The 54,736-nt window shown below is 66.4% G+C and carries 61 protein-coding genes; 31 read left to right on the top strand and 30 right to left on the bottom strand.

Annotation, left to right across the window (positions count from 1 at the left end; translation table 11 throughout):
* Nucleotides 1-121 precede the first annotated feature (121 nt).
* The 7 genes from ACFVHY_RS23210 (at nt 122) to ACFVHY_RS23180 (ending at nt 2,890) form a co-directional block, all read left to right on the top strand.
* A complete protein-coding gene (locus ACFVHY_RS23210; protein ID WP_390275728.1) occupies nt 122-271 on the top strand; it encodes a hypothetical protein in 150 nt (49 codons plus the stop codon).
* Nucleotides 272-946: 675 nt separating this feature from the next.
* Nucleotides 947-1,192 carry a glutaredoxin-like protein NrdH gene (nrdH, locus tag ACFVHY_RS23205; RefSeq protein WP_390275727.1) on the top strand — a complete coding sequence of 82 codons (246 nt, stop codon included), beginning with the start codon at nt 947-949 and terminating at the stop codon, nt 1,190-1,192.
* Between the two features lie 22 nt (nt 1,193-1,214).
* Nucleotides 1,215-1,430 carry a hypothetical protein gene (locus ACFVHY_RS23200; RefSeq protein ID WP_390275726.1) on the top strand — a complete coding sequence of 72 codons (216 nt, stop codon included), beginning with the start codon at nt 1,215-1,217 and terminating at the stop codon, nt 1,428-1,430.
* Between the two features lie 2 nt (nt 1,431-1,432).
* Complete coding sequence (locus ACFVHY_RS23195) at nt 1,433-1,600, top strand: hypothetical protein (protein ID WP_390275725.1); 168 nt, start codon at nt 1,433-1,435, stop codon at nt 1,598-1,600.
* A gap of 29 nt (nt 1,601-1,629) precedes the next feature.
* Nucleotides 1,630-2,316 carry a hypothetical protein gene (locus ACFVHY_RS23190; RefSeq protein WP_390275724.1) on the top strand — a complete coding sequence of 229 codons (687 nt, stop codon included), beginning with the start codon at nt 1,630-1,632 and terminating at the stop codon, nt 2,314-2,316.
* A 29-nt stretch (nt 2,317-2,345) separates the two neighbouring features.
* Nucleotides 2,346-2,696 (top strand): hypothetical protein, encoded by a 351-nt coding sequence (locus ACFVHY_RS23185; RefSeq protein WP_390275722.1) that lies wholly within the window; start codon nt 2,346-2,348, stop codon nt 2,694-2,696.
* Entirely contained in the window at nt 2,693-2,890 is a 198-nt protein-coding gene (locus ACFVHY_RS23180) for a hypothetical protein (RefSeq protein WP_390275721.1), read from the top strand. Before ACFVHY_RS23185 ends, ACFVHY_RS23180 begins: the two co-directional genes overlap by 4 nt.
* Before the next feature lie 158 nt (nt 2,891-3,048).
* On the opposite strand, the gene ACFVHY_RS23175 is transcribed toward ACFVHY_RS23180, so the two are convergent.
* From ACFVHY_RS23175 to ACFVHY_RS23145, 7 genes are all read right to left on the bottom strand, one after another.
* Nucleotides 3,049-3,255: a hypothetical protein gene (locus tag ACFVHY_RS23175; RefSeq protein ID WP_390275720.1), complete on the bottom strand. Its 207-nt coding sequence runs from the start codon at nt 3,253-3,255 to the stop codon at nt 3,049-3,051.
* Nucleotides 3,256-3,293: 38 nt separating this feature from the next.
* Complete coding sequence (locus ACFVHY_RS23170; RefSeq protein ID WP_390275719.1) at nt 3,294-3,584, bottom strand: hypothetical protein; 291 nt, start codon at nt 3,582-3,584, stop codon at nt 3,294-3,296.
* 156 nt (nt 3,585-3,740) lie between these two features.
* Nucleotides 3,741-5,027: a hypothetical protein gene (locus tag ACFVHY_RS23165; RefSeq protein ID WP_390275718.1), complete on the bottom strand. Its 1,287-nt coding sequence runs from the start codon at nt 5,025-5,027 to the stop codon at nt 3,741-3,743.
* A 65-nt stretch (nt 5,028-5,092) separates the two neighbouring features.
* A complete protein-coding gene (locus tag ACFVHY_RS23160) occupies nt 5,093-5,926 on the bottom strand; it encodes a hypothetical protein (protein WP_390275716.1) in 834 nt (277 codons plus the stop codon).
* On the bottom strand, nt 5,913-6,341 hold the full coding sequence (locus ACFVHY_RS23155; protein WP_390275714.1) for a hypothetical protein: 429 nt from the start codon (nt 6,339-6,341) through the stop codon (nt 5,913-5,915). The genes ACFVHY_RS23160 and ACFVHY_RS23155 overlap by 14 nt, the downstream gene beginning before the upstream one ends.
* The gene (locus ACFVHY_RS23150; RefSeq protein WP_390275713.1) at nt 6,338-6,994 is read right to left on the bottom strand and encodes a hypothetical protein; all 657 of its coding nucleotides are present in this window, start codon (nt 6,992-6,994) and stop codon (nt 6,338-6,340) included. Before ACFVHY_RS23150 ends, ACFVHY_RS23155 begins: the two co-directional genes overlap by 4 nt.
* A 78-nt stretch (nt 6,995-7,072) precedes the next feature.
* Nucleotides 7,073-7,543, bottom strand: coding sequence for a hypothetical protein (locus tag ACFVHY_RS23145; protein ID WP_390275711.1), 471 nt, complete (start codon nt 7,541-7,543; stop codon nt 7,073-7,075).
* 356 nt (nt 7,544-7,899) lie between these two features.
* Between ACFVHY_RS23145 and ACFVHY_RS23140 the strand changes: the two genes are divergently transcribed.
* From ACFVHY_RS23140 to ACFVHY_RS23125, 4 genes are read left to right on the top strand one after another with little or no spacing between them, the layout of a single operon-like run.
* On the top strand, nt 7,900-8,355 hold the full coding sequence (locus ACFVHY_RS23140) for a hypothetical protein (RefSeq protein WP_390275710.1): 456 nt from the start codon (nt 7,900-7,902) through the stop codon (nt 8,353-8,355).
* Complete coding sequence (locus tag ACFVHY_RS23135) at nt 8,352-9,977, top strand: relaxase/mobilization nuclease domain-containing protein (protein WP_390275709.1); 1,626 nt, start codon at nt 8,352-8,354, stop codon at nt 9,975-9,977. Before ACFVHY_RS23140 ends, ACFVHY_RS23135 begins: the two co-directional genes overlap by 4 nt.
* Complete coding sequence (locus tag ACFVHY_RS23130) at nt 9,974-11,392, top strand: hypothetical protein (protein WP_390275708.1); 1,419 nt, start codon at nt 9,974-9,976, stop codon at nt 11,390-11,392. Before ACFVHY_RS23135 ends, ACFVHY_RS23130 begins: the two co-directional genes overlap by 4 nt.
* Nucleotides 11,389-12,162 (top strand): CPBP family intramembrane glutamic endopeptidase, encoded by a 774-nt coding sequence (locus tag ACFVHY_RS23125; protein WP_390275707.1) that lies wholly within the window; start codon nt 11,389-11,391, stop codon nt 12,160-12,162. Before ACFVHY_RS23130 ends, ACFVHY_RS23125 begins: the two co-directional genes overlap by 4 nt.
* Before the next feature lie 121 nt (nt 12,163-12,283).
* Here ACFVHY_RS23125 and ACFVHY_RS23120 read toward each other — a convergent pair whose 3' ends face one another.
* The 18 genes from ACFVHY_RS23120 to ACFVHY_RS23035 form a co-directional block, all read right to left on the bottom strand.
* Entirely contained in the window at nt 12,284-12,583 is a 300-nt protein-coding gene (locus tag ACFVHY_RS23120) for a hypothetical protein (RefSeq protein ID WP_390275706.1), read from the bottom strand.
* Nucleotides 12,584-12,770: 187 nt separating this feature from the next.
* Nucleotides 12,771-13,376, bottom strand: a complete 606-nt coding sequence (locus ACFVHY_RS23115; RefSeq protein ID WP_390275704.1) for a DUF4913 domain-containing protein — start codon at nt 13,374-13,376, stop codon at nt 12,771-12,773.
* Entirely contained in the window at nt 13,373-15,151 is a 1,779-nt protein-coding gene (locus tag ACFVHY_RS23110; protein ID WP_390275702.1) for a type IV secretory system conjugative DNA transfer family protein, read from the bottom strand. The genes ACFVHY_RS23115 and ACFVHY_RS23110 overlap by 4 nt, the downstream gene beginning before the upstream one ends.
* On the bottom strand, nt 15,148-15,843 hold the full coding sequence (locus ACFVHY_RS23105; RefSeq protein WP_390275701.1) for a hypothetical protein: 696 nt from the start codon (nt 15,841-15,843) through the stop codon (nt 15,148-15,150). Before ACFVHY_RS23105 ends, ACFVHY_RS23110 begins: the two co-directional genes overlap by 4 nt.
* 2 nt (nt 15,844-15,845) lie before the next feature.
* Entirely contained in the window at nt 15,846-17,501 is a 1,656-nt protein-coding gene (locus tag ACFVHY_RS23100; protein WP_390275699.1) for a hypothetical protein, read from the bottom strand.
* A gap of 4 nt (nt 17,502-17,505) precedes the next feature.
* Nucleotides 17,506-19,038 carry an SCO6880 family protein gene (locus tag ACFVHY_RS23095; RefSeq protein WP_390275697.1) on the bottom strand — a complete coding sequence of 511 codons (1,533 nt, stop codon included), beginning with the start codon at nt 19,036-19,038 and terminating at the stop codon, nt 17,506-17,508.
* A gap of 103 nt (nt 19,039-19,141) precedes the next feature.
* Nucleotides 19,142-20,992 (bottom strand): hypothetical protein, encoded by a 1,851-nt coding sequence (locus ACFVHY_RS23090; RefSeq protein ID WP_390275696.1) that lies wholly within the window; start codon nt 20,990-20,992, stop codon nt 19,142-19,144.
* Nucleotides 20,992-21,726 carry a hypothetical protein gene (locus ACFVHY_RS23085; RefSeq protein WP_390275694.1) on the bottom strand — a complete coding sequence of 245 codons (735 nt, stop codon included), beginning with the start codon at nt 21,724-21,726 and terminating at the stop codon, nt 20,992-20,994. The genes ACFVHY_RS23090 and ACFVHY_RS23085 overlap by 1 nt, the downstream gene beginning before the upstream one ends.
* Nucleotides 21,723-22,472: a hypothetical protein gene (locus ACFVHY_RS23080; RefSeq protein ID WP_390275692.1), complete on the bottom strand. Its 750-nt coding sequence runs from the start codon at nt 22,470-22,472 to the stop codon at nt 21,723-21,725. The genes ACFVHY_RS23085 and ACFVHY_RS23080 overlap by 4 nt, the downstream gene beginning before the upstream one ends.
* 18 nt (nt 22,473-22,490) lie before the next feature.
* Nucleotides 22,491-22,952: a hypothetical protein gene (locus ACFVHY_RS23075; RefSeq protein WP_101822862.1), complete on the bottom strand. Its 462-nt coding sequence runs from the start codon at nt 22,950-22,952 to the stop codon at nt 22,491-22,493.
* A 29-nt stretch (nt 22,953-22,981) separates the two neighbouring features.
* Nucleotides 22,982-23,353 (bottom strand): hypothetical protein, encoded by a 372-nt coding sequence (locus ACFVHY_RS23070; RefSeq protein WP_101822864.1) that lies wholly within the window; start codon nt 23,351-23,353, stop codon nt 22,982-22,984.
* 27 nt (nt 23,354-23,380) lie between these two features.
* On the bottom strand, nt 23,381-23,854 hold the full coding sequence (locus tag ACFVHY_RS23065) for a hypothetical protein (protein ID WP_390275691.1): 474 nt from the start codon (nt 23,852-23,854) through the stop codon (nt 23,381-23,383).
* Nucleotides 23,855-23,901: 47 nt separating this feature from the next.
* Nucleotides 23,902-24,564: a hypothetical protein gene (locus ACFVHY_RS23060; protein WP_390275690.1), complete on the bottom strand. Its 663-nt coding sequence runs from the start codon at nt 24,562-24,564 to the stop codon at nt 23,902-23,904.
* The gene (locus tag ACFVHY_RS23055) at nt 24,545-25,648 is read right to left on the bottom strand and encodes an NlpC/P60 family protein (protein ID WP_390275689.1); all 1,104 of its coding nucleotides are present in this window, start codon (nt 25,646-25,648) and stop codon (nt 24,545-24,547) included. The genes ACFVHY_RS23060 and ACFVHY_RS23055 overlap by 20 nt, the downstream gene beginning before the upstream one ends.
* Nucleotides 25,649-25,795: 147 nt before the next feature.
* Nucleotides 25,796-27,376, bottom strand: a complete 1,581-nt coding sequence (locus ACFVHY_RS23050; protein WP_390275688.1) for a cutinase family protein — start codon at nt 27,374-27,376, stop codon at nt 25,796-25,798.
* A 1,469-nt stretch (nt 27,377-28,845) separates the two neighbouring features.
* Nucleotides 28,846-29,901, bottom strand: coding sequence for a DUF6545 domain-containing protein (locus ACFVHY_RS23045; RefSeq protein WP_390275686.1), 1,056 nt, complete (start codon nt 29,899-29,901; stop codon nt 28,846-28,848).
* Nucleotides 29,898-30,467 carry an ImmA/IrrE family metallo-endopeptidase gene (locus ACFVHY_RS23040; protein ID WP_390275684.1) on the bottom strand — a complete coding sequence of 190 codons (570 nt, stop codon included), beginning with the start codon at nt 30,465-30,467 and terminating at the stop codon, nt 29,898-29,900. Before ACFVHY_RS23040 ends, ACFVHY_RS23045 begins: the two co-directional genes overlap by 4 nt.
* On the bottom strand, nt 30,464-31,369 hold the full coding sequence (locus tag ACFVHY_RS23035) for a nucleoside hydrolase (protein ID WP_390275729.1): 906 nt from the start codon (nt 31,367-31,369) through the stop codon (nt 30,464-30,466). The genes ACFVHY_RS23040 and ACFVHY_RS23035 overlap by 4 nt, the downstream gene beginning before the upstream one ends.
* Nucleotides 31,370-31,504: 135 nt before the next feature.
* On the opposite strand from ACFVHY_RS23035, the gene ACFVHY_RS23030 reads away from it, so the two are divergent.
* From ACFVHY_RS23030 to ACFVHY_RS23000, 7 genes are all read left to right on the top strand, one after another.
* Nucleotides 31,505-31,729, top strand: coding sequence for a hypothetical protein (locus ACFVHY_RS23030; RefSeq protein ID WP_390275682.1), 225 nt, complete (start codon nt 31,505-31,507; stop codon nt 31,727-31,729).
* 158 nt (nt 31,730-31,887) lie between these two features.
* Entirely contained in the window at nt 31,888-33,900 is a 2,013-nt protein-coding gene (locus ACFVHY_RS23025) for a hypothetical protein (RefSeq protein WP_390275681.1), read from the top strand.
* A gap of 203 nt (nt 33,901-34,103) precedes the next feature.
* Complete coding sequence (locus tag ACFVHY_RS23020) at nt 34,104-34,907, top strand: ParA family protein (protein ID WP_390275679.1); 804 nt, start codon at nt 34,104-34,106, stop codon at nt 34,905-34,907.
* 185 nt (nt 34,908-35,092) lie between these two features.
* A complete protein-coding gene (locus ACFVHY_RS23015) occupies nt 35,093-35,356 on the top strand; it encodes a hypothetical protein (protein ID WP_390275677.1) in 264 nt (87 codons plus the stop codon).
* A 180-nt stretch (nt 35,357-35,536) separates the two neighbouring features.
* Entirely contained in the window at nt 35,537-36,382 is an 846-nt protein-coding gene (locus ACFVHY_RS23010) for a DUF2637 domain-containing protein (protein WP_390275676.1), read from the top strand.
* A gap of 591 nt (nt 36,383-36,973) precedes the next feature.
* A complete protein-coding gene (locus ACFVHY_RS23005; RefSeq protein WP_390275675.1) occupies nt 36,974-37,105 on the top strand; it encodes a hypothetical protein in 132 nt (43 codons plus the stop codon).
* A 162-nt stretch (nt 37,106-37,267) separates the two neighbouring features.
* Nucleotides 37,268-37,825 carry a hypothetical protein gene (locus tag ACFVHY_RS23000; RefSeq protein ID WP_390275674.1) on the top strand — a complete coding sequence of 186 codons (558 nt, stop codon included), beginning with the start codon at nt 37,268-37,270 and terminating at the stop codon, nt 37,823-37,825.
* Between the two features lie 124 nt (nt 37,826-37,949).
* Here ACFVHY_RS23000 and ACFVHY_RS22995 read toward each other — a convergent pair whose 3' ends face one another.
* Nucleotides 37,950-38,441 (bottom strand): hypothetical protein, encoded by a 492-nt coding sequence (locus ACFVHY_RS22995; protein WP_390275672.1) that lies wholly within the window; start codon nt 38,439-38,441, stop codon nt 37,950-37,952.
* Between the two features lie 225 nt (nt 38,442-38,666).
* Here ACFVHY_RS22995 and ACFVHY_RS22990 point away from each other — a divergent pair, with 225 nt between their 5' ends.
* The gene (locus ACFVHY_RS22990; protein WP_390275670.1) at nt 38,667-39,050 is read left to right on the top strand and encodes a hypothetical protein; all 384 of its coding nucleotides are present in this window, start codon (nt 38,667-38,669) and stop codon (nt 39,048-39,050) included.
* 171 nt (nt 39,051-39,221) lie between these two features.
* Here the strand turns inward: ACFVHY_RS22990 and ACFVHY_RS22985 are convergent, their stop codons facing one another.
* Nucleotides 39,222-39,923: a hypothetical protein gene (locus ACFVHY_RS22985; protein WP_390275669.1), complete on the bottom strand. Its 702-nt coding sequence runs from the start codon at nt 39,921-39,923 to the stop codon at nt 39,222-39,224.
* A gap of 678 nt (nt 39,924-40,601) precedes the next feature.
* On the opposite strand from ACFVHY_RS22985, the gene ACFVHY_RS22980 reads away from it, so the two are divergent.
* Nucleotides 40,602-41,141: a hypothetical protein gene (locus ACFVHY_RS22980; protein WP_390275667.1), complete on the top strand. Its 540-nt coding sequence runs from the start codon at nt 40,602-40,604 to the stop codon at nt 41,139-41,141.
* A 9-nt stretch (nt 41,142-41,150) separates the two neighbouring features.
* On the opposite strand, the gene ACFVHY_RS22975 is transcribed toward ACFVHY_RS22980, so the two are convergent.
* Both ACFVHY_RS22975 and ACFVHY_RS22970 read right to left on the bottom strand, forming a co-directional pair.
* A complete protein-coding gene (locus ACFVHY_RS22975) occupies nt 41,151-41,711 on the bottom strand; it encodes a hypothetical protein (RefSeq protein ID WP_390275666.1) in 561 nt (186 codons plus the stop codon).
* 50 nt (nt 41,712-41,761) lie between these two features.
* Nucleotides 41,762-42,325, bottom strand: coding sequence for a hypothetical protein (locus ACFVHY_RS22970; protein WP_390275664.1), 564 nt, complete (start codon nt 42,323-42,325; stop codon nt 41,762-41,764).
* A 600-nt stretch (nt 42,326-42,925) separates the two neighbouring features.
* Between ACFVHY_RS22970 and ACFVHY_RS22965 the strand changes: the two genes are divergently transcribed.
* The gene (locus ACFVHY_RS22965) at nt 42,926-44,005 is read left to right on the top strand and encodes a DNA methyltransferase (RefSeq protein WP_390275663.1); all 1,080 of its coding nucleotides are present in this window, start codon (nt 42,926-42,928) and stop codon (nt 44,003-44,005) included.
* A 45-nt stretch (nt 44,006-44,050) separates the two neighbouring features.
* Nucleotides 44,051-45,025, top strand: coding sequence for a hypothetical protein (locus ACFVHY_RS22960; RefSeq protein ID WP_390275662.1), 975 nt, complete (start codon nt 44,051-44,053; stop codon nt 45,023-45,025).
* A gap of 148 nt (nt 45,026-45,173) precedes the next feature.
* On the opposite strand, the gene ACFVHY_RS22955 is transcribed toward ACFVHY_RS22960, so the two are convergent.
* Complete coding sequence (locus tag ACFVHY_RS22955; RefSeq protein ID WP_390275660.1) at nt 45,174-46,670, bottom strand: DUF6350 family protein; 1,497 nt, start codon at nt 46,668-46,670, stop codon at nt 45,174-45,176.
* 402 nt (nt 46,671-47,072) lie between these two features.
* Between ACFVHY_RS22955 and ACFVHY_RS22950 the strand changes: the two genes are divergently transcribed.
* The 9 genes from ACFVHY_RS22950 to ACFVHY_RS22910 all read left to right on the top strand — a co-directional run bounded on the left by ACFVHY_RS22950 (nt 47,073) and on the right by ACFVHY_RS22910 (nt 54,546).
* A complete protein-coding gene (locus ACFVHY_RS22950) occupies nt 47,073-48,113 on the top strand; it encodes a hypothetical protein (protein ID WP_390275658.1) in 1,041 nt (346 codons plus the stop codon).
* 39 nt (nt 48,114-48,152) lie between these two features.
* Entirely contained in the window at nt 48,153-48,830 is a 678-nt protein-coding gene (locus tag ACFVHY_RS22945; RefSeq protein ID WP_390275656.1) for a hypothetical protein, read from the top strand.
* Nucleotides 48,831-49,118: 288 nt separating this feature from the next.
* A complete protein-coding gene (locus tag ACFVHY_RS22940) occupies nt 49,119-49,250 on the top strand; it encodes a hypothetical protein (protein ID WP_390275654.1) in 132 nt (43 codons plus the stop codon).
* 588 nt (nt 49,251-49,838) lie between these two features.
* A complete protein-coding gene (locus tag ACFVHY_RS22935) occupies nt 49,839-50,069 on the top strand; it encodes a hypothetical protein (RefSeq protein WP_390275652.1) in 231 nt (76 codons plus the stop codon).
* Nucleotides 50,070-50,096: 27 nt separating this feature from the next.
* The gene (locus tag ACFVHY_RS22930; protein ID WP_390275650.1) at nt 50,097-50,375 is read left to right on the top strand and encodes a hypothetical protein; all 279 of its coding nucleotides are present in this window, start codon (nt 50,097-50,099) and stop codon (nt 50,373-50,375) included.
* Between the two features lie 98 nt (nt 50,376-50,473).
* On the top strand, nt 50,474-52,066 hold the full coding sequence (locus ACFVHY_RS22925; protein ID WP_390275648.1) for a ParB/RepB/Spo0J family partition protein: 1,593 nt from the start codon (nt 50,474-50,476) through the stop codon (nt 52,064-52,066).
* 88 nt (nt 52,067-52,154) lie between these two features.
* Nucleotides 52,155-52,514: a hypothetical protein gene (locus ACFVHY_RS22920; protein ID WP_390275647.1), complete on the top strand. Its 360-nt coding sequence runs from the start codon at nt 52,155-52,157 to the stop codon at nt 52,512-52,514.
* A gap of 372 nt (nt 52,515-52,886) precedes the next feature.
* The gene (locus ACFVHY_RS22915; protein ID WP_390275646.1) at nt 52,887-53,258 is read left to right on the top strand and encodes a hypothetical protein; all 372 of its coding nucleotides are present in this window, start codon (nt 52,887-52,889) and stop codon (nt 53,256-53,258) included.
* A 346-nt stretch (nt 53,259-53,604) separates the two neighbouring features.
* Nucleotides 53,605-54,546 (top strand): ArdC-like ssDNA-binding domain-containing protein, encoded by a 942-nt coding sequence (locus ACFVHY_RS22910; RefSeq protein WP_390275645.1) that lies wholly within the window; start codon nt 53,605-53,607, stop codon nt 54,544-54,546.
* The last annotated feature ends 190 nt before the right edge of the window (nt 54,547-54,736 follow it).

The following is a 54,736-nucleotide window of genomic DNA, read 5'->3' as shown; positions in this document are numbered from 1 at the left end:
CAGAGCCCTTGAACGGACCTCTGGATCGATCTTTTTAGGCATGAGCTCATCCTTCCTGACTCAGAAGGAAGCGGCATCAAACCAGGGGTGATTCAAGATCCGCCACCACGGCTGGACGCCCGTGCTGCGCACCAACAAAAAGACCGTCAGCGTGCAGACGCCCGCACCGTTCGGCGGCCGCCTCATCCGCCACACCGTGCCCTACCCCGAAATCCAAGGCCACCGCCCCGCCGAGGCTGCCGAGAGTTCCGAGGGCGCGGCGACGGCATGACCAAGCAGCCGGACCCACCCCGCGACGGCGGGGCAGGTCCGGTGCTTCAGGCATCGAACCGCCAAGCACCGCAGGGCGCTCCGCGCCCACCGCACGCCAGCACTCCCGCAGCGAAGCATCCGCGAGTCACGTCCGTACACCGACTACAGCGCCTGTGAACCGGCGGTTTGCTATCGTGGCCGAGCATTCATTCTCACGTTGCCACACAACCGAGATGAAGCTCCCTGGGAGGGGAGACGCGAGGACTCCCCCAGACTTCCGCACCGTCTCCCCTCCCCCAGGGTCATAGGCGGCGCCCGCCGAAAGATCCATCGCACCAACAACTCTCGCCACCGGGTACGTTGTTCCGCCTCGCTCGCCTTCCGGGGCTTTGCCTGGCCTGCCGAATTGTCATGACGCCCAACCGGACCGCGTCAATTCTGCTTCGGCAACAACTCGCCACGCGCTCTGCCTCGCTGACGCTCGGCGACGCTCATTTCGCGGCGACTTCTTCCCTGCACTCCATTGACACCCCCCGGCAGGGCGAATGGGCGGCAGATATCAGGAAAAGCACCACCACCAGCCACCCTGAAAAGAGTCTGTGAACAGCGAAAACAGTTGCACCCCAACGTAATACGCGATACACTAGACGCAACATCCAAGCACTCGCGACGACACCAGAGAAGGACCGACACCATGAGCGAGAACACCACGATCACCGTCTACACCAAGCCCGCGTGCGTGCAGTGCCACGCCACCTACAAAGCCCTCGACAAGCAGGGACTGGACTACCAGGTGGTCGACATCAGCATCGACGCCGCCGCCCGCGACTACGTGATGAGCCTGGGCTACCTGCAAGCCCCCGTCGTGGTTGCAGGCAGTGAGCACTGGTCGGGATTCCGGCCCGATCGGGTCAAGGCACTGACCTCCGCGGCCGCGTGACCCGGGAAGGACACCGAGACCGATGACAACCACCCCGACCCCGAGCGAGGTGACCGAGGCCGAGTTGTACGACGAAGCCCGCGCCTGGATCGCTGACTGCACCGATCAACTCCCCGCCGACTGCGCCGACCTCACCGCCCCCGAGGTCCGAGCCCTCATCTCCCGCAACTACACCGGCGGATGGGATGCGTTCACCGACGCACTCACCCACGCCCACTACTCCCACCGGACACGATGACGATGGCAACCATCGACTACGCACAACGCGCCGTGACCTACTGGGCGAAGTCTGAACTGGCCTACGCCGAGGGTGATCCCCGCTACGGCGACGAGCTCGCTGAACTGGCCGCCCAATGCGAACAGTGGGCGTACGAAGACCTCACCGGCGTCCGCAGCGACGTCGCTTAACCACCGACACGAACACGAGGAGACAGCAGGTGATCGTCATGGCCGACAAACCCGAGGTCGCACACACCGGCCCGCCGCAGCCGCCGGCCACCGCGATCGAACCGCTGCCCGAACTGGAAACCGTCACCCCCGTAGACGACCTCACCCTCACCGGTGCGCTCAGTGACGACCTCTCCGAACTCGATGACACGTTCGCCCTGGAGCTGGACATGCTCACCGCCCTGTTGTGGGCGCCGCCGGCACTGGCAAACGCGGTCGTGAACGCTCTGGTCGGCACCCGGGATGACCGGGACACCGGCACCCCCACCACTGCGCTTCCTCCCGGCACTGCGTTGTTTTGTCGCTCCGTTCATCAAGACGTCTTCGACACCGTCGTTGCGTTGCTCGACGAAGGTAGCCCCGCCACACCCGTTCTGGTCAATGCGCGGTTTGCCGATCGAGGACTGACGACCCGCACGCGCAGCGTCATGCTCGAGATCGCTTCCCCGCGGCACGGCCGCCCCGTCGCCGGCAGCGCCGACCTGCCCCACCTGGCCGCGGCCCTCATCGACGGTTGGTACCGCCGCGGCTACCGCGCACTGCTCGCCCGCATGACCCAGGTGACCAACGAGCGGCCCACCGCCGAACTCGCCGGCCACTGGACAGCCCTCACCGCACACCAGCAGGCCGCCGAAACCCGGTGGCTGGCCATCCGCGACACCCTCGCCCGCATCTGACGCCACTGCTCACAAGGAGAGAACAGCCTATGGAATTGACAGCCACCATCCTCATCGCGGTCGGGGCCGTCTCAATCCTCGCCGCTGGGATCGTGGGGCAGCGCGTTGACCACTTCCGGCCCCGCCACCACGAGAACGCCGCGGAGGCTGTCGCCCGCGCACGACAACTCCAAAGGGTCGCGATAACCTGTGGCGCAATCACAGTCGTATGCGGTGCCACCGCAGTTGCCCTCAACAACGGAAGCACGTTGACGTGGGTGGCCGGCGCTGTGTTGCTAGTTGCGGGAGCGGCCCAGTGCTTCCTCATTGCGCGGGCTCGCATCCCCGATGTTCAACACCTTCGCGACCTCGGCTTCGACAACGGAGAAGGCACGCCGTGACTACTGAAGACGCCCCCGACGCCCACGACCGTGAAGTCCAGGATCTCGCCGCCGACATGCGAGAGCACGGCCGCAGCTGGGCCGACATCGCCCAGGACCTCGCCCTGCCCGAAGCCACCGTCAAACTCGCCGCGGCACAAGCGCACCAACGGGCTGCCGAGCTCGCCGCCCGCGACCAAATCGCCCTGTTCTGAACCCTGCATCGCCTGCGCCGCGATCTCCCGGACCCCGGGGGATCGATCCGAAACGTGACGACATTGAGTTCCTGACCCGCTCGGCGCGCGGTGAGTTCACCGAGGGCGAGGAAGTCGCCGAAGTCCTCGCGATGATCACCCGCCGCCGGATGCGCGGGTCAGATTAGTACGAGCCCCAGGAACAGCAGCGCGCCGCCGCCGGCGAGGTAGGCGGTGAGTGTCCGGATCTGGGTGGACACATTCACGCCGGCGTTGCGGTGCAGCGCTTCACATCCGACCCACACCGCGATCAGGACGAGTGCGACAACGCCGACCCGTCCTTGTGTCGGGCCTAGTCCGAGCCAGGCGAAGAGTTCTGTTGCCATGGTGGTGACAGTAGGGTTTCTCGCGTCACTCGCAACCCTCAGCTGCGGCTGCGGCGGCGGCCGGCGGTGTTCGCGGATGCGCCGAAGCCCAGGAGCATGAGCCCGGGTAGGAGGCAGAACGTGGTGGCGACGCCGACCAGGAGCGCGCGCAGGACCAGTGGTGTCCAGGTGCGGCCACGGTCGTAGTAGGGCGAGCGGCCGGGGTAGGGGTTGGCTACCCAGCCGGCCGGCCGGGGCGGGTCGGTGAGGTAGCCGATGAGCAGGGCCAGCAGTCCCATGACGACGCCCACGCCCAGCAGACAGAGGATCGCGATGACGCCGGTGTCCATATGTTGGTCCTACTTCCTCATGCTGTGAACGGGTTCCGCGCGGTGGTTGGGTTGGGGTGGGTTGATCTGTGCGTACCAGATTTCACCGACACGTACCGGGTTGTGGGTGGGAGGCCGCACCCCTCGTGACGGCCTCCCACCCGCTCACCGGATCGGTTACCGCCCGGCGGGTGCGGGGGCGTGGGGCCAACTCACGGTCAGCCCGGGGACGGCTTTACTCAGTTGGTCGGTGACGTCCTTGGTGACCTCACGGACTGCCTTGTGCGCCTGCGGTGCGGCTGCGCCCAGGACCGCATAGGGGGCCTGAGCCTGTTCGCCGGACCACCCCGCCCGGATCGTCTGACCGGCTACGTCCACCGACGCCGACACGTCGCCGCGGACGTTGACCTGATAGTCCACAGCTGGCAGACCGGCGCGTGCCGCTTCGGGCGCCGGCAAGTGCACCTCGAACTGGTTGGGTCCGGTCAGTGCATGCTTCGGAGCGGTGCGCGGTCGAGTTTCGGGCTGGCCGGGTAGCCGCGGCTGAGTCGGGTTCGCGCCCGGGTCCCCGGCGCCGAGGGCATGCGCGAGGAAGCCGCCGACAGCCCCGCCGGCCACACCGCCGACGACTGCGGCCGGGATGCCCAGGGCGGCAGCGCCGATCGCCGCGCCCGCGGCAGCGCCGATGAGTGCGCCTGGGCCGATGTTCGCGCCAGGGAGGGGCGCGGGCACCGCCCAGCCGATGAGCGCACCGACTCCGGTACCGATCAGCGCACCACCGACACCGCCGGTGACCGCGGCGGGAACGCCGAGGGCGAGTGCGCCGGCGGTGCCGCCGCCCATCACGCCGATGATCGTTGCCGCGGCCTGTCGCGACGCCTCATCTTCGGGGATGCCCACGCTGATGAGGCCCTGAGCGATCTTCGCTTCGCCGTAGGCCGACCACGCATTGATCGAGTTGATTTGCTCCTGGGTGATACCGGGGAACTGCTTCTTGACGTCCTCGACGGGACGGATGTGGTTGCCCACGCGCAACATCTCCGGCGGCGGGGCGATCGGCTTCACCGGCGGCGTCGGGCGGGGTGCGGTGTAGGCCCGCGGCGGGGCCGGGGTGTATGGCCGCTCGTAGGTCGGCTCGCTGTAGGTCTGCGGTTCGACGTAGGGCTGGTACGGCGCTTCCTGCGGTGGCGGCGGGATGAACCCGCGGCCCGGCGGGGTGGCCGGCGGGGGCGGGGGCGTGGTGACTCCGCCTTGGTCGTCAGGGGTGGGGCTGTCGGTGACCCCGCCCTGGCTTGGCGGGCTCGGGGTCACTCCGCCTTGGTCGGGGGTGGCCAGCGCGGGCGCGGCGGACAGGCTGAGTCCTGCGGTCACCGCGGCCGCGAGCACGGCTGCGGTGAGGTGGTGGTGGCGCGAGTGTTCGGGGTTGGCGCGGTGTCGGGCGGTGGGGCTGTGAGTAGACGGCATGACTGGCTCACGGTCCTTTCGTTGGGTTGGTGGTTGCCGGTGTGGCAGGCCAGGGTGATTCGTTGTTAGGTGATCGCCTCGATAGAGACGATCCAGCTCTTTCCGTCGGTGGTCGTGGTTTGCACGCGCTTGCGGAAGACGGTCGGGGCACCTCCTCCCGGTGCGGTCTCGGTGAGTTCGACGGTGTAGAGGCCTTTGCCTTCGTCGGTGATCGACAGACAGTGGCGGGTTCCGGGTATGCGTTTGTCGATGAAGGGCTGCATCTGTTGTGCGCTGCCCATCCGTGCGGCGGGGGTGCCCAACGCGCGCGCGGCCACGGCGTCGCGACGCACGTAGTAGGCGTAGTCGAATGCCTTGACCACCCCGACGCCGGAAGATTGGTCGCCGCGGTCGCGGCCGGTTGTGACGTTGCCGCGCACCGTCGAGGGACAGTCGCCATCGGCGGCGTCCGCGGCGCCCGTCGTCGACTGCTGTGGCGTCGATGTCAGGGCCTGGACGGGATCGCGTGGCGCGGGCTGGTCGGTGCCGGGTAGCACCAGCACGAGACCAGCGCCGATCACTGCGGCCGCGGCGGCGACAGTACCCAGCAGGATCGCACCACGCCGCAGCGCGCGCGACGACCCACGAGTGGCGGGCCGCTCACTGTCGCGTCCCGCAGCGGGTCGAGTCGCGGGCGCGGTCGCCGCGGGGACGGTGCCGAAGTGGGGTGGCACGAAGTCGTCGACGTCCTCGACGAGGTGCGCATCGGGTAGGTGACTGCTGTCGGCCTGGGGTCCGCTGTGTGCTGCCGGTGCCGGCATCGGATCGGTGACGACGGGTGGGTCAGGCTCGGGGTCGGGCCACTGGTCGGGGTTCCACGGTTCGGGCGCCGGTGGCGGCGCGGTCTTAGTGCGTTTCATGGCGGGGTCCTTCCGTGATGGGGTGAGTGAGTCCGGCTTTGGTGGCGACCGCGGCCTGCATCCAGTCGCTCAGTTGCGGGTACGTGCGGCGTTGGGTCCACCACGCGTCGCGGGCGCCCGCCCAGATGTGGGGTTGGCAGGTGAAGGATCGTCGGCGGCGGGGTGGTCCGGCGGTTGTGCCGTCGCGGCGGCCCGGTGGGATGCGGGCCGGTGCGCTCGCCAGCTGCCCGCCGTGCAGCGCCCGGGTGGTGTCGACGGCTTCGGAGATCGCAGTTTCGAGCCAGTCGGTCCACGCCGGGTGATCGTCGAGCTGGTTGGCCCACGCGTGTTTCGCTGCGGCCCAAATCTCGTCGGTACAGGAGAACGACTGCCGTTCCCTCGTCCACTCGCTGCGCTCGGGGTGCTGGTTGCTCATGTCGGGTCCTTGCGGTCGTGGGCGATGGTCTCGCCCATCCTCCCAACGAGACCGAGCACAACGAGCCCCACCAGCCCGACCGCGGCAATGGCGGGAATGCACTGCTCGGCGGGGGCGTCGCTGACGATGATGCGGGCGATGACGAGCAGGCCCGCCAGTACTGCCGCGATGCGGAAGAACACCATGGGCATGGGCAGCACGAGCGTCATGACCCAGGCGAGTGCGCCGGCTACGAGCGTCGCGGTAACTGCCAGCCACACCGCTGCGCCGACGTCGACCGTGTCGGCGGTGGGTGCGCCTGGGTCGCGGACGTAGAAGTCGCCGACCGCGCCGACAACCCAGACCGCCACCGTGGTGACCAACCATGTACCGAGGCCGGCGATCGCGGCGCTGACGGCGACGCCACCGATGTAGCGGTACACCGTCGCCGCGGCGTCGCGTGAGCGCGGTGTGCGGGTCGAGCGCCGGTCGTCGAGGAACGGTTGCGCCCGGGCGATGGGAGTGGGTTCGTGCGGGCGGGTGGTGTCGTCGCTGCCCTGCGGCCGGGTCGGGTCGATCTGTTCGCCGGTGTAGGGGTCGCGGTGCGGGTCGCGGTTGTAGGGGTCTTGGTTGTAGCCGTAGAACCGGCCGTCGCGGTCGTGCGGGCTAGTCATCGGTCCCCCCGTTACGTGCGTAGTGGTGCACGGTCACGCGCTCGCCGGCCGCGAGCACGCCGCCGGTCCTGGCGCGGTTCATGCGCTGCGGTCCAGAGGTGCGTCGCCGGTCGGCGCCGACTCGGCGGGCGCGGTGTCAGTGTGGGCCGTCGGGGTGTCGCTTGTGGCGGCCGCGGTGTCGGGGGTCGTGGCGCGAGCGCGGGCAGCGGAAAGGGCGGCGTCGGGGCGCAGGCCGATGCTGGCGAGCACCGAGGGTTTCGCGCCGGCTGCCTTGGCTGCCTCGAACGCGGCGAGTACCGCGTCCTCGTCGGCCCACTGCTGTCGCGCAAGAGCTTCCATCCGGTCGAAGGTGTCGCGCAGCGAGGCTGCGTCACTCCACCACGACCGGGCGGTGAGTGCCTTGGCCTGACGGTCGCGGTCACGGCAGGTCGCTTCGTAGGTGGCCACCGCCCCGGACAGTTCGGCGATGCGCGTCTCGACACTGTCGGACAGAAGTTCGCGGCGGTAGGCGTCCAACGCCTCCTGCGCCGCAGTTGTCTTGGAAGCCATCTGCTGGCCACTCCCCTCTGCTCGGTGTTTCGGAGCGGGTTGCAACCCGCTACATTGTTTCTAATGCATCTAATGGTTCTAAATCAAGCACCCGGGGCGGTGCGGCGAGCCGGGGTCGGCTTCGCGACCCACGGCCTTGCCCGCCGTTGTCCCCAGCGCTTGAGACCGAACCCCCGCCCATCCGGGGCGGGTCTGTCTACCGAAATCCGCGGGAGCAAGATATTCCAAAACCGGCCGGTTTTGGCTTGCGCTGGCCGCGGGCTGTGGCGACACTCGGTGGTGTCGCGTCCGGTTGCGGCGGGCGCTGGTGGTGTCCGGTCGGGCGGCGACGCCCGGACGAGGGAGAGGTGAGGGCGGTGGCGGGAGCGGCTGCGCGGGGGCATCGTCCGCACGTGCCCAGTGGGCGCAGGCAGCCGCGCAAGGTCTACTTCGACGGAGAAGAACGCGCGGTGATCGAGGTGGCCGCGGGAATGATGGGGCTGCGCTTCGGTGCCTACGTCGCCTCGGCCGCGGTGCGAGATGCGCGGTCGTTAGTGGCGCGCAGCGGCGTCGCCGGAGACCACGCCGTCGACGGCGATGGGACGAGCGCCCCGGTCGGTCTGAGTGTGTCCGAGGCCCAGGACCTCCTTGACGATGTGCGTCACTTGCGGCGGCTGCTGGGCAATGTGGCCGGCAACCTCAACGACGTGGCGCGCCACGCCAACTCGACCGGCGAACTCGCCCCGGAGTCGGCGGCGGTACTGGACTACGTGCGCCGCACCAACGACAAGCTCGACACCGAACTGATGGGTTTGCTGCGGAGGTTGCGGTGATCGACAAGATTGGTCGCGGCTGGGACGCGCCGCATCTGATCAGCTATCTGATGGGTCCGGGTCGGGCCAATGAGCACACCAACCCGACAGTCATCGCCGCCTGGCACAACGACCCCGGCGCGTTGCAGCCGGGCAAGATCGGTGCCGGCGATTTCGATTTCGACCCGGCCGGGCTGGCTGCGCTGCGCGAGCATGTGCAGGCACCGGCGGCCGCGGCCGGGTTGCCCACCCGGCAGCCCGCAGAGGGCGAACCGTTCTACACCAAGCACGGCTACGTGTGGCACGCCTCGATCGCGATTTCCGCCGAGGACGTCGCCGCGCATGGCCCGCTGTCACACGAGACGTGGGCGCAGATCGCCCGCGATGTCATGGACCGGACCGGCATCGCCGCGGCCGACGATCCCGGCGGGTGTCGGTGGGTGGCGGTGCATCACGGACTGTCGGAGGCCGGCAACGATCACATCCACATCGCCGCAGTCCTGGTCCGCCAGGACACCGGCCGTCGGCTGCACCCGCGTAACGACTACCACGCAGTGCGGGCGGTGATGCGGGAGTGGGAAGACCGCCTCGGCCTGACGACGACAGCGCAGAACGACCGCAGCGCGGCCCGCGAGGCGACCCGCGGCGAGCATGAGAAGACCCAACGCCGCCGCGACTCGGGCATGCCCGCAGCAACCCGCACTGATCCGGCCGAGACGATCCGCGGGCAGCTGCGCCAGGCCGTCGCCGACACCGCAGCGGTCGCCGGCGACGGTGAAGCCTTCCTGGCCGGGCTGCGCGAGCGCGGATTGCTGGTGCATCTGCACCACAACCGCGACGGCGCGATCGACGGGTACGCGGTGGCACTGCGCGGCGATGTCAGCGCCGAGACCGAAGCACCGATCTTCTACGGCGGTTCCAAACTCTCGCGCGACTTGTCGTGGCCGAAGCTGTCCGCCGAGTGGCAGCGACACGGCGGGACGGTCGCCGAGCGGCCCGCGAAGGTCACGATCGACTTGACCGCCGGCGCGTTCGACCGCGCCCGCGCGGCAGTGCAGCGCGCGCACAGCGCGCTCGCCCACGCCGACAACCCGGCCCATGGCCGCGACATCGCTGTGGCCGCGCACCGCATGATCACCGCGTACTCCCGTGTCACCGACGGCACCGCACCCCCGGCGAACGCCCCACGCACGCAGGCAGTGTGGTCGTCGCACCGCAGCGCCACCGCCGCGCGTACCGCCGGGCACTCCCCCGCCTCGGCGGCGCCAGTGAGCCCGGCCGCCGACGCGCTCAACGCCGCCGCACGGGATCTGCTGGCGTTGCGGATCGTCACCGAGAAGGGCTCAGCGAGCGCGGCCAGCGCCGAACTCGCAGTCGCATTGGCACAGCTGATGGTCGAGGTCGCCGCCTGGCATCAGCAGCGCGGCGAGCTCCACGCCGCGACCGCAGCGCGCACCACCGGCGCGCGACTGACCCCCGTGTCACGGCCCGCCGCTCCCGCGGCCGCCGCACCCCGACCCACACCGCAACGCACCACCACTGCGGTGCGGCCACGCACCGAGCGTGGCCACCCCGAGCCGCCGCGGCCCCGCCGTCTGCCGTCGGCCGGCGATCAGTCACCGAAGAAGGGACCACGGCTATGAGTACAGAGCGCTCCACGTTCGATGAGTTGGGCCGCCAGAGCGACGTTCCCTCCCTCGGGCTGCCCCGCGAACAACTGCTCACCTACGCGATGCTCGCGCGCACAGCCGCCGGCGCGCTGCGTACCGTTCGGGAACGCCACGGCCGGGCCGCCTGGAACGACGCCGACGAAGCCGCCCGCATCCACCTCGCCGCCGATGCCGCTGCGATCGACGAGCTGACGCCCACCCAAGCCCAGGAGTGGAACCAGCGGGTGGCCGAGGGCAACGTGGGCATCGACCGCGTCGGCGGATCGGGGATGGTGATGGCCTACGCCGGTCTCGCTGACGGCACCGAGGTTGTGCAAGCCACCCTCGGTGACCGCACAGTCACCGTGGCCGCGGGCAGCCCTGCCACCGCGGCGCACATCCGGGAGTGGCTGGCCGCCAACCCGAGCCACGATGCACTCTCGGACCTACGCCAGACCGCCCGCGACATCGCCGCCGATCGCACCGAGGACGTGCCCGCGGCGGACGTGCCCGCAGCCGCGGCCGGCGATGACTCGGGCCGACAGCAGCCTGAGGAGGACCGCGCGGCCATCAGCATCGACGAACTGACCGCGCCCACTCTTCGCGAACGCCTCGGAGACCGTGTCCCGCAGAGAGTGTTCGACGACGCCCGATGGGCCACCGCGGAACGTCAGTTCCGTGATCTGGTGCGCGAGGGCGTCGACCCCGCACTACTCGCCGACGCAGCCGCAGGCCTCACGTTCGATCACAAGGTGCGTAGCCCGGCGGGTCTAGTCGCCTGGCAGCTACGCAAGGCCGCCCAGGGCCACACCGGCCCCACCGACGAGGACCAGGCCCGCCGCGAAGCCGCCACCGAGTGGCTGGCCACCGCCGAGGACACGCCCACCGATCGGGCACGCGCCAGCCGTCTCGTCGGGCAGATCGACACCGAGTTCGATCGGGCGCTGGCCGAGAAGTACCCGGGCATCCTCACCCCGGCGGCGTCCGACCCCGAGGACCGCTGGCACGACCACTCCGCCCGCGCGGCCACTTACACCGATCTCGCCGAAACCCATGACGACACAGCGGTGCGCGAAGAGGAAGCAGTGGCACACGCGGCGCAGCGAGTCACCGACGCGGAGCTTGCAGTGGTGGGCGGCCCGATTGCCGACGAGCAGGTTGATCCCGCCGTTGAACGTGGTGATGCAGACACGCACGAAGCCATCGCGGCCGACGAACGCGACCTGGCCGCCGACGCCGAGGGCGACCGCGCCGAACAAGCCGCCAGCCAGAAAGCGGCCACAGCGCCTTTGACCCGCGGCGCCGGACCCGCGGCGACGAACCGGTCACGCGGCCGCGCCAGCACACCCCGCGCTGCCTCGGCTGCGCGCACCCACACACAGACCCGCACGCGCGGTCGAACTCAGTGACCGATGCGGTGACCGCCGCACCCGACGATCACCGGCCCGCACTCGGCGGGTTCGGTGTCCTCGCGCGCTGGGTGTGGGTATCGCCCGCCGCGATCTTCGCCGGCCTCGGCTTGAAAGCATCGGTGCAGGAGTCGATGTCGTACGGTCTGCTCGGCGCGATGGTCGTACTGTTTGCACTGGTGGGCGTCGCGTTCATCATTGATGGGCGCACGGTGCTGTCTCAAACCCGCGACAACCTGTCGCTGATCGGGGTCGGCCCGGTGGCGCGCGACAAGAGCTCGGTGTGGTCCCGAGGACGCCTGATCGGCGCCACTGTCGTAGTCGTCGGTGGTGTGGCCGCCGCCGTGCTGGCGTGGGTCACCGCCCGACTCATGGCGTCGCTGTTCCCGCGGGCAGAGGACCTCATCGACGATCGCTACGACATCTATGCCGGTCACTCGACGCCCTATGTGTGGTTGGTGCAACTGGTCGAGAACGGCCTGTCCGAAGAACTCGTGTTCCGCTCCCCCGTCCTGGCTGCCTACCTACTGCTGCGCGCGAGCGTTCTCGCGCACAGTCGCTTCGCGTGGATGCTGTGGGCAGTCGGATCGGTTGGATGGACAACAGTGTTTGCCCTGTCCCACAGCGACTACGGGATGTGGAACGTGGCGCCCGCCTTCGTCATGGGACTTGTCTTCGTGGGTGTCACGGTCCTCACCCGCACCGTGTGGACCGCTGTCATTGCCCACACCACCTACAACACCTGGGCAGTGCTCGGCAGCCCCATCTGAGCGCTCCCCAAGCTGGGGTGAACAGGCAGAGACGAGTGAGGGGTGGGTCGGACAATGCCGACCCACCCCTCGTTGTTTCTCTGCGTCTGTCTTCGTGGAGCGACGCACGCGGTTCTGGGCGTTACGCGGACCAGGGACTGATGGCCCACCATTGGCCGCTACCGCTGCGGTAGCAGGTTCCGAACCGTGGCCCGAACTTCTTGGCGCCGAAGCTGGTGAGCCGGTTGGCGGTGGGCGCGCATTGCGCGGCGCTGCCGTGCGGGCCGACCGCGAACGCGCGATGTCCGTCGACAACGCCGATCGGAGTCACCGCGGCCGCCGCCGGCCCCGCCGTGGCGATCCCTGCACCGGCTGAGACCGCACCCGCAATCAGGACGCCAGCGACAGTGCGGCGCACCCGCTCTCGTGGAGACATGGTCATGATGTGTTCCTCTCTTCACACTGTGGCTCCTCTTGTCAGAACCACAAGGTCGCCGCAGCGTGGCTACGGAATGGGCAACGCAAGGAGTGCGGTGGCCGGGACCCCGAGCTGGGGAGGTCGGGGCCCCGGCCACCACGGTCGTTGCTCCCCAGGTGGTGCGTTGGGAGTGTCCTGAGGGGCAACGGGTTTAGGGGGTCGGGGTTGGGAGGTTAAGGACCGTCGACGGCGGGGTCTGCACGGCGGCTGTTCCGGTCGGTAGGTAGCCGTGATGGTCGGGGTCGTGAAAGGGGACGTGCTTGGGAATGCAGCGGTGAAACGGCCCCTCTTCGCTGGTGAGGATGGCCAGGTGGTGGTCGAAATGCTCTCGCAAATAGATCAGGACGGCGCCAGGCCCTTCCTGGGCGGCTTCCAGTTGGAGGGCGCGCAGCCCCCAGAGCCGGGTGATGGCTTCGGGGTGGAGATCCCATCGCGCGCACCATCGGACGCCAGGTCCGGCAGGCTTGGTTTTCACCCGCCGCTCGCACCACGCGCTGACGTTGTCGCGCACCCATTCCCGCAGTACCGCCATGTCGGGCTCGGCTCCCTGCGGCTCGGTGTCCTCACTGGCACTGTCACCGCCCTCGGCGGTGGTGTCGGTCGCCGCGCTGACGGTGGCCAGGGTGTCGGCTGCGGTGGAGCTCCACCCGTCTTCGAGTGCGGTGAGCGCGTCGCCGTGCCGGGTGACATTGTCGGTGAGCGCGTCCAGGCGTTGTCGGAGAGCTTCGACCTCGCTGGCCAGGTCCACGCCGCTCACGCCCTCGTCGTGTGCGCGGCGGCCGGAGCAGGCTCGTCGAGGTCGCGGAGGTGGCGGCCGAGAGCGTTGTCTTCCAGCGCTGCCACCGCACTGCGCCGCACCTGTGCCGTCGCGGTTTTCGCGTAGGTCTTGATGTCGGCGGCCTCGGCGTCTTCGCGATACCACGGCATCAAGTCCATGAGGATCGGCCGCGACCCTTGCCGGATCAGTAGCGCGTTGTTGCGGTCAAGGGCGGCAACCTCTTCCAGCGGCATGATCGGCTCGCGGACGAGGCTGCGAGACCGGCTGCGGGACCCAGAGCTGTAGGTGTAGCTGTCTTTCCACACTTCGTGGGTGCCGATGAGGTCTGAGACCATCCGGGCGTCGTCACGGTCTTGCAGGCCGGCGCCGATGATGCGGCACGTCGAGGCTCCCCACATCGCGCCCATCTTCTCCCGGCCCCACACGCCCATGCCCTGCTGGTAGGACTGCAGTATGACGTCGACGATGACGGCTTGGCTGCCGGCGAATGACGCCAGCGCCGGTAGGTTTTCGATCCGGCAGATGTTGGCGGCTTCGTCGAGGACCATGGTCAGCGGCGGGTCGAGGCGTCCGCCGTGGGCGGACGCGGCGAGGTTGGACAGTTTGAACACCTGGTCGACGATTGCTGCGGTGACCGGATCGGCGTTGTCCTGGTCGTCGCGGGTCATCAGGTACAGGGTGGGGCTGTGACCGGGGCGGGCGGTGAACAACGTCCACAGGTCTAGTTCCTCGATCGGCTCGGCCGGTGGGTCGTCCCAGCTGTCGGGAGGGGTGATCCAGCGCAAGGCGTCTTCGTCTTGCAGGCACTCCAACGCGGCCGAGGCCCCGCCGACGACACCGGACAAGGTTTCCGGTACCAGCTCCAATTGGCTTTCCAAGCTCAGCCCGATGCGCTCGTGCCCGTGCTTGCGGAGCAGAGCCGCAGGTTCGGGCGATTGGGTGTCGACCCAGGTGATGACCTCTCGCATGGTGTTCCCTGACACCGCGGCCGCGAGAATCATGCGCGCTAGCAACTGCTTTGAGGAGGAGTTGAAGAATCCGGAGTTGCCCGATTCGCTGTTGTTCTTGCCGGTCGCGGCCATGAAGTGGGTCGCGATGCGGCGGGCGTCGGAGTACTTGCGGACATCGCCGAGGATGTTCCACCACCACGTCTGTTCGACGAACGCGATCTGGGCGGGGTCGTAGGTGTAGACCGGGCCGAGCAGCCCGCGCAGGTGGGCGGTCAGGATCCACACGTCGGGTTTGTTCGAGGTCGCCACGACTGAGCCGAGTGCGGACAGAATGCGCGGGATAGCTTGGGAGCTGGTCTTGTTCGAGCGTGGACCCATGATGATGAGGGTGAAGTCTTCGAGCGTTTTGAAGATCAGATCCTTACCGACGCGGCCGATGCACATGGCCACGTCGCGCACGTCCATCGTGGCGAGTGTGGTTCGGCCAACGTCACCGGTGGTGTCGATGCCGCGTAGTTCTGCGCCCTTGGCCAACGCGCCTTTGCCGGTCACGTCGCCCAGGTGCGAGGTGTCGCGTAGGGCGCGCATCGCCGCGCTCTGGCCCCACCATCGTCGCGTGGCCACGAGCGCAGTGGCCACCACTGCGGCGATGCCGAGGGAGACGGCGATCACGACCCATCGCGGGATGCCGAGTGTCGAGGCCACCGCCATCGCCAGGCAGGCCGCCACGATCAGGACCACCACCACCCCGGCGATACGCAACTGTGTTTCGGTGCTTCCGTTGGCGGCCTTCCCGGTGCTCATGCCGCGTCCTCTTCGGCGTAGGTCAGGGTCGGGTCGCTCAGTGCCACATGCCGCAATCGCGCGATGATCAGCCCGGCGATCGGTGACTGGTCGTCGTGGACGCACACTGTGGGCGCCTGATGCCCGGCCAGCGCCGGCACTCGGACACGGGGGGTGTGCCCCGGTGGGCCGGTGATCAGGTGGCGGGCGTACTCGAGGTGGCGGGCAGCCAGCGCGGCGGCCTGGGCGACGAGTTCGGCTTCGGGGGCGGTGGGTCCGGCGACACTGGCGACGTCGAGGGCGAAGTCGTTCTCCCCTGCCCCGGCCAGCAGCTCCACGATCGTGGGCACCGCCCCGGCGTCGAGGAGGTGAGTGAGGGTGACGATCGGCCAGTTCACCAGGCTTGCCGCATGCAGCGCCCCGGCGAGCAGAGTGGTGGCCTCGGGGGTGACCAGGCGCAGGTTGGGTGGCAGGTCGCGGGTCAGGTGGTCGGCGGCTACCGCGGCGAGGCGTTCGTCCCAGCATTGTTCGATCAGTGGCCACCAGGTGCGCGGTGCGGAGATGTCGCTGCGCGCGGACAGGACCGCCACCTGTCCGGGTGAGTGGGCGCCGAGTACGGCGTGCACGCTTGCCCGGCTGCGGCACACCACGATCTGGGTAGCGCCATCGGTGTCGGCGGATTCGGTGCGGCGCACCGCATCATAGGGAGACATGGCTAAACCCCTTCCCAGGCGTTGTCGGTGTCGTAGAGCTTGATTTCTTCTTCGAGCAGCACCACGCGCACCGGAAGGCCCATGCGCGCCCCAGATTTGATGAGGTATTTGCCGCGGCCGGGGTGCAGTTGGCCAGGAACCCACGTCGGCGGCGCCGACCACTGGGTGACGAGCCGACGTTCGCGGCTGGTGAACGGGGTGATCTCGTGCAGCCGTTTCATCTCGGCGTCGTCGAGGCCGCCGAGGATCTTCACACCGTTGCGGGCGGCCATGCCGCGCGCCTTCGCGCGGTCCTCGACGGTCGGCAGTGCGTCGAGGTCGGTCACCGAGTGGGTGGACTGAGCGGTCACCATGCCGCGGTGCCGGTTGAGTCGGGTGGCACGGTCTTCCTTTTCCACCAACCCAGGTGCCGCACGCAGTGCCCGCCACACCTCGTCACGCGGCTGATAGATGTTGCGGCGCAGCCCACTGGCCTGCTGCGCTTCCACCACCGACGTTGCCCATGTCGAGGCGCACAGCATCGCTGAGGCCACCACGTCGTCGGACTCGTCCTCGATCGCCGACAACGACAACGACAGCGCCGGCATGTCCTTGGTGACTCTGAAACTTGATGGACGGTCGAACATTCCGCGGATCGGCCCGTCATCGCTACACAGCAGCGCCACGGCGTTGCGGAACTCGCGGACCTCGCGCTGATACGCAAGATCGCCATCCCCCGTGGCGGCCTGTGATGGGACCGCCATGATTTTGCGCAGCGGATCGCTGCCGTGGTCGATCGCTGTGAGAACTGCGGGGATGATCGGTTCATCGTCGCCGGCGGCGTCATCGGCGATGGCCACCGCCGCCCCCAGGAGCAGGCGTTCGGTCGCCGTCAGCTGCTTGCCCTCACCGACAATGGTGATCAACGACTCCAACAGTGCCAGGCGGCGCGAGTTGGCTAGGGCCATCAGCTGCTGCTTCTCACCGCCGGTCGCGGCCGCGATGACCGCGACCAGCGGCCCTCGGTCGAGCGGGTTGAGCGATTCATAGCCGCGGCCCAGTCGGACCACCTCTCCGCCCATCGCTCGAACCATGCGGGTGTACTCGTCTTTGAGGTCACCCGGGACGATCATCATGAACCCGAATCCGACGAGGCCCATCCCGAGTCGTTTGAGGCCGGTCGATTTGCCCACCCCGGGCTGGCCCTGCATCCAGATACCGGTGTTGGTGACCAGGCCGTCTTTGAGCCACTGAGCCGGGTCGAGTCCGATCGGCTCGGCGGTATGCAGGTGGTTACCGAAGGGCACGCCGCGCACCCGCGCGCCGGCCGGGGCGGGGAACGGGTAGAAGCCGGGCAGCTCGGCGGTCGTGGACTGATACAGGGTGCCCGCTTCCACATTGGGCGACCACCCGCCGAACGGCCGCCTGCGCCCTTTGGCCGGCGGGGGTGCTCCGAGCGCGGCGTTGAGCATGTCGAAGGGCATGTGCATGGGCACGTTGTCGATCGAGACCGCTTCGTCGTCGCTGTCGGCCGGCTCTGCCGGGGTGGCCCCGAAGCCCATCTTCTGCAAGATGCGGTGACCCATCGTGGCGCGCTCGGCGGTACTGAACACCGCCTCGTCGTCGCTGGCTACGCCGCGATCGGGTTCGCTGATCGTGAGCACTGAATGGTTACCCATGTTCCTAAGCCCCCCAACGATCTTTGGCCATCCGTGACAGTGCGCTGGTCGGTTCGATGCCCACGCCCAGTGACGCGGCGAAGGTCGCTTCCATCGCCCGCCGCGCGCGGCGCCACTTCGTTTTCGATTCGCCCTGGCGGCGTTCGACATCCGCGCACGCCTCGGAGAGGGTGTCTTCGTTGCGCACGGTGGTGGTGACGTAAAAGGTGAACAGTCCCAGCCCTGCGCCGAGCGATTCTTGCTGCGCCATGCGCCGGGCCGCGGCCCGGTCGTCGTGCTCGCGTTGGGTCTCGTCCTTCTTGGTCTTCTGAGCCCAGATACGGCGGAACACCCCAGCGCTGACTTCCTTTTCGACCTGCCGGGAGGCCTCGACTGCCGAGTACGGGCGGTAGACCATCGAGAACCGGCGGTGGTAGCGGCCCGGTGAGACCAGCGGCAACATGCCGCGGAAGCGCCGCAGTCCGCCCAGTGATTCGCTGTAGACCCACGACACCGAGTAGCCCGAGTCGTGGGCGTAGGTATCCACGCTGGCTTCTGTCCGCAAGGGTGCTGCGCCTCGCCACTGCTGTTCCTCGGCGGCCTCGTCGAGGTCGGTGTTGCGCAGCGCGGGATCGAAGGCTGTACGGATATAGCGGATCAGCTGGCCTTTGGTCGCTCGATGGGTCACTGTCATCCCCGATGCGGCCAGCGCAGATTCGAACCGCGGCAACATGTTCACCACCTCGGCCGCGCCTTGGCTGAGATCCTTGGGGGCGGGTTGCGCTTTGGTCAGGTCGAAGTTGATGGTGACCAGACACGTCACGTCGGCGGTCTGGGCGCGGCTTTGTGACACCAGCCCGTCGAGCACCCGCACGCACACATCCGGTGGTTCGACCGGGGTCGTGCCGCTGATACGGGCGTTCTCCCTGGCCCGTTCACGTGCCCGCTCGATGCGGTTGCGGGTGTAGGAACGCTGATTCATCCCGCCGGTGGGCGCAGATTCACAGGTGAACGTGATCGAGGAGACGGTCGGCATGTGCCCCAGGTCGGCAAGCATGCCGCCGAAGTTGGTTACCCACGTCAGTGCGTCGCCGTCGTCGGCGAGGGTCAATCCCACCGGTGAGACGAACATCGGTGCCGACACGATCCCGGTCTGGCGGTTCCACACCAGGCATTGGTGCCCGCCGCGGCCGTCCTCGACCTCAATCGGCATCAGCGGGGCCAGGACCCCGGGCAGGTTGTCCCCGCGCGGGATCTCGCTGAGCACGTCGTCGGCCCACGCCGAGGTGGTGCCCGCCGTGGCGAACCGCATCCGTTCGGCGAGGCGTTCCACGACGGTTTTGCCTGCGGCTCCGAACGGCAGCACGCCGAGTGCCAGCACCGGAACCGCGATCGAGGCGAGCACACCGGTGAGCATCACGTTGCCCAAGAACAGCGACAACGTGACCAGGGTGACGGTGACGGCCAGGATGATGCTGTGGCGGTTCTCCAACCGCCCGACCGCCAACCCGCTGCGCGATCGACGTCCGGACCGGTAGGCCGGTTCTGTCGTGGTCATCGGTGGCCCTCCCACCAAAACGGCCGGGGCGCGGCCGAGGCCGGCGCGGTGGTGGTGTGCGGTTCGGGGGCGATCATCTGTCTGGGTCCCTTCTCTCGGGTGGTCATTGCATGTCGGGGCCGGTGTCGTCGCCGCCGGTCGCTTCGGTGGCCGCGCCTTCGGCGACCTCGCCGACGGTGTCGACGGCGGTCTCTACGGTGTCCTTGGCCGCCATCGCAGCTGCGACATACGGATTCGCGGCTGCGGCTCCCCCACCGGCTGCTTCGGCGCCTCCGGCCGCGCCCGCGGCATCCGCGCCGCCGCCGGGCATCGGCACACCCCCACCAGCGTCGGGCGCTTCGCTGGCCGGTCCCAGGTCACCGGCGCCAAGATCGGCTTCGGGTGAGGAACCACCGGCCTCGCCGCCCGCGGAGCCGTCGGTGCTCTCCCCGCCGCCACCACTGCCGAACCCGCCGGCCGCGTTACCAGGACTGGGATCGGCTTCGCCGCCACCGCCCGACGATCCGGGGCCGGTGGAGTCCATGTAGTTGGACTGAGAGTCGCCGCCCGCCCCGCCGCCGGCGAACTGGCCCGCACCGGCAGCAAGGAGCGCCCCGCCGCCGGCGAGGACTGTCCCCACGCTCGCACCGCCCTGTGCACCGGGAGAGACCCATTTGAAGAAGGCGAGCATCGTGGGAAGCGTGAGCACGCACAACCCAATTGTCATGAGCCCGACCATCACTGAGGACAGCGACTGCTCGTTGCCCATCAGTTTGAATCCGATGGTGTAGAGCGCTGCGGCGAACGGTTTGTAGAGGATCAGCGCCAGCATCATCGCCACGATGCGCGGGAACCACTGTCGACCCCACGACGACAGTTGGCCGGCGGCGGCGAAGATGAGCATGGCGAACAGGATCACCAGTCCGGCTTGGCGGGCGAAGCCGATGAGCCACTGCACAGCGCCGAGGACGAACGCGACGACGCCCAGGAGCAGCACGCCGCCGGGGTTGCGGATGGTGGCAATTCCGAGCATGGCTTTGAGGTTCGGGCCGAACTCTTCGGCGCCGTTGGCGGTGATCTGACGGGCGAAGTCGTCGGCAGCGTGCAGCGCGCCGGTGACCACGATCCCCGACAGCGAACAGATCAGCAGGAATTTGAACGCGCCGACGCCGAGCTCGGCGGCCGGGCCCGGTCGCCGGGACAGGGCCATGGTGATCGCCGCGGACAGGATGCCCAAGGCGAGGACCATCATGACCAGGATTTGCACGGGTCGTTCTCCGGCGAGGATGCCGCCGGAAGTGACGTCGATGGAGTCGGTGCGCAGCCACCACGTCATCGACAGCACCAGCAGGTCGCCAGCGAATTTGCCGACGCTCTCGCATGCTTGGGCGAACCAGTTGTCGAGCAGTTCTTTCCCCGCGTTGGCGGGGTTGAGTGCGCTGAGGTCGACATTGGTGTCGGCCTGTCCTTCACCGCCTTCGGTGAGTTTGACGAAGCGGCCTTGCTCGTCGAACTGGGCGGGTTTGGGTGTCCCGCCGGGGTTGGCGCAGGCAGGAATCTTGTTGCGCGCCTTCTCACAATCGAGAACGCCGTTGTCGTCGAGCAGTTCGCGGTGCTCTTTGGCCAGCTGCTCGGGCACCATCGCTTTGACCCCGGCGTAGCTGCGGTCGGAGGCGTTGAAGACGTAGGCGTCGACATCTTTGGATTGCTCGGACGGGTCATGTTGTTCGCAGCCGGGGAACTCGCGATGATCGTGGCAGGTGATCACCAGGTACTTGCCGTCCTCGTCGGTGCCGTCGAGGGGTTTGAGCCACTGCTGCTGCTCGGCGGTCAGCGGTGGTGGTTCCTCGGGCATCCAGCCCGGCGCGCTGGCCGGGTCGGCGGCCGCGGGCGGCGCGATAGCGGTGGCGGCGATCCCCCACGCGCTCAGCAGGACCAGGACGAACGCCGCGAAAAGGCGGGATCGGGTGCTCATCAGCTCGCTCCTTGGGGGAAGCGGTGCCAGCCGTTGTCGGGATGGACCGAAGAGGCATCGACGGGGCGGGTGGTGGCGTTGCCGAACAGGCCCGGTTGATAGCGCCAGTCCCCGCGCATCCACACCACCGAGAACCGCAACAGCGATACCGCCGTGGCGGTCTCGCCGGGCAGCGCGAAGTCGTAGCTGGCGACTTGGTCGCTGTAGGGCTGATGTGCGCGCCAGGCGATGACACGGGGCACGGTCTGCTCGGGGTCGAAGCCAGCTTGCAGCTCGGCCACCGATTGGCGCAGCTTCGAGATGTCGCCGGGGGTGCCGAGGACCTGCTTGCGGTAGATGGAGTCGGTGCCGGCCAACACCGCTAGGCGCATCGGGATCTGCCAGGCCGCCAGAATCGCGCCGGCCTCGGTGTGGGCGAAGCCCGCCGCCGCGACCCCATCGAGGGTGCGCGGTCCAGCGGTGTCGGAGAACGGCATCTCCGTGCGGCCCACCGCCTCCCATCGGAGATTGCCGAACGACACCTCACGTTGGGCGTCGTCCGCGGCGTCGACAGCCGGTCCCGTGGTTGCGGCCGGTGAGTCCGGGCCGGACACCGCACGCACAATCAGCACCCCGGCGATCACGGCGACCAGGGCCACCGCCGCTGCGACCAGTACCCACCGCCACGTGCGACGGCCCTCGATTGTCGGCTCGGCGAATTCTCGAGTAGTGAACTGAGGTGGCCGTGGTTTCATGGCTGCTCCCGTAGTGAGGTGAACCCCGACAACGACGGGGAATCAGGCAGTTCCGGTGCTGAGGCGGGGTCCCATTCGTCGCTGAACTTCCAGTCCCCCTCGTCCCACACCACTGGCACCGCTGCGAACCGGAAGTTCTCGCCGCGGCTTGGGAACGCCAGGTACACCGACGCCTTGGCCTCGGAGTAGTCAGCGATCTTGAACGCCACCGGGGCGCTGGCGACCTGAGCGAGCACGGCCGGGTCGACGGTCGCACCGTGGTCGCGGGCCACCAGCAGTTGTCGGCGCGTGGTAGCACTGACCTTGGCTTGGGCGTCGATGACCGCGGCGTAGTCCGGTGACCATGTGAGCCGGAAAGTGATGTGTGCGGCGGCCAGCACCGCGCCCTGAGGGGTATGGGAGTAGCCCGAGGCGATCGGGCCGGTGATCCGGGCGGGGCCGTCGCTGTCGGAGAACGGGAACGGCACCCCATCCACCCGCTGCCACGACACCCGGTGCGGAGGTGCGGTCAGCCACTCCGGATCGGTCGGCGAACGCTGCAACGTCGGTGTCTGCACGAGTACCGACCCCTTGCCCGCCGACGAACTCGGCGTGGCCGATCGGGTCGGAGTTTCGGCGGTGTCGCTCGGCTTGCCGCCGTGCATCATCATCCCGACCGCAGCGGCCAGAACGACCACCGCCGCCGCGCCCGCAAGCCACTGCCACCGCGGCCGCCGCTGCGCGAATTCCTTAGTTGTTAGACCCATGACACTCGTTTCCTCTTGTCAGAGCGCACTTGCGACGAGAATTCCGCCGATCGTGCTGAATGAGCCGACGATCAATACGGCCAGATACAGCCAAATGCTCTGCTCTAGAGCCATTTTCGCGACCTGGGAGCGACCCCGGAAGCCGACGATCATGGCGGCGAAGCCCATCAGTCCGCCCACGACTGCGGCGATACCGAAACCGGTCAGCGCGTAGCCGATCATGGTGTCGGAGAACGACTGCAAGTCCCTGGGCGCCTCCGTGCGGTCACCGCCGAACTGTTCCCAATGGATCTCGCCCTGCTTCGGGGTACCCATCTTGATTTCGCCCTCGACGCCGGCAGACTCATCGGGGGCCGGTGGCGCGGCCGGGTCCGAGGTCGCCGGCACCGACGACTCCCCCGGCGTCGAAGGAACTGCACCCGCCGGCCCGCCGGTGGCGAACAGCACGAGCACGGCGATCCATGCGCCCGCCAGCGCCACCGCAACAACACGCAGACGACGGGTCGCACTCATGCGAAGGCGTCCAGAATTCCGACGCACGCCCCGGCTCCGATCACGCCGCCGAACAGCCAGGGCAGGTGTGTCACCGCATCCTTGGCGAAGTTCGACCGACCCCGCATGCCCAGGATCATCCCGACGGCCACGAACAACATCGCGATCACCGCCGCCGAGTAGATGATCGTTTTCAGGTAGCCGATGAACATGTTGACGCCGTTCTGGGCATCCTCGGGCAACTGCTGCGGCGGCGGATCGGGGAACAACTGCTGATCCCCGTCGCCGGGAGCGGCGAGGATCAGGTGGTGACCGGTGCCGCCGCTGCCGCCCGGGTGCGAGGCGGCGATGACGGTCAGGTGATCCCATACGGCTAAGGCAGTGGACATGAACGTACTTCCTTCCAACAGAGGGGTTTAGGAGGTGCGGCGAAGCCGCGGTTGTTCCTCGTCCGGCGAGGAAGTCTGGGGGTCGTCGAGGCCGACCGATGCCGGCGACGACAGCAGATCGGTGACGGCGGCGATCAGCGTGTGACGGAACGCCCGCAACCTCAGCGACCACGGTTCCGGGTCGTCGCTGATCGCCGCGGCCCGCAAGTCCGCGGGTGGGGTGCTCATCGACCGGGCCTGCTCGATCCAGTCCAGCCACACCACCGCGGGCACGTTGGGTTCGAGCATGCGGGCGCGTTCGCGCACCTGATGCGGTGCGCTCCGGGGGCTGTCAGCGCTGATCACCACCACCGGGGCGACCGGGGCGGCGGCGGCGATGCGGGTGGCCAAGGTCAGCTGATGGCTGACCGACCGGCACACCAGCACATCGACGTCGTCGCCGGGGGCGATCACGCCCAAGTCCTCGCCGCCGATCAGTGCCGCGACGATCGAGGTCGCCACTCCCCCAGCCACCCCGCCGATGCGTGGTCGACGAGGAATACGCGCGGTCATCGCGGCCTCACCCCGCACTGGTCGGTATCGGGGTTGCCCAGTGACCACTGCCCCGCCCGGGCCGTCAGCTGCACTGTCACCACATAGCGGCGCGGCGGCACCGGACGATCTGCGCGGAAGCGTTGCGTCACAGTCACAATCCGCACCGCGCGGGCGTCGGTGTCCGGCGGGCGGTCCTCGAACCCGAACCGCACATCGCCCGGCCCCAGCTGCGCTGTGGCGTGCACCAACGCCAGCTGTGTCCAGTAGTTGCCGGGTGAGCCCGTCGGTGGTGTCGCAGTCAGCCGAGTCCGGCACTCCTCGGCCATCAGCGGTGCTGCACGCAACGCCGCGTCATAGGGGCTGCGGTCACGGGTGGTATCCCACCCGTACCAGATGCGTGTGGCGGCCAGGGCCACCGAATCGGCGCTCGACCGATCAACGCTCACTCCCGCCGGAAGCTTGGTGGGTGCGTTCGCTTGCGTCGGGCTCGTCGGCGGCGCGAACGGCCACGACACCGTCGGGGGCGTGCTGAACGGTTGCGGAGCCACCGACGACGGGCCCTGTGGTTCCACGCGGTCAGGCGTCGAACATCCTGCGAGGCCTGCCGCAGTGACGACCGCCAGCAGACTCGCGGCCGCGAACCGACGATGGATGGTGTTATCCGAAACGGCGGACATACCACTCCTCTCCACTCCACCCCGAGAGGGGCTGAATTCGGACGACATCCCCCGACTGGGGGGCGTTGAGCAACATGTCTTGCCCGTTCTGATTGCCGTAGTAGATTCCGACGTGATGGGTGTTGCCCCCCGAGCCGAAGTAGATGAGATCCCCGGGCCGCTTCTCGGCGACCGGAATCTCTTTGCCCCGAGGGTCATAGAGCTGTCCGGGGTTGCCGGTGTCGCCGGTGAAGTGCGGCAGCACGATCTTCATGTTGGTGGCCTGCGCCACCGCGTAGAGGGTGAGTCCCGAGCAGTCGAAACCGACTTTGCCCGAGTCGCCGTGGGCGTCGGCGGCGCCGCCGCCGTCACTGATGCCGTTGGTCGGCCCGTTCTGATTGCCCCCGCCCCAGGCGTAGGGAGTGCCCAGCCACCGCAAGGCGGCCTGGATGATCCGGCGGTTCGTCGGGCCGGCGAGCTTGCCACCCCGCCCGGATGCCGATTGATTGATCGAGGCGTACTTCGGGATGCGTTGCTTGACCGCGGGTGCGTAGCCTTCGGTCTCGCCGTTGGTGATGTTCGGTCCGCCGTTGGCCAGCACACAGCCGTAGCCGCAGTTGTAGGCGTTGAGCACGATGTCGAGCAGATCGCCCTTGATCCGGCCCGAGGCCAGGTCCTTTTTGGCCTGCGCGACTGTGTCGCAATCGAATTTGGCTTGGGCCATGATCGCGTCCGGCGGATCGAACGGCGAAGCGGTGCCGTTGCCGTTGGCATCGACGGCATACGACGGCCACGTGTAGGGCATGAACTGTGAGAGTCCCTGCGCGCCGGCCGGGCTGACCGCTCGCGGGTTCCACCCGGACTCCACCTCGATCTGCGCGGCGATCACCGGGGCGGAGATTTCCGGGCATCGCTTGCCCGCCTTGATGACCCACGGTTCGAACTCGGGCGGCACCGTTCCGGTTTTCAACCCGGCTTGGGAGTACCCGCCCGAGGAGTCGTCCTCACTGGGGGCGTTGTAGCTGGCGGCAACGAAAAAGACGACGATCAACACAGGCACCAGGAACACCGCTCCCAGTACCGTGGCGATCGTCGCCTTGTTCATGTGCACTACTCCCCAGCTTTGATGGACTAACCTGCGCCTGGCTCAGTTGAGACAGGCCGTGACCTCGGTGGCCGCGCCCTGTGCTGGTCGGTGATGCACTCCCATACATCGCCGTCCGCCGGGCGCAGTCGCCGCCGCGTTGTCAGCTCATGACGCCTCGATCCGGCCGAGTAGCCACTTGGCCAAGAAGACGGTGGCGGTGTCGCCCTGGGCGTTGACCGGGCGACGGTCATAGGCCTGATGCACACCGAGAAGGCTGTAACTGGCCACCTGAACCACCTGGGTGGCAAGCTCATCCGGCTTCACCAACGACAAGAAGGCGTCGTACTCGGGCATCCGCACGACCCGGCCGATGTCGTCGAGCATCGACGAGGCGAACACCACCCGCGCCAGTTCCAGCGGGATCGCATACGGGTTAGTCGCGCCGGCCACGCCGATCTGGGTGGCCGCATTGATCACCGACACCACAGCCCGGTTGATGTCCTCAGGATTGGCCGAAGCCACGTTCGTCAGCAGCGTCTTCACCCGGCCCGACACATACGGCCCGATGTCCTGGCTGCGCAGATTCAGCAGCGGCACCACCGCCTGAATCGCTTTGCTCTTACCGGTGAGCGCACAGATCGCATCGCCCTCGGCGCAGAACGACGTCACGCGGTCGGCCAGCGTGCCGAATCCATCCGGGCGGGCACCCACCGCGCCCTGGCCGGCAACGTTCGGACCGACGAAGGTCTCCGACCCCGGCAACACCTGCGGAGTCGGCGCCGCGGCCTCCGAGTCCAGGTTGGCCGTGGTCGGGGTACGCGCCGGGTCCGACAGCAACCCGCCCGCGAGAATGCGATCGGCTGATACTGGCCCGCGGCCGTTTCCAATCTGGGAGAACACATCACCGAGGACCAGCGATCCCTGCGAGTAGCCCAGGCCAGCGAACTTCGCTGACGGGCACGCCTTACTCAGTTCGGTCAACCGCGCTTTGAGCGCAGCGGTTCCATTGGCCCGTGACTGTCCCAACGTCAACGGGTCATTCTTGACCACACCAGCAATCGGCCCGCCCACCTGCGCCACATACGGGATCTGCTCAAAGCCAACACTTTTGCCGATCGCGCCGCCGTCAACGCTCGCACTGCCCGAAGAGACTGACGACCCGCTGCTGTCCTCATCGCTCGGGGCAGGGGCTGAGGTGGTCGGGGTGTCGTCGACCAGCTGAATGCGGGGTGTGACCTGCTCACGATCTGATGCCGGTTGAATGGTCGGCAGCGACCCTGTCGGCGATGTCGTTCCCGGAAGCTGCTGCCCGTCAGGAAGTGTCGGGCTCGACTGCGACGACATCTGCCCTGCCGTGTCCAGCAGACCACCCACCAGCGAACTCACCGCGCCGCCACTCGACGGCGCACCAGTCTGCTCCTGCCCGATCTGCACCGGCGCCGCCTCAGGACCGACGATGGGCGTCCCCCGCTCCACCGCCGCCCGCACCGGGTTGGTGACCTTCGACAGCATCCCAGGCACCACATCGCGGCGAGCCTTGGCGTTGGTCTCCCATGTGCCCGGCACCGCAAGCACGAACACGTCCTTGCAATCGACCCGGGCAGAGGCGGTCCCGGCACCCAAAGGCGCACCCGTCAGAAGCACCGGCATGATCACCGCCAGCGCGATTGAGGCCGCTCTCGTGCGCCGCGTCACCACACACCGCCAAGAGAAATAGGACGAGACGCCCGCCAGGCGCTCCGCCACGCGTTCATATCCTCACGACCGTCGAGCAGGTAAGGCACCAACACATGCCCCATCGCGCACCGGGACTCCGAGCCGAGCTGTGTGTCCAGTGAGATCTCAGAGCCGATGACGCACACTGTTCCCGGCGTGCGGGCGGCGCACTCAAACGATGCCCGGCCGGGTGGTTTCACACCTGCAATCGCCCCGAGGCCGGCGTCACGCTGACCTCCGGTAAGGCTCACAACACGTTTCACGTCGCATCCTTGCTGTCCGAACGGCAGCAGCAGGAACGACGAACCCGACATTCATCAGTCAACAGCGGAGGTAGACTATGAACGCCAAGCTCGCTGCCGCTCCTACGGCAACCGAGCTGGGTATCCAAAAGGCGCTCGAGACCGGGGCGAGGTTAGACGGCAAATCTGGGCCTCGCCCCGGTCGCGGGTCACACCAAGCCTCTTCTGTGTGATGGTCTTGAATAAGGCTGCAAACCGCGCCATACGTGAGTGCACGGCCGCTGCAGACTTACCCTGGAACCACCATGAGAGGGAGCAAGCGTATCCACGGCACTAATATAACGCGCATATGTAAGCGCGTCCATACGTTGGGCAGCGCTTGTCGTGTCTGACCCTCAATATTTCGCCGACGTCATACACCGTCGGCGAAAAGACCTAGGGCTGAGCCTCGCCGCCGTGGTCGCGGGAGGTGGTCCATCAGAGCCGACAATGGTGCGTATCGAGAGCGGTCACACGCCGCCTCTGCGGGCGCCTACATTCAAGAAGCTCGACCACATCTTGCAGTGGCCGGAGGGTAGCGCCCGAAGTGTCTACGCAGGTGGGGAACCTCTTGCTGATGAACTTGCTGACGACGCCGGCCGTCGCGCATCGGTTGCCCGGGGAGACCTTCAAGTAGCCGTCGGGACCCTGACTGCGCTCGTCGAGGCCGCGAACTCGATAGCAGCGGCCGCAGCTCACTACGAGCGAAACGGAGGTCCTTTGACCTCCGCCGTTGCAGAGCTGCGTTCCGCGTTGTCGCCCTTGGTGGGCAGAGTGGTCTCCGCAATGCTGTCCTCGAACTCCGGCGAAGGAGTACCAGCAGCGAGAGTGGCGCAAGCCGTCGAGGCCTTTATGGCACAGCCTCCTGACGATGAGACGCCGGCACGAACTGCCGCGAACTTGGAGCGCAGAGAGCTCTATTCGCAGCTGATACCCTCTACCCGTTCAGAGGAGCGAACCCGCGATGCACAAGAAGAAAGTGGGGACCCCGGACGATGATGACGCCAGCTGACCGCGTGAAGTGCGCGATGAGCGTGTTCCGACTGTCGCCCGTGGAGGTGCGCGAGTTGACCGGGGCTAGCGTTAGCTCCTTGGACGGCGCCGACCTCCCCGACGAAGCTATCGCGCGTTTCGCTGAGCACCTTGAACTGCCGCAGGAGTGGTTCCGCGGGGCCGACCCCACCATGGACTCGGAAATGCTCTTGCTGGAGGCTCTTATTAAGAGCGGGCCGGAAAACCTGAAACTTCGCGGGCGGGCACATCCGGCCGACGATCCGTCATAGGGTCTACCTGCCGCGCTAGTCGAAGCACCTCCGCCGGCGTTGTGGCCACGTCGTTCTGGCCCAGGTCGTTGCCTCTGCCGTGGAGGGAAACGAGAGCGTCGATGCACTCGGTAATCATCCGGACTGTTGCCTCATCGCGATCGAGCGGAACAGATGGGTCTAACCGCACGGAAGGAACCCGCTCAACCAGTTGCTGCCAAAGGATCGGCAGCCCTCGTAACGCAGAGGCGAGATCGGAATCGGCAGGCCGTTGTCGCGCCGACCAGTTCACCAAACCGACCAGCGCAATCGCCGTCATACCGAGCGTGAAGTAGGCAAACACGTTGCCATTACTGTCTCGCTGCAGACGTTCAGCGGTACCGATTGTCCCCATCGCATGGGCAACGGCGTACCACAACAGGCTCAGGGAGTTCAGTCCTGTGGTAACGAAGATCCCTATTCCTGTCGCGATAATCGCAGCGGGGGGCCGTTCGCTGCGATCGTGGGACCGCAACGCCAGTATCACGTGCGCTAGCGCGTACCCGTCACCAAGCACGATGGCCCCGGCGTACACGACGAAATAGGCAATCGACCAGCCTGGACTTGCTGCCTCGATCGGTAGCTCGCGATCCCCCGCTGCTGCGTCAAGGACGATCAGCACGGCCGACGTGGCCAGCCATACGGCCAACGCGCGCAGAATGATTCGTCTCGTGCGGCGGACCGAACGGCCTGCCCATGCTGTGCGCGCGTCCCGGACGGCCGCGGCGGCAACCAGTGCCGCGGCAATAGTGAAAATCTGTGCTCCCACACGAACCGCACGCGCGTCGGTCAGGGACACCAGTGCGTCATTGACCACGCCCATCTTGATCAGATCGGCGACCGCGAAGCAGGCGACCAGCACTGTGAACCAGCGCGCCGAAGCTGATCGCATCAGCATTGCTCGCGCAGCGACGATCGCGAACGCGGCCAGGACAATGAACAGGTCTAGCCACAGTGGGATGGTGTTTCTCATCGGGGGCCCAAGAAGGTGGTTACGACCGAAGAGTCCGACACCAAGCTCTGGTAGGTACTCAAGGAGTTGAAGTCCGCATCTGAGATGAGGGTCAGTACAAGAAGTTTGCTGGCAAGCGTCTCGGCGGCCCGTTCGTCGGGGTCCTCGAAGTGCGAAGCTGCCGGTCCAGGAACGCGTTCAGACGAGGACCGTTGTTGAAATGCCGCGCTCTCCAAGGCTCGAATCACTGCGGAGCGCGGCACCCTCGTAATCAGTGCGAGGATGTCGCGGACATCTGGCGAGTCGGAGTGTGCGCACGTGTGATTGAGGAACAGATGGGCGAGTTCGTGAGTGATGGTGATACGCCGTCGCCACTCACCGTCTGAGTCGGCATAGAAGATGTCCGCTTGGTCGTCGTCTACGACGACCGCGCCGGTGACCGATGTAAGCCCCTGCAACGGCGTCAGCCGTATCTCTTTGCCTGTTCTGGCTGCGCAGTAGGCGGTGAGCTCTTCGATAGTGCGAGCGCGTCGCCGCACGGCTCCGCGCACAATGAGCCGAATCAGTATTCGGTCACGGAACTTCACTGCGCGAACGCCTTTCGGACGAGGGCGTGCACGGCGAATTCACCGGGAGGGGCCGTAACGAACCGGTGCGTTGTGTCTGACGGCCGAGAAGGCGACCGGCCTCTCAGCACGGGAGTGCCCGCGGAACGGTCGACGACCGCCTGAGCCTCTGAGAGTGTTGCGCCGCCTTCGTTGAGCAGAACCGCAGCGGCCACGGTGTCATGGGCCGGCACTCGCCATCCTGGCCCGCTGGCGACGTAGCCATAAGCAGCTGCCCGGCTAGCGCCATAGCCGTCGCTTAACAAACGCATAGTTCTACCGAACTCCGTCTCGCCGAACGCCTCAGAGTTCAATAAAACTTGTCTGGTCACGTCGATGCCGACCCACGTCACGGGTAGATCGCTCGCCGCGATCTCGGCAGTGGCCGACGGATCATGCCGGGTGTTGGTATCGCCGGTCTCGTCGAGCCATGCCGACCGAGGCGTAAGCCCTTGGCCGGCCATCACGACTATCCGGTCCAGCGAGCGCAACGCGTCGGGCGCAGTACGGTAGGCGGCCGCGATGCTCGTCAGTGGAGCGATGGCGAGCAACCTTCCATCGCTCCCTGCTCGTTCAGCGAATCGGACGATCGCCGCGGCTGCTGTTCCATCAGCCTCCCGTGGACGTACCGGAGGAAGGTTGAGGACGCCGCCCATCCCGTCCTTGCCGTGCACATCGGAGGGCTTCCACGATGCGGGCGGTTTTTCGGTCGACGCAGTCACTTGTGCTCCGCTGGCGTGGGTACGCCCGAGAATGTGCGCCGCGTTCGCTGCCGCTTGTGCCGCTGAGCAGTTCCCCCAAGTCGTAGACACGCTTACGACGTTGGCCAGCTGCCCAAGCACCACTAACGCCAATGCGTCGTCTACGCCGCAGTCCGAATCCACATGCACGGCCCCCGTGTACCCCGACACAAGCCCCTCCTACGTTAGTGTGTATGTAAGCGAAGTCTACAGAATTGGCTGATACGTTAACGGCGTGTCGTCCCCGGTTCGCTGTTTTGTGTAGCCAGAATGGCAGGCATGGCAGGACGCCCCCGAAAGGACCCAACCGGAGCAGACCTCGCGCCGATGAATCTCAAGGTTCTCGCCCAGGTCAAGGAGATCGCGGCGAATACCGCGCGATCCAATGGCCTGACCTTGACGGACTACGTCTGCCTATTGATCGCAGAGGACAACCGAGATCAGTTGCCCTCGACGGTAGTGCCGATGCGCCAGGAGGTAATGAAGCTGCGCGACAGCGCATAACTGAAATGACGAACGCCCCCGGCGGCAACCGAGGGCGATTCGTAAAGTTTGAGGGGCGAGGCGGCAATCTCGCTCCCTGATCCCCGAAGGGACAGTCTGTGTCGGACTGGTCTCAGGGTAGCGCGTACCCTTTTGTTCGCGCTAGTTCTGACGAACGCGTGTCGGATCACGACTCGGTTACCGAGTCGCGGTGGTCCGAGGTGTACCGGCTGCTGCGCGCACCTGGTGGCGAGAGTTTCGCGCTCGCGGGCACCGCAACGGCGAACAAGGCTCGCCGGGAGCGCAGCGGCGACCCGATTGATCTGATCACCGAGGCCGAACGCGCCGGCGGTGGGAAGGCAATTTGGGCTGTTGTTGCCCCGATCCGCAGCGACCTGTTGGTCATCGACCTCGACCGATGCGCACAGCAGGTGTGGCCACGCCTATGCGATGTGCTCGGTGACTACTCAGCGACAGTCGCTTATCTGGCCAGGTCAGGTAGCCCGGACTCGCTGCACGTGATTCTTACGTGCCCTTCCCCTGCCTCCGATCGCGCACTCCGCCAGTTTCTCGCCCAGCTCCGCCGCCAACTCAACCTGTCGGCTCGTCGCGTCGACGTGCTGAGTCCAGGACATCTCCTGCGTCTGCCCGGCAGTGCATCGTTGAAACCTGCCGGCGGCCACTGCACACCGGTCAACGACGATCTCGAACCCATCACCGCGATCGAAACCGCCGAACGGCTGCGTGCCGCCCTCGGCAGTGACGAACCGGGGCCGGTGCAAGCCTCCTTCGCCCGCCACAACGACGAATGGTGTGTGCAGGTCGACGCCGAGGTGTACCGCCCCGGACTCGAGGTAGAAGTCCACCGCCGCGACGGCCAGGTCAAACGAGTCCGTATCGGCGCGGTCGTCGCCCATGCCGGCGATAGGGTCCGGGCCGCCATCACCGACGACCTCACCCCCTACTCCCCCACCCCGGGTCCTATGGTCGCGCTGTCCGCGGCCGCGCAGATGCACGAACTCGCCCCCGACGACACTGACGGTGCGGGCGAGTTGCAGTGGCAGGCCCCGAGAGCCTGGCGGCGGCGCACGCCCATCTCTGCGCAGCAGTGGCGCATCCTCAACGAGACCGGAGAGGACGACCGCTCCGCGGCGGCCACGGCCGCCGCGTGGGTGTTGTGGGACGTCGGCTTACGTTCTTTCGCGGCGGTGCGCTGGTTCTACGCGCACTGTCCAGCGTTTGCGAAGTTCCGCGACCGCGACGGTAATCGCCGACGGACCCGCTCAGCATGTGCCGCGCACTGGCGGAGCATCACTGCACGCGCCACCACCTATCGGCCACCACTGGACCCCGCCGACCAAGCACTCGTCGACGACGCCCTGACCGAGGTCGCCACTTGGGACGAACCCGACCTCGTCGCGGCCGCCGTCGCCGTCATCACCCACCGGTTCACCGACGGCCACGGCCTCACGGATCGCCCCATCGCCAAACGTTGCCTCGCGACCTGGATGTCGGTGTGCGACAGCCGCGCATTCGTCCACCTCCAACGCCTCCAGGAGCGTGGCCTGCTGGTTCGGACCCGTGATTGGCGCGACGGACCGGCAAATGAGGCTGCCCTGTACTCGCTACGAGTGCCAGATGAGTTTTACCGGGGAAATGGTGCCCATGACGTCACAGACCCCCTACGCCTACACCCCCTCTGGGGGCAACTAGGACACGCCTCGCACACCCTGTGGTCCGTACTCTCCGCACACAAGGGCGCCCTGCCCACCATCGAGATAGCGACTAGGTCGTCCCTCCCCCCTGGTGGAGCTGGGTGGGGAGTGCTCGGCCTGCTCACCAGACTTGGTTCGCTAGGGCTGGTGACCCGGATTGGAACGGGCAGGGGCACTCGCTGGACAGTAACGCCGACCCAGGCAGATCAGGGCGCTGTTGACTCCGCAGCTACGTCCAGCGGTGCGTTCGAGCGAGCCCAGCAACTCCGCGCGCGGATCGTGGGCGAGCGCAAGGCCTACCACGCCGAAGGACCAGGTGAGCGCGCCCGAATGCGGGCGGGGCTGAAAGTGCTTCGCAGCAGGCTCACGCACGCCGATGTCGTTGGCCGGGATCAAGGAAGCCTGTTTGGCGCCGTGGCCACGGCCCGTACGGGGGCGCCGCAGAATGCGTCACCTGGCAGGCCACCTGCGTGGTAGACCCATATGGGTACTATTATTACGTAATATTCCCTATAGACATGTTATGTACGAACATGGGAGCATGTATTAGCAAAGCTAATATGCCCACACATAAGCCCATGTCTGCTGATGTCACATCACGTGCAATGAGCAGATGTTCTGTTTGGGCATTCGCCCCGACCTGCGGCAACAGCACATTACGAACCGGAAGGATGTAGGAGATGAAGGTAACGGCCGTCGCGAACCTGAAAGGGGGAGTGGGGAAGACCCTGGTTGTTGGAAACCTCGGACATGCGTACGCCGCACAATCAGTTCCGACCCTGCTCCTTGACCTAGACCCTCAGGGGAACCTCACCCAGCACTTCACGAGCTTCACACCGGACAACCCACCGAGCGTCAGCATGGCTGACGTCCTCGATCGTTCAAGCGACGCCACTTTGGTAGACGCCATCGTGGAAACCCGTCGAAGCGGACTCTTTTTGGTTCCGTCCGGGTTCGACGAGCTGCAGGCGGTGCAAGACACCCTTGTCGGCAAACCGGGCGCGGAGTTCAGCGTCAGGAGAGCCCTCGACTCGCTTCCCGCAGGGCAATTTACCGACGTGCTGATCGACTGCCGCCCCGCCACTGACCTGGTGACCCGCAACGCGTTCATCGCCGCAGACCAGGTACTCATCGTCCTGCAACCCGAAGCTGATGCCTTACGTGGTTTCGACTTCACCCTCGTAGCCATCGACGATCTGCAGATGTATCTCGGCAAAGAGCTACCGGTCGCCGGATTCGTCGTCAACCAGGTCGACTACCGACGCAACGACCACAAGAAGCAGCTCGAATGGATCAAACAGCGCTCTGCGGCCGACGCCATCCCTATCCTCGGTGACCCCATCCCGGTGAGCACGGATCTGTCCAAACTCAACGCAGTGGGAATGGGGATCGACGAGATGAGCTCGCCATCAATCCGGCTGCGAACCCTGGCCGCCGGATTCCAGACCATCGTGAACGCGCTTAGAGAGGAAGCAGCGGCATGAGCAATATTCCAGAACCCAACCTGCCCCCCGTCCGCCCGCGCCGAAGCTCGTTCGCTTCCGCTGCACCCACGCAGCCGGCACCACAGAGGTCGACATCTACCCCGGCGGAGGCAGGGGAGGGGAATGACGCTCAGTCGCCCCAGACGGAGACCTCGCGATCCTCTGCTCCCAAACGGTCGCAGCGAGTGGCCGCCGACCGGGGCACTTCGCGTCCAGCCGCCGCGACAACATCGAAGCGCAGTCCAGCGTTCTCGCGCGACATCCTGTTGTCGGTATCCGACGAGCAGAAGTCGCGCCTCGAGAACACGGTCGCCTGGACCGCCCCGAGGACCGGCGTCAAGAGTCAGCAAGCGTTCATCCGCTGGGGCATCGAAGAACTGTGCTCACGCCTCGAACAGGAATACAACTCGGGCAAGCCGTTCGATCCGATTGCCGAGCAGAACCTCTAACCCACACCTATAGCTTCTAGCGGTTATAAGTGCCCATATGGCCCATATGGGTCTGCAGTGAGGTCCTGGTGGGGATTGAGCACCACCAGGACCGGCGACCAACAGAAATGGAGCCGTTGATCTGTGTCCGACCCTACTCATACCCGTCACACCGCCGAGGGTGCGACGAACACTGTCAGTGTGGCGACTGCGGTCATCCTGAGCCTGATCGTTGTTGCGGCCTCGTTCACGCTGAGCTTCACAGCCTTGAGTGATCTCGCCCGGATGTCGGGGGCGATCCCGGGCCGCTTGGCCTGGCTCCTGCCGGTGGTCATCGACGTGTTCATTCTGCAAGCCACCTGGTGTGTCTACGTTGCGACGAAACGCCGTGACGACCCCGGTAAGCGGTACCACTTCGCCATGCTCGCCATCTTCTCGACGGTGAGCGTGGCGGGTAACGCTGGCCACGCATTCCTCGTCACCGGCCAGGGCGTCATGCACGGACTCATGGCCGTTGCTATCGCGATCGTCGCGCCCCTGGCGCTGCTCGCGAGCATCCACGGACTCGTCATGCACGTCTGGACCGGCGGCGCGTCCCAGCCCGAACCCGCCCGAGACCTCGACGAGGCCGCGAGGGAAGACGCGGACGTACCCGTGCACACACAACAAGAGTCCGATCCGAGTGCGTCCTATGCACACCCGCAGGTCACCGCGCCGGCACCCGCTGCCGCCGACGCGCGGCCCGCCAAGGAAACGCGCCCGCTCAGTCAGAAGGAGGTCGACGACCAAATTTCCGATAACGACTTACAGCTGGCCCGACTCGTATGCAGTAGAGGCCGCTTGAGGAACGACGAACGTGCAGTCGCTCGCGTCCTCGTCGCCGAGCGCCTTCGTGTACCTCGCGAGGACACCGCTCTGATTACAGGCGTGCACAGAACCACGATCGGACGATGGATGGAACTCGCAGCCGAATGCAGCCCAGACTCCGGCGCGCACAGCGAGCGTGCGCACGCGTCCGATCAACCAACGCTCGCCGACGCCGTATGAGCGCACAGCGGGGGAGCGGGGGAGTGACCCAGCGCCATTCACATACAGCTATCCGCTGCCGTACTGCCGTACTGATGAGTGTGTGAGGGGCGGGGGTGCATACGATCCCGGACTTCCCTTCCGGTCACACCCCCGCCCGCTCGGAAGACTACACGACCATCGAACACCCATTCGATACGTCAAGTTAGACTAAGAGCATGTTCGACCACTGGCCCGACACCCGAACGCTCCGCGTGGTCGACCCACCGAGGCCCGTGCTGATCGACATGGCGATCGCCGACCCCTCGTGCGGCCGCTCGTATGCGGCCGGCGGGGGAGTGTCACTGCGAGTCCGCGCATCCGGCGCCCGGATCGAACCCTCCATGAACGCGCTGCTCTTAGCGTGGCTCCAAACTTCAAACGGCCTCTGGCGCGGGATATGTCAGATGTCAGTCGAGAGCGCCAACCGCGTCTCCTCGGCCACCATCACCATGTGGGTGCCGCCCGAAGCACTGCAACCGCGAGAGGGCCCAGCACCGCAATGACTGACAACAATGACACGGGGGCAGGCCCCACCTTAACCGCGTCGCACCCAAACGCGGCCGCGTCGAGTTGCATGACCTGACGCTCATCGTGCGTCCGGCCGGCCAGCCCGCCGGTATCCGCACCTACACCGCCGACGAGCTCGACGAGGCCCAGGCGTACGCCGATCAGACCGGGGGACAGGTCGACCGGCTCCCATAGTCACAAACAGCTTCTCCGCTGCGCTGCGCTGCCGCCCTCCCCGCGGTCGGTTGCCACATGAGCGGAGTGGTGACGTTTGAGCGAGAGGAGGGGCTCAGAAAGCCGCCCATGTGTGTCCCCTGAGCCCTGTCGAGTCGTACCGCACCAATAGGGTGTTCCATCATGTTGACGGCGTGGGCAGACGAGAGCGGGTCGCGGCCGGACATGGACCCCGGCGCGTACCTGATGTCCGCAGCACTCTGCGACGAAGACGACGTCGATTCCCTCCGCGCCGCCATGGAAGCGCTGCGCTTGGCCGAGCCGAAAGTGCACTGGCACGGCAGCAGCGAGCAACGACGAACCGAACTCGTCACCGCGATCGCCGAACTACCCCTGACAGGGTTCGTCGTCGTGCACGTCGACAAGGAATCTTCGGATCGCCGGCACCGACGCAAATGCATGGAGTTCCTACTGCCGCACCTGGCCGACATGCCGTGCGCCACGATCACGTTGGAATCCCGAGGCCAACAGGACGCGAGCGACATGGACATGCTGCACAAGCTCCGCGCCCGACAAGCCGTCGCCCCGACTCTGCGAATCGACCACGCTATCGGCCGTCACGAACCAGCGCTGTGGGTGGCCGACATCGTGTGCGGTGCTGTGGTGCAACAGCGGTGCGGCCGCGGGGACTACCTCGACATACTCGGCTCCGGTGTCGAAATACACACCATCGGCCCCTGAAAGACCGCGAGCCACAGGCCTCGTCGTCCGGCGAGTAATCCTGTGGCTCACTTCCAAACCCACCGCAATGGGCTGGCTACGGCTCCGATTGTAGCCGCACTACGCGGCTACACGCCACCACCCACTAGCCCGAGGCGCGCATGGCATCGCGGCGCAGCGTTGCGGCCAGGTCGGTGTTGTCGGTGTGCTCGGCTGCGGTGGTCAGGATTCGAGCGATCCGGGTCAACAGGGCCGGCGGGGCGGGTACTGGTCCGCTACCTGAGGTGTCGGCCTGGAGGAGTCCGGTCACCGAGAGCAGGGTGAGGACCTCGTGTGCGCGCCGCGTGCGGTCGTCGGCCGACAAGCCGGTGGCGGGGTCGGTGTAGATCAAGGCGACCTCGGCCAGCCCCGCGATCAGTCGCCCGAGGGTGCTGACGCTGAGCGTGGCTGTTCTGGGTTCGGCGCACAAGTCAGCGCCCGGGGCCTCATCGGCCAGGGTCTCGACCATACTGTCGACCACGCCGGCCAACGCCTCGTCGGTGAGGTAGGTCTGGGCTTGCCGGACCCCGACGCGCATGCGTTCGGCGACGGCCTGCACACGTTCAGTCAGAAGCTGCTGTGCTGCCGGGTCGGTCATGGTCAGACCGCGATCGTTGACCATCTCAATCAGACGCTCAGCACGTTCTTCCAACCATGCACGGCCAGGACGAGTTGACGACGGGCTCATCCGCTCACTGTCCCAGGGGTCCTGTCGCCGTGTACAGAACTTCGCTCGGATATGGCGAACAAGCCTGTCCGAGGTGTGTGGCATCGTCGGAGCGGAGTACTGATGTCCCGATCAGCGTAGGGGAGGAGCCCGGCGGTGGGTGAGAGCTTTTGGCAGCGGCAACAGACACCGCAATGGGGATTCCTCGAGAACTACCCGTTCACTGCCCTGATCGACGCCGGCCTGGGGTGGCGGGTCACCAGTGTGGACTCCCCGCGGATGCGACCCCACAAGGCCGAACCGATCCGGGTCGTGCACATGCAAGACAACTTCGAACGGTTCCTGACCTTTGATGTCACCGCCAACTCCAACCGGATCCGTGATCACGCCACCTTCACCAGGGCAATCGACGAAGAGGTCCTGATCGCCACGACAAGCCGCGCCGCGGCCGCCCTCGGCACCAGCGACCCAGATGCTGCGTTCAGCGCACTGCTCACCCTGCCCGACGTGTACCGGGTAGCGGACTACCCGCGAAGGTGAGCACTTCTTCGCTGCTCGTGGCATGGTTACCAGCTTCTTCACTGCAATTCTCAATTCGTAGCTGGCACTCGGGCTGAGCCGGTGTCGGACTGCACGAGTATCTACAACGAGCTCGCCCCCCGTCCTGGCTACTAGTCAAGACAGGGGGCGAGTCGGACCGCGGAGAGGAAACTACTTGACTGTGAGGCTGCCGATCTTGTTTCCGCGTTGATCGACTACCGTCAGCTGAGTGCCGCGTTTCGTCGCGCGGTCGAGGGAGTCGTTGCTGACGTACCCAAGACGGCCGGAGTCGGCGTAGGCGGCGATGTAGTCAGGCTGAGCTTCAGGATCGCTTCCGTTGTGTGGCCCGTACGTCTTACCTCCCACTGACGTTGTCTGCGTTGGTGGCTTCTCCGAATTCGCCTGCGCGCTACGCGCTGTCGCGGTGCCGCTGTAGTTGATGGGGTTCGACGGGAAGGTGACATACTCATGCGTGCCAGAGGTCGAGTTGACCTTGATGAAGCCGTGACTGTTATACGAGCCGGCGCCGCAGCCCGCGCTGGTCGCCACCTCCAACGACGCCGCCCACTGCGTGTTGAACTCGTAGCCTGCGAGGTCACACAAGGCGCCACTCTTGAACAGTCGAGCACGCACGGCCAGATAGCCCGGTGCGACCGTTTGACCGGTAGCTGTCCAGAGCTTCGACTTCGCGACGATTCCCGAATCGTTTGACACTGATGAATTGTGCAGATAAACAACGCCATCGTGCGGAGGCGTCGGACCCGTCCAGCCGGTAACGGTTTGGGCGGTCGCGAGGCCGGCGCCAGCGTTGAGCAAAGCGGCCGCGACCGCAGCTGCGGCGAGACCTGGTGCAATTCTCGACTTCAAACTCATTTGTGTGTGCTCCTTAAACTAGGGGTTTTAAAAGTGATTGTCAGGCGTTCTGCACGCGACAGGCGAGGGTGACCTCGCTGCCGAGGCCCTGGCCCGTGTGGGGTCCGGCTTCGATCTGGCCTGCCACTCGGTAGGTGCGCTCTTCCGCTGTAAGGCAAGGCTCCGCAACGAATACCGTGATATCAGGCGTTCCCTCTTGGTGGTACGCCGAGCGGTCGGTGAGGGCGTCTCGGAAGAACCAGTCCGGAAAGAAGGGGATTTGGCGCTTGACCTGCAGTCTCATGGTCAACCGGTGTGGCCACCAGTCGGTTCCTTGACATGTGCTGTGCAAGGAGTACTCGAGAAAGTTGTTGACTACTCGCGGGTCGCTGATCCAGCCCGAACATGAGCCACCAGCAAAACCTATGTTCCGCGAATTGGACTCTCCTTCCCATTTGAGATTGATCTCCGGGGGTCCCGCCGGCGGCGCAGCATTTGCTACCGCCGTCTGTCCAGAGGCCACCGCGGCGGCCACTACAGCGGATATCGCTAACCGAGACGCAAATCGCGTTCTACGCATAGATTCGTCCTTCCACCTGATACGTGAATTACGCCCGATATTCGGGTTCGTAATGATCCGAGACGCTAACATGCAAACCGGACTCACGGGAGGGAATCGAATGTCGTAATCTACGAACCATGAGTGAACTCTCGTGGGTGGAACTGATGGGCCGACACGCGGCCAGCGCGGCGCTGTACGTGTCTGGAGCGATGAACTACCTGGACGCCGAAGGTCAACGCCAGCAATTTCTTTGGTGGCACGGGCCGGCCGCACAGTGGCGCATCGCCCTACCCGACGGCACACCCATCTACCTCAAAGACGCCACCGGCCGCAGCTTCCAACGCAACTCCGCCGGCGACATGCAAGAACTCGGCGGGCGGATCACCGTACCCATTCTGGGCCCGGTCAGCCCCCTCGACGTCGTCGCCCCGGAGTCCATGCTCAACCAGATCAGCCAGCACGCCGCAGTCGTGGCAGGCCCCCTCCATAGCACCGTCGATGGACGCAAGTCATGGAAAGTCACTCTGGCGGCCGGGACATCAGAGATGTTCATCGAAGTTGACGACGAAACCGGGGTCCTCCTCCAGGCGCAGAGCGCCGACTACCCCGAGCCAGGCTTCACCATCATCGACCTCCGGACCGACAACAACGACAACGCGGCCTGGTTCTCTCCGTAGCGGACCCGGCTACGTTCCGCTGTAGACCACGAACAGCTGGGTGTGCGACGGGGTCGAATTCAGAACGACTGCACGCTCACCCTGAAACAGGGATTGGTCGGGATCGCGCACACTCTGGGTGCGACTGATCCGCGCGCCACCGCCGGCGGAACAGGCCAAACCGAGCTCGATGAGATCTTCGCCGGCCCACGGTGAAGGGATAGATGCGCACGGCAGATCCTCGAACTCGATCAAGTCGCGACCAACGTCGGCCGCCCGCAGCGTCCGGAACCGATCGGCAGGCCCATCGAAGCGGATGGCGAACGCCGCGGAGCCAACTGAAGCAACCGGCCAGACATACCCCTGGACGAACTCGAAGCCATCCGGGACGTGCATGGCTCGTCGTTCGATGCGATCAGTAGCGCCGTTTGCGTCGATGCTCTTGCGGTACGGCGGTTCCTGAAACCCGCATGCCGTGCCAAACATCCCGACGCACAACGCCATCACCAGGGCCGCCACGCCCGAACGAACACGGCCGAAGCGGGCCGTCCCTCCTGATTGCGGTACGTGCGCGATGAGCACTGAGGCCACCCCCTGAAAGTCGTCCTCTCGAAAACTCCTGCACGAACTCACGACTGCGCTCAGTCGCTGCGGTCTTTCCAGCGTTCGTTTGCGGATTGTCGGGTCATGCCGGTGGCCGCGCCGATATCGGCCCATGAGCGGCCTAGCCGGCGTGCCTTGGCCACGGCGGCGTTGAGTTGCGCGTCAGCGTCTCTGCGGGCGGTAACCGCCGCCCGGATCTCGTCGTCGACGACGATCGGGTCGAGATGGTCCCGGCGCCACACCGTTTGGGCGGCCGCCTCGACCTCGGGTCGCTCGTCGGCGTGGACGTCGCTGTCGGGGGCAAACACGCGATGCCGGGCCAGGTCCTCAAGGGACGCCGATGGCACCCGCGACCACTGCACCGGATCGGTCCAGGTCGACACATCGGAGCTGGATCGGCGAGCGCAATCGCAGCGCAACAACCAGCCGACAATCTCGGCCGACGGCCGACGACGATCCTCGTCCGGGCTCCGGCCGATCTCGACGAGCTCGTAGTCCACGCCGTCGACCATGGTCGACCCGTGGCTCTCGGTACCGTCCTCGAAGAATGGCACCAATGCCGCCTCATGCAGGTGCGTGTCGCTCTCGTGCATCCAGCCCATGCGGATAGGGTAGACCCGTGACGTCAGGTTCACCAGACATCACGGATGTCCACGTCATGGTTACCTGACATAACGTAGATTATCGGCGAAACATGTTGCTGTGCTGTATGTTTCGTTACCTGACATAATATCTATTATCGGCACTTTCAAATCGACTGAGGGGCAGGCGCTTTCGATACCGAGTTGACATACGGCGTAGGGCTCGCGTCAGTCGTGTACCTGGATGGCCGGCCCCGGCAAGTGTGTTACCGGGGACGGTCAGATGGGTGAGCCGTCGGCATCTGTGTGCATCGGGGGTGCTTGATCCCCCGGGTGATTGAGGCGACGCTGTCGGGGGATCGCCTCTTGTCAGCCGCCCGTGCCCGTTGGTCCTCCCGGTTCTGCGCCGTCGCCGTCGCCAACGTCCCCATCGGCACTGGATGTGCGCTGTGCCAACCGGTCGTACCGTTGAGTGACTAGATGAGCGGTTCACTTTCGACTGTCAGACCAGAGAATCGGACCCGGTCCCGCACCGACCCTGAGCAGGGAAAATGGAAAACCCTACGCGACACAGGATGCCAATGTTGGGGATCGTCCTTCGGTCCAGCTAACGTCCTGTGCATGTCCATGTCGTACGACACCTTCAGCCTGCACCGAGGCGACGTTCTTACCGCCTACAAAAAATGGCCCTCCCCCGTAACCATCATCAGCGACGGGGCATACGGCGTAAGAGGGTTCCACGGCGACACGACAGGCCCTGACGAGCTCGCCGACTGGTACCGGCCCCACATCCAGGCGTGGTCGGCAGCCGCGCGCCCCGCCACAACGTTGTGGTTTTGGAATACCGAAGTCGGCTGGGCCACCGTGCACCCACTTCTAATCGAAAGTGGTTGGGAGTACGTACAAACGATCACCTGGGATAAGGGTATTGCGCATATCGCCGGAAACGTCAACGGCCAAACTATCCGTACCTTCCCGGTCGTGTCCGAGGTGTGCGTTCTATACCGCCGCAAGTTCGCCGTCGACACTCACGACGGTCCGATGCCAGTGAAGAAGTGGCTCAGACACGAATGGCAGCGTGCCGGCCTCCCCCTCTACGAAGCGAACGCGGCCTGCGGAGTAAAGAATGCGGCGACCCGCAAGTATCTGACACAGGATTGGATGTGGTACTGGCCCCCTGGAGTCATGGTCGAAAAGCTTGCTATTTATGCCAATGACCGCGGCGACGACAACGGCTGGCCGTTCTTCAGTCTCGACGGCGCGGCTCCGGTCACCGCGAAAGAGTGGGATTCGCTGCGCTACCACTGGACTCATCAGCACGGGCTCACAAACGTATGGCAAAGAGGACCCCTACACGACAATGAGCGACTCAAGGGCAGCATGCGACGCTCTGCGCCCCGGGTGTACAAGCCATCTAAGGGGTCCTCGGCACATCTGAACCAGAAGCCGCTGGAGTTTATGGAACGGCTCGTTCGGGCCGTCACTCGACCTGACGACATCGTGTGGGAGCCGTTCGGTGGCCTCGGCTCCGCATCGGTCGCTGCTGTCGCGCTCGGTCGCCAAGCCTATCTGGCAGAGATCGATCGAGAGTTCGCCAAGCTCGCCTATGAGCGGCTGAAAGCTGCTGCCGACACGGCGGAGCCCGACAAGGAAGCAGCAGCGGCGGCTCAGACTCTCGACACGCGGACACTCGACGCGTAGCTGAACTGCAGCCCCCCGACCTCATCGCATGGTCAAATTGGCGGCGTGGCAGAGGAGACACCGATCAACATGATCGAGCAGCCAGGCGATAATGGTCCGAGTGAACCGATCGAGCCGGACCTCGACCCCGGAGATCGGCGGACCCAGCTCCAGGCAAGGCTGCGCACTGTGTTGGTCGGGCTACCAGCGTTCTTCGAGTTCGACAACCACATCGCAGGTGTCGAAGCGACCGATCTGCATGCGCTCAACACACTTCTCGGCGCGGCGATTGAAGGTCAGGTAGTCAAAGCGCTCAACCAACAACGAGCCCTTTGGGACCCTGACGACGAGTGGCTCGGCTACACCTTCGAGCGGCAGTCGCAGCGCTTTCCCGACGTCTTGCTGACTAAGAAGGGCGGAGACAGTGGCCCCGATATCGCGCTAGGCGTGGAACTCAAAGGCTGGTTTTTGCTTGCGAAAGAAGGTGAGCCGTCCTTTCGATTCGGTACAACACCCGCCGCCTGCGCCGACCATGACTTACTTGTCGTCGTGCCGTGGTATCTAGATAACGTCCTGTCAGGGAGCCCGTCCGCGGCAGAGCCGTTCGTAGTTTCTGCCCGCTGGGCCGCAGAATATCGCAACTACTATTGGGAGCACACCCGCAGGGTGCGTGGTCCAAATGTAGACCGCACGGTGCACCACCCAGAAGGCGCGCACCCATATCCTACGAAAGACGAGCTGACTCTGGACGTCCCAGGCTACGATGGGGGCGGCAACTTCGGTCGCGTAGCCCGCGTTTCCGGCCTGATGGACAACTTCGTAAAACAGTCCAATGAGCTTGAGGTTCTTGGCATTTCGGTTGGCGACTGGAACTGGTTCTTACGAATACATTCTGATCAGGCTGACCCAGCTGAGGTACGAATGCAACTGTTTCAGCAACTAGTACAGCGGAAGAAGCAATTGTCGGCGAAGAAGGTAGAGCGCCTCAAACCGTTGATGCAGGCTTTGGTCGATGCATGGGATGACAACGACCTCGACTAGAGGCCTCGCAAACCAGTGGCATCTGAGACCGTTACCGCAGCTACATGTCACGATTGTCGACTGTCACGGCGCACCATAAATGGCCGTGGAGTGTGCCACTTGATGCGGCGATTCTGAGTGAGCAGCGGCGGTGATCAGGGGCGCCGTGTTAGCCGCGGTAGATGTCGTAATCTGTATCGTCGGCGAAGTCTGTCTCATCGAGATCGTCGTCGTACACCCGGTTCACCGCCGGTGCGGAACCGACCGGGGAGTCGGCGACGGCGGGCCCGTCGTCGCGCGATTCGGCGTCGTCCTCGTACTCGCTGTCGTTGTCGATCTCGGCGTACTCGTCCTCGTCCAGATCGGTGACGATGACGTATTCGTCCTCGTAACCGAGGTCGAGTGGATCGTCGAAGTACTCATCGCCGACAGCGAGACGTGCCGCTCGGGTCGACGGCAGGAAGGCGTACACGAGCACGATGAGCAGGCCGACGACCGCGATCCAACCCAGCGTGAAGACCCCGGCCGCCGACACCGTCACGACGACCTCGCCGAACTCCCCCAGCGTTCCACCCGCCGAGACGGTGAGAACGGCGACCACCGAAGCCGCGACCGCCGCGGCGACACCCACCGAACGCACGTGGGCCATGGGATCGAGGTCGCGGCATCGCCAGCCGACGAACGCGGCGACCCCGGCCGGCACGAGCAGTCCGACGAATCCCCATGCCCCGGCACCCAGCCCGTCGGGAAGGACCGCGAGAACCGGGACGGGCGGGACGGCGTCACCGCGGACCGTGAACAGGTCGACGGTCGTCGCACCGATCTGGACGTCGGAACCCACGAGCACCGCCATCGCGGCGACCATCACGTTCGGGAGGTAAAGCATCGACAGCAGGGTGAGTCCCAGGAACCCATCGAAGTCGTAACCGGTCTCGATCAGTTCACCGATCTGCCCGTGCCTCATCAACATGCGCAGACACACCAGCACGGCTCCGGCCACCAGTAGCAGCATGGCCGCCACCAGCCCGTACCGGAAACCGCGACGATCGGCGTGGGTCACGCCCCCGCGGACGGCGAAGTCGCGACGTCGGCTCCACACGACACCGGCGACCGCCGCACCGCCGTGTACGCCGAGGGTGTAGAGGAACGCGAGCAGCGCGTTGGGCGTCTGCACCGGCAGGACCGACCCGCCGTCCATGACGACCGCCAGGGACATCGCGGTGATGAGAACGGGACCGATCACCGCCGAGAACACGACGGCGCCGAGGTCGAACAGGTCGTGCCGATCGCGTTCGTTCGAGTTCGTGCCACCGGCGACGGCCCGGGCCGTCAGCCAGGCAGTGCCGGCGGCGACCGCCAGCGTCGGCAACAGCGGCAGCACACCTACGGTGACCCCGCTGATCGTGACCGGCACCTGGTGGACGGCCAGCCAGCCCGAGGCGATCGCACTCGGCAGTCCGGTCAGGCCGCTGCCGGCCAGCAGCAGCACCGAGAGCATCACGACGATCAGCGTCACCAGCGCTATCGCGGGAACGGTGAACGCGACAACCGCGAGCTGCCGGGCCGAGCCCTCGGCCGCCGTGCGCTGCGCACGACGTGATCGCCGCAGGTTACGCAGCTGCGACGCCAGATTGTCCGTGGTCGGGTCCGACTTGAGGGAGGGCATCGTCACGAGCCTGACACGGTCCCGGCCGACGCCGTCGTAGACGCGCCGAGCAGGCCGTGAAAGGGAGACAGCTCACGAGATCACTGCGCGGCGCCAGACACTCGTCGGGCCGTCAGCCGACGAGCAGCCCGTCTCTACACCGATCGCAGACGACTGGCCGAGTGCAATTCGGCAGCCGGGCACTCCTCATCACGGCCCGGTCATCTGATCGGCGTCCCGTAGTCGGCGCCCATTCCCTGCCCAAACGGCGCCCGCCGGCAACGGCGCGAAGAACGTCCGGGAAGTCCGGGTCCACCCCGATGGCGTGGAAGGAAAATTAGCTGACGCGGCTGACGGGGCTGAAAGGTACCGGCAGAATCGGTGCAAATGAGTTCCGCAGCACCTACAGTTCACCTGTGTCTGGTGCGTCCCTGGCAGCAGGCCGTCGACTCCTTCTTCCCCGGCGATGACGATGACCCCGACATCGACGATCTGACGTGGCAGACTCCGTCGGCGTTTGCCGCCGGCGACATCATGGTCTACGTAGCCGATGCGCCCAGCCCCGCCATCATCCAAGTGGAGACGCTGTCCAGTGGTTCGGACGGCGAGGGCATCAACGCCAGCCCCGAGACGGAGTGGGGACCCTACAGTGCCGGACTGTCCCTGAGAGCGATCGAACGACGGTTACGCGACTACCTGCCGGCGGCGCCTACGACGCTCACCGAGCCGCTTGCGCAACGTTTCCTGGTCGCGCTTGAAGCTGAGGCGTCTGACCCCACGCCGTGGCGCGACGTCGACGACTCGTGGTGCCGACTGAGGCACAGCGACGAACCGCCGGAGGCTCCCCCGTTCGGACCGCACACATGTGTGGGGTGCCGTGAGGAATTCACTCCGGAACGGGTGGCCGAGACCCACCACGGTGGTGGTGACGACCCCGCGTTCACCGACAGCTCGGCCTTTGCCGTCTGCGCCGACTGCCACGGCCGTCTGCACCAACCGCTCCCCGACACCCTCGCCGATCTCGTTTTCGAGCAACGACCGCTGTGCCCCGTGTGTTCAGCGATGCGCACCCTGGAAGTGATGTGGGGTATGCCCCCCCCGGCCCGCCCGGACCGTATGTGGTCCTCGCCGGTTGTGGCGTCACCGGAACTATCCTGGAATTGCGATGCGCCGCATGCGGATACGAGTGGTCAGACGACGACGACGATCGCTATCCCCTCGCCACTGACGCTGGGGGTGGGGACCGGGTTCGAGCTCGGCTGTGCGACTTCCCCCCTCAAGACTTTCTCCCCTCGCCACGCCAACGACCCGGACGCCTCGTGGTCGGGCGCTACCATCCCCACCATGTCGACGGCGCCTGGGCACCCGGCACCTGATCATCGGCGAGAACCGCAAGCACTACATCGTCGATCCCGTCACCATCCGCTGGCCCGACCCCACCGACAACTTCTAAACGTCAACTAAATCGAACCTGCGGAACATACAGGCGGTACCGTCGCTGCCATGGCCTACACCGCCGAACAGCTACGCGTCCTTGTCGCCGCCTGCGAGCAGTTTCGCGGCTCCCAAGCGCCCCCGGGCTACCGCGATGGCCTCGCGCTCTGTGTCATTGACTCAATTCAATCGACAGGTGTCACCTACTCCAGCGTCGAGAATGTGGTGTCCCGATATAGGTCGTATCGCCGCGAGCAAAACGGAGACCCGAACCGCGACGGCGTCCCCGAGTTGCTGGCCACCTTCGACGAACTGGACGGCCCGCACGGGTGGGCGCAGAAGATTGGAAACAACAACCGCACCTCCACCAGCGGCGGAGTTCTCAAATCGCAGGCGATTCGAGAGGCGGCCCGGGTGCTCAACGAGGCGGGGATCGAAACCGCTGCCGATCTACGCGAGGCGGCCCAGGATGAGGCGCAACTGGCGCGGATGCGGACGGCGTGGTGCGCTGTGACCGGTCAACGCAGCGGGATCACCTGGCATTACGTGCAGATGCTGGCAGGGATACCGGGCGTGAAACCCGATCGCATGGTGAGCCGCTTTGTCGCCGATTCTCTAGGACTTTCCAGCACCGGTGTTACGCCGCGGTTCTCGCTCGAAATTCTGACCGCCGCAGCGAAGGACATGAACATCTCGCCTACCGATCTCGACCACGCTGTGTGGCAGTACCAACGGAGCCAGAAGTAGACGAACCCTGTTCTAAACAACGAGCCTGACTGCGCCGGGCGACTTCGCCCCCGTCGTCCGGATCGTCTTGGCCGGGTACCGTGCAAAGGTGTGTCGTCGGGGATGTCGCCCCGCTTCGTCAGACTGGTGCCAGCACAGCCGCGATCACCGACATTCGCGCTGACTGGCTCATCGACACCATCGAGACGATGATACGACGGTCGATCCGCCGCACAGGTTCTGCTGCTCCGTATACTCCGACACCAGTGACTTAGTGCTGAGTAGATGCGCATTTCAAGGAGCCCTGCCATGCCCACGCGGACCGCGGCACGCACGGCGTTTCTGGCCGACGTCTACACCTGCGCACTCGAAGGCGGGATCGGCTACTGGGCGACCTGTTCCAGCTACCGCTGGAGCAACAATCCGCGAGCGACCATCTAGGACATCGCCGGTAATCCTCACGTGATCACCCTCGAAACGATCGTCCGAGGCGTGAACGCCGTGGTCCGCGGCACGACTGTGGTTTCGGACGCACAACGTCGGCGAATCACGGCCGCGGTCCGCATCAGCTCCGCCGAGGCGATCGATGCGTGCGATGCAGACGCCATCGTGCAAACGGCACTCTTCGGTTCCCTGATCTACGGATAGCTACCGCGGCACCGAGCCCTCCCGCAGCCCGCGTCGTTCCCGCACAATCGCCATGCCTGCCACGTGCGTCGGGTGTGCCTGCGTCACGCCGCTAGGTGCCGGCCGCGGTGGGCCCCGGTCTTGTCTGCCGGCTCTGCCGCCACCTAATCGGAGCGGCTACGCCGCACAGTGACGCCCTTCGGGCTGAGTTGGTTTGCGTTGCCCTGACTCATTCTCTTACCTCCAGTCGCGGCCCGCAAGGCGTGAAAAACTAATCCGCCCTGCGGGTTTCAGGGCTGCGCCCCGGATGACTTTTTCACTTCCTCCCTTGCACGCCACTCCCTCCGGCGAAGAGATGGCCAGTGCAAACGCAAACCAGCACTCACAACGGGAGGGGTCACCATGACCAGCGCCACCACCATCGCCTACCAGCTGTGCACCAGCTGCGCCGTCGCCGTCGCCTACGGAGACATGACCGGCCTCGACACCGAGAGCACCGCCGAAGTCCTGGCGTTCATGGCCAAGACCGGCTACCTCGTGCCCGCCGACGACATCGACCCGCCCGGTGAATGGCCGTGCGAAGCCTGCGGAATCGACCAACTCGGCGCAGGCCGCACCTTCACCAACAACTGACCGCCAGCACCCGAAAGGACACCGAAGATGAACGCCTGGATCGCCACCATCGACCCCGCCAACGTCGAAGCTTTCGCCGACCATATCGCCCAGCACGAACCCAACCGGATCACCGAGGCCGACGGCGACCGCGAGTTCGCCGTGTGGATGTACGGAGTTGACCGCGCTATCCGCAGGCGCACCAACGGATTCAGCCACCGCGACCTGCCCGATTTCGGCTGGAAGGACGCCTACAACGACGACCTGTCCCCCGCCCTCGCTGCCGCCGACGCGATCGCCCACTGGGAAGAGTTCGGCGACCTCTAAGGAAGCTTCCGCGTCGCAATCCGGCACGCGGACAAAAGAAAACCCGGCCAGGTGATGACTGGCCGGGGTCTCACCCACCACAGTAAGGGAGAAACCCCATGACACACAACACCACCACCACCGCGACGGCGACCGTGCCGACCGGCGAGCTGCGCCACCTCAACCCGTCCGATCTGGTCATCGACGCCAACATCCGCACCGAGGCCGAAGCCACCCTCACCGCTGAGTTCGTTGATTCGATCCGCGACGGCGTGCGTCAACCGATCCTCGCTGTCGAGGTCGACGGGCAGGTTCGGGTACGCGACGGGCAGCGCCGCACGCTCGCCGCGCGCGAAACCGAGCTTGCCACCGTCCCGGTCTACGTCGTGCCGGTCGCGTCCGACGCCGACGACAAGGCGTTGACCATCGAGCGGATCGTGGAGCAGCTGGCCAGTTTCGAGCGCGAAGAGTTGCGCGCCTCCGACCGCGTGGCCGCGATCGAACAACTCTCTTTGGCCGGGATGTCGGCGACCAAGATCGCCAAGGCCACCCGCACGAAGAAGAAGGACGTGGACGCCACCCTGGCGGTCGCGAAGTCCGCGACCGCCCTCGACCTGCTCGACCAGGGAGCAGGGTTGACGTTGGAGCAGTCCGCGACCCTCGCGGCCTACGACCACGATCCCGAGGCCCAACAGTGGCTCCTCAACGCCGCGCGCAGCGGGAGGTTCGAGCACCAGGCCAAGCAGTTGGCCGACAACGGCGACGAGCGGGCCGCACTGTTGGCCCAGGTCGCCGCCTACGCCGCCGAGGGGATCGCCGCTGTCACCCGCCAGCCGAGTTACAACGAGGCCCACAAGCTCGACCATCTGCTGACCGCCGAGGGTGAGGCGGCGACCATCGAGGATGTGCCGGTCGATCACCGCGTGGCCTACGTGTGGGCCGATGAGACCGAGTCGTGGACCGACGCCGAGGGCAACGCGGTCGCCGAGGACACCATCGACTGGTCGCTGGATGACGACGTGTTCGACGACGCCGCCGAACCGGCCGAGGGATTGCGCGACCCGCGCACCCTCACCCGCAACGTCACCCGCGAAGTCGAAACCACCTGGTTCGTCCTGCGCAACGACGACCTCGGATTCACCGAGCGTTCCTACGGCTACAGCACCCCGAGCAGCGCAACCGCCACCGCTGCCCTCAGCGATGACGAGAAGGAGGCCCGCAAGCAGGAACGTCGCCGGGTGCGGGTCCTCAACGCCGCGAGCGTGACCGCGCGCGAGGTGCGGATGGAGATGCTGACCGCGTGGCTGGCCCGCAAGACTCTGCCGAAGGGCAGCGCCCCGAAGGTCGCGAAGTTCATCGCGGAATCGATGCGCGAGCACTACGACATGTTCGGAGCGAACAGCATGCAGGGCAACGCCGCCGAGATCGCGGCCACGATCCTCGGCGGCGACCCCGCCAACCTGATCGAGCAGGCCACCACCGCCGACCGCGCCCAGATCATCGGACTCGGCATCGCGCTCGCGTCGCGGGAAGCGCACATGTGGAAAGACGCCTGGCGCAACGTCGGTGACCGCAACTACCTCGGTGGCAGCCAGGTCAGCGCCCGCGCTGGCTACCTGCACTTCCTCGTCGAGGTGACCGGCTACACCCTCTCCGACGTCGAGCTGGTCATCGCCGGTGACACCGACGCCGCCGACGTGCCACTCGACTAGACACCGTCCGGCGGTGGGCCGCGACCTCTCACGGTCGCGGCCCACCGCCCCGGCCCCCCGCTCACACCCGCCACCTCGAGGAAACATAGTGACCATCACCGGCGAACTGTTCCCCCGCTGCGCCCTCCCAGGCTGCGCCAACCCCATCGACACCCAAGGCCACCCCTGCGGACAGTGCCGCCACGACTTCGGCCCCATGCTGCGCCACAACCCCGGCGGCCAGCCGATGACGGCCGACGCCCAAACCGCCCGCGACCACGACGTCGCCCTGGCCTACCGCGCCCAGGAACAACTACGCATCGACGCCGCCGCCGACCAACACGTCGCGATCCAGGCCGGTCACCAGGAGAAGCCCGGACAGACCTGCTGGCTGTGCGAGGAACGCCGAAAGTGCGCCCTCATCAACGGCCAGTGGGAATGCCGGACCTGCCGCACGATCACGGGCTGACCGACCGGCCCGAGGGGCACAGCGGAGCGACCTGACGGCCGCACAGCGTTGTCCCGGCCCGATGGCTCCGCTGCGCTGCGCCCCCGACCCGGGAAGAATCCCGACTCAGGTGGGTGGTCACCTATTTGCGCGCGCACGTCGACCAAGTGTGACCGACCGGGGGCCCGAGCCGTCAACCCACACCAGGCGGCTACCGCCCGTTCTCCGCTGCGCTCCGCCCGTGCGCTCCAACCACTTTCACTCGCTGCGCTCCTAAACGAAAGTGGCTTCCGGCGCGCCTGCTTCTTCGGGGTTGACGGCCCACCCTCGTCCGGTCAGCACAGGTCTCTCGACGTCCGCCACACCGGCTGGACCACAACGAAGGGACTCACCATGGACTACATCGCTCACACCGTCGACACCGCCGCCGCCGTCGGCAGCGTCGCCGATCTGCTCTGGGCCGCCGCCGACCTCGTCGCCACCAACCCCGACACCGCCGACGCCATCTTCGACGCCGGCCTGCACCTCATCGCCGCCGGCCGAACCACCAGCCGCCGGGGCAAGGCAGCCGTCGAGCTCGCCACGATGCTCGCCGAGAGCCGCCACCCCGACCTGGCCGCCACCATCGGCGGCGACGACACCGACTGGGCCGCCTGGCAGGCGGTGCTCACCGAGCCCTGGCCCATCCTCGCCGATGCGGCCGCCTTCGCCGCCAGGCTCGGCGGACTCGAAGGCCAGATCACCCCGGGACGCTGGATCGCCTGACCGGGCAGCGGGGCCGGGGTCGCCACCACGGCGGCCCCGGCCCGACCTCCGTGCGACTACTCGACTACTCGACTACTCGACTAGTCGAGTACCTACAGACCAACGGAGCGGCTGCGCCGCGCCCTGTGAATCGGGGTTGCTTTGCTGACCCCCACCAGTGTCTTACCTCTGGTCGGCACGGCGGCAAGGGCCGCGAAAAACTGGCCCGCCCTGCGGGTTTCAGACCTTCGGTCCGCGCAACTTTTTCGCTGTGAACACCCTTGCCCCGACCTCCCGCCGGCGAAGACATGGCAGGTGTCACGCAAAGCACCGGCCCGCCGAGGCCGACACCAGGGAGGCACCCACCATGGCCCGTACCGCCACCATCAGCCGCGAACAGCGAGCCGCCGCACGCCGCGAACTCGCCGCCGAGCTGCACGCGACCATCACCGACAAGGTCGCCGCGCTCACCGGCACCGACGAGTGGGCGGCGTTCCTCGACTACGCCACCAAGTTCCACGCCTACAGCCTCAACAACCTGCTGCTGATCCTCGCCCAGCGCCCCAACGCCTCCCGGGTCGCCGGATACAACAAGTGGCTCGAACTCGGACGCCACGTCCGCAAGGGAGAAAAGGCGATCCGGATCCGCGGATTCAGTTCCCGCAAGATCACCGACACCGACGCCGAGACCGGCGACGAAACCGAACGCAAGATCGCCACCTACCCGATCCTGTCCGTGTTCGACATCGCCCAGACCGACCCCATCACCGAGGTCACCGACTGGATGCGCAAGAAGAACCCCAAGGCCCGAGTCTGGGTCGACCTCGCCACCCCCGCCCACACCCTCATCGGTGATGATCCCGCCGACCTCTACAGCCGCACCGTCGACTACATCACCGCCCAGGGCTGGACCGTCAGCCGCGAACAGATCCCCGAGACCGGCACGAACGGGTACACCACCACCGACGGCACCCGCCGTATCGTCATCGCCGCCGACCTCACCGACGCCCAGGCCGCCAAGACCGTGCTGCACGAGACCGCCCACGCCCTCATGCACGCCGACATCGAGGCCGCCGAGTACATCGCCCACCGTGGCCGCTGCGAGGTCGAAGCCGAATCCGTCGCCTACGTCGCCGCCGGAATGCTCGGAGTCGACACCAGTGACTACAGCATTGGCTACATCGCCGGATGGGCCGAAGGCAACACCGACGTCATCGCCGACACCGCCGCCCGCGTCCTGGCCACCGCCCGCCAGATCGCCGCAGCACTCGACCCCGACACCCTCACCGACACCGAAGACGCCGCCTAACCCCAGCGTCGGGGCCGCCCGCTCGGCGCCCCCGGCCGGGAGGCACAGCGGAGCGGCCTGGCGGCCGCACAGCATCTCCCGGTGGCGGCCGGCGCCACCCCCCCGCCCCCGCCCCCCCCCCCCCCCGACGGAAAAAACAAAAAAAGTTGGAGGGGACCCACCCACCCCGCCCCAAAACCCAAGTTTTACC

The sequence above is a fragment of the Gordonia sp. NPDC127522 genome, from assembly GCF_042672305.1.
GTDB lineage: Bacteria > Actinomycetota > Actinomycetes > Mycobacteriales > Mycobacteriaceae > Gordonia > Gordonia hongkongensis.
This window is presented reverse-complemented; position numbering and strand designations above follow the sequence as displayed.

Coding starts and splice junctions, on each gene's coding strand:
- ACFVHY_RS23150 (WP_390275713.1), bottom strand. CDS start 6,994: ATGACTAGCCCGCACGACCGCGACGGCCGGTTCTACGGCTACAACCAA.
- ACFVHY_RS22910 (WP_390275645.1), top strand. CDS start 53,605: ATGGCCCGTACCGCCACCATCAGCCGCGAACAGCGAGCCGCCGCACGC.
- ACFVHY_RS22985 (WP_390275669.1), bottom strand. CDS start 39,923: ATGAGTTTGAAGTCGAGAATTGCACCAGGTCTCGCCGCAGCTGCGGTC.
- ACFVHY_RS22925 (WP_390275648.1), top strand. CDS start 50,474: ATGACACACAACACCACCACCACCGCGACGGCGACCGTGCCGACCGGC.
- ACFVHY_RS23085 (WP_390275694.1), bottom strand. CDS start 21,726: ATGAAACCACGGCCACCTCAGTTCACTACTCGAGAATTCGCCGAGCCG.
- ACFVHY_RS23070 (WP_101822864.1), bottom strand. CDS start 23,353: ATGTCCACTGCCTTAGCCGTATGGGATCACCTGACCGTCATCGCCGCC.
- ACFVHY_RS23145 (WP_390275711.1), bottom strand. CDS start 7,543: ATGGCTTCCAAGACAACTGCGGCGCAGGAGGCGTTGGACGCCTACCGC.
- ACFVHY_RS23095 (WP_390275697.1), bottom strand. CDS start 19,038: ATGACCACGACAGAACCGGCCTACCGGTCCGGACGTCGATCGCGCAGC.
- ACFVHY_RS23000 (WP_390275674.1), top strand. CDS start 37,268: ATGTTGACGGCGTGGGCAGACGAGAGCGGGTCGCGGCCGGACATGGAC.
- ACFVHY_RS23055 (WP_390275689.1), bottom strand. CDS start 25,648: ATGAACAAGGCGACGATCGCCACGGTACTGGGAGCGGTGTTCCTGGTG.
- ACFVHY_RS22935 (WP_390275652.1), top strand. CDS start 49,839: ATGACCAGCGCCACCACCATCGCCTACCAGCTGTGCACCAGCTGCGCC.
- ACFVHY_RS23160 (WP_390275716.1), bottom strand. CDS start 5,926: ATGAAACGCACTAAGACCGCGCCGCCACCGGCGCCCGAACCGTGGAAC.
- ACFVHY_RS23020 (WP_390275679.1), top strand. CDS start 34,104: ATGAAGGTAACGGCCGTCGCGAACCTGAAAGGGGGAGTGGGGAAGACC.
- ACFVHY_RS23120 (WP_390275706.1), bottom strand. CDS start 12,583: ATGACCATGTCTCCACGAGAGCGGGTGCGCCGCACTGTCGCTGGCGTC.
- ACFVHY_RS22945 (WP_390275656.1), top strand. CDS start 48,153: ATGGCCTACACCGCCGAACAGCTACGCGTCCTTGTCGCCGCCTGCGAG.
- ACFVHY_RS22980 (WP_390275667.1), top strand. CDS start 40,602: ATGAGTGAACTCTCGTGGGTGGAACTGATGGGCCGACACGCGGCCAGC.
- ACFVHY_RS22970 (WP_390275664.1), bottom strand. CDS start 42,325: ATGGGCTGGATGCACGAGAGCGACACGCACCTGCATGAGGCGGCATTG.
- ACFVHY_RS23170 (WP_390275719.1), bottom strand. CDS start 3,584: ATGGACACCGGCGTCATCGCGATCCTCTGTCTGCTGGGCGTGGGCGTC.
- ACFVHY_RS23060 (WP_390275690.1), bottom strand. CDS start 24,564: ATGTCCGCCGTTTCGGATAACACCATCCATCGTCGGTTCGCGGCCGCG.
- ACFVHY_RS22995 (WP_390275672.1), bottom strand. CDS start 38,441: ATGACCGACCCGGCAGCACAGCAGCTTCTGACTGAACGTGTGCAGGCC.
- ACFVHY_RS23200 (WP_390275726.1), top strand. CDS start 1,215: ATGACAACCACCCCGACCCCGAGCGAGGTGACCGAGGCCGAGTTGTAC.
- ACFVHY_RS23080 (WP_390275692.1), bottom strand. CDS start 22,472: ATGGGTCTAACAACTAAGGAATTCGCGCAGCGGCGGCCGCGGTGGCAG.
- ACFVHY_RS23185 (WP_390275722.1), top strand. CDS start 2,346: ATGGAATTGACAGCCACCATCCTCATCGCGGTCGGGGCCGTCTCAATC.
- ACFVHY_RS23175 (WP_390275720.1), bottom strand. CDS start 3,255: ATGGCAACAGAACTCTTCGCCTGGCTCGGACTAGGCCCGACACAAGGA.
- ACFVHY_RS22940 (WP_390275654.1), top strand. CDS start 49,119: ATGCCCACGCGGACCGCGGCACGCACGGCGTTTCTGGCCGACGTCTAC.
- ACFVHY_RS23165 (WP_390275718.1), bottom strand. CDS start 5,027: ATGCCGTCTACTCACAGCCCCACCGCCCGACACCGCGCCAACCCCGAA.
- ACFVHY_RS22965 (WP_390275663.1), top strand. CDS start 42,926: ATGTCCATGTCGTACGACACCTTCAGCCTGCACCGAGGCGACGTTCTT.
- ACFVHY_RS23030 (WP_390275682.1), top strand. CDS start 31,505: ATGGCAGGACGCCCCCGAAAGGACCCAACCGGAGCAGACCTCGCGCCG.
- ACFVHY_RS23155 (WP_390275714.1), bottom strand. CDS start 6,341: ATGAGCAACCAGCACCCCGAGCGCAGCGAGTGGACGAGGGAACGGCAG.
- ACFVHY_RS22915 (WP_390275646.1), top strand. CDS start 52,887: ATGGACTACATCGCTCACACCGTCGACACCGCCGCCGCCGTCGGCAGC.
- ACFVHY_RS22930 (WP_390275650.1), top strand. CDS start 50,097: ATGAACGCCTGGATCGCCACCATCGACCCCGCCAACGTCGAAGCTTTC.
- ACFVHY_RS23100 (WP_390275699.1), bottom strand. CDS start 17,501: ATGGGTAACCATTCAGTGCTCACGATCAGCGAACCCGATCGCGGCGTA.
- ACFVHY_RS23110 (WP_390275702.1), bottom strand. CDS start 15,151: ATGAGCACCGGGAAGGCCGCCAACGGAAGCACCGAAACACAGTTGCGT.
- nrdH (WP_390275727.1), top strand. CDS start 947: ATGAGCGAGAACACCACGATCACCGTCTACACCAAGCCCGCGTGCGTG.
- ACFVHY_RS23130 (WP_390275708.1), top strand. CDS start 9,974: ATGAGTACAGAGCGCTCCACGTTCGATGAGTTGGGCCGCCAGAGCGAC.
- ACFVHY_RS23105 (WP_390275701.1), bottom strand. CDS start 15,843: ATGTCTCCCTATGATGCGGTGCGCCGCACCGAATCCGCCGACACCGAT.
- ACFVHY_RS23090 (WP_390275696.1), bottom strand. CDS start 20,992: ATGAGCACCCGATCCCGCCTTTTCGCGGCGTTCGTCCTGGTCCTGCTG.
- ACFVHY_RS22955 (WP_390275660.1), bottom strand. CDS start 46,670: ATGCCCTCCCTCAAGTCGGACCCGACCACGGACAATCTGGCGTCGCAG.
- ACFVHY_RS23195 (WP_390275725.1), top strand. CDS start 1,433: ATGGCAACCATCGACTACGCACAACGCGCCGTGACCTACTGGGCGAAG.
- ACFVHY_RS23045 (WP_390275686.1), bottom strand. CDS start 29,901: ATGAGAAACACCATCCCACTGTGGCTAGACCTGTTCATTGTCCTGGCC.